The 55,792-nt window shown below is 37.2% G+C and carries 45 protein-coding genes and 3 tRNA genes (1 of these 48 cut by a window edge); 20 read left to right on the plus strand and 28 right to left on the minus strand.

Translation table 11 applies throughout. The features are described from left to right. A protein-coding gene (locus tag JAZ75_RS16555) for an FUSC family protein (RefSeq protein ID WP_208696761.1) crosses the window boundary here: on the minus strand, positions 1-30 show its beginning. Its footprint begins 489 nt before the window's first position; the window shows 30 of its 519 coding nt (coding positions 1-30); the start codon lies at positions 28-30; its stop codon lies off the left edge, out of view. 162 nt (positions 31-192) lie between these two features. Here JAZ75_RS16555 and JAZ75_RS16560 point away from each other — a divergent pair, with 162 nt between their 5' ends. Together JAZ75_RS16560 and JAZ75_RS16565 are read left to right on the plus strand one after the other, a co-directional pair. After that, positions 193-3,111, plus strand: a complete 2,919-nt coding sequence (locus tag JAZ75_RS16560) for an FAD-binding and (Fe-S)-binding domain-containing protein (protein WP_208696763.1) — start codon at positions 193-195, stop codon at positions 3,109-3,111. A gap of 86 nt (positions 3,112-3,197) precedes the next feature. Then, positions 3,198-3,833 carry a hypothetical protein gene (locus JAZ75_RS16565; protein WP_208696765.1) on the plus strand — a complete coding sequence of 212 codons (636 nt, stop codon included), beginning with the start codon at positions 3,198-3,200 and terminating at the stop codon, positions 3,831-3,833. Between the two features lie 57 nt (positions 3,834-3,890). On the opposite strand, the gene JAZ75_RS16570 is transcribed toward JAZ75_RS16565, so the two are convergent. Both JAZ75_RS16570 and JAZ75_RS16575 read right to left on the minus strand, forming a co-directional pair. Next, the gene (locus JAZ75_RS16570) at positions 3,891-6,482 is read right to left on the minus strand and encodes a DUF5686 and carboxypeptidase-like regulatory domain-containing protein (RefSeq protein ID WP_168127466.1); all 2,592 of its coding nucleotides are present in this window, start codon (positions 6,480-6,482) and stop codon (positions 3,891-3,893) included. Between the two features lie 313 nt (positions 6,483-6,795). Then, the gene (locus tag JAZ75_RS16575) at positions 6,796-8,490 is read right to left on the minus strand and encodes an RluA family pseudouridine synthase (protein ID WP_232789237.1); all 1,695 of its coding nucleotides are present in this window, start codon (positions 8,488-8,490) and stop codon (positions 6,796-6,798) included. Positions 8,491-8,646: 156 nt separating this feature from the next. Here JAZ75_RS16575 and JAZ75_RS16580 point away from each other — a divergent pair, with 156 nt between their 5' ends. From JAZ75_RS16580 to JAZ75_RS16590, 3 genes are all read left to right on the plus strand, one after another. Continuing rightward, positions 8,647-9,117 carry a Dps family protein gene (locus tag JAZ75_RS16580; protein ID WP_132772702.1) on the plus strand — a complete coding sequence of 157 codons (471 nt, stop codon included), beginning with the start codon at positions 8,647-8,649 and terminating at the stop codon, positions 9,115-9,117. Between the two features lie 74 nt (positions 9,118-9,191). Next, positions 9,192-9,998, plus strand: coding sequence for a hypothetical protein (locus JAZ75_RS16585; protein WP_208696767.1), 807 nt, complete (start codon positions 9,192-9,194; stop codon positions 9,996-9,998). 6 nt (positions 9,999-10,004) lie between these two features. Further along, positions 10,005-10,796 (plus strand): zinc-dependent peptidase, encoded by a 792-nt coding sequence (locus tag JAZ75_RS16590; RefSeq protein WP_168127468.1) that lies wholly within the window; start codon positions 10,005-10,007, stop codon positions 10,794-10,796. 143 nt (positions 10,797-10,939) lie between these two features. Here JAZ75_RS16590 and JAZ75_RS16595 read toward each other — a convergent pair whose 3' ends face one another. Continuing rightward, entirely contained in the window at positions 10,940-12,715 is a 1,776-nt protein-coding gene (locus JAZ75_RS16595) for an ABC transporter ATP-binding protein (protein ID WP_208696769.1), read from the minus strand. Positions 12,716-12,887: 172 nt separating this feature from the next. Between JAZ75_RS16595 and JAZ75_RS16600 the strand changes: the two genes are divergently transcribed. The 7 genes from JAZ75_RS16600 (at position 12,888) to JAZ75_RS16630 (ending at position 18,384) form a co-directional block, all read left to right on the plus strand. Further along, positions 12,888-13,961: a Glu/Leu/Phe/Val family dehydrogenase gene (locus JAZ75_RS16600; RefSeq protein WP_031287814.1), complete on the plus strand. Its 1,074-nt coding sequence runs from the start codon at positions 12,888-12,890 to the stop codon at positions 13,959-13,961. Between the two features lie 56 nt (positions 13,962-14,017). Further along, entirely contained in the window at positions 14,018-14,965 is a 948-nt protein-coding gene (gene nusB, locus JAZ75_RS16605) for a transcription antitermination factor NusB (RefSeq protein ID WP_021189220.1), read from the plus strand. 10 nt (positions 14,966-14,975) lie between these two features. Beyond that, entirely contained in the window at positions 14,976-15,443 is a 468-nt protein-coding gene (locus JAZ75_RS16610; protein ID WP_021189219.1) for a DUF1573 domain-containing protein, read from the plus strand. A gap of 21 nt (positions 15,444-15,464) precedes the next feature. Further along, positions 15,465-15,776 carry a preprotein translocase subunit YajC gene (gene yajC / locus JAZ75_RS16615; protein WP_021189218.1) on the plus strand — a complete coding sequence of 104 codons (312 nt, stop codon included), beginning with the start codon at positions 15,465-15,467 and terminating at the stop codon, positions 15,774-15,776. A gap of 120 nt (positions 15,777-15,896) precedes the next feature. Beyond that, positions 15,897-16,847, plus strand: coding sequence for a hypothetical protein (locus tag JAZ75_RS16620; RefSeq protein WP_132772709.1), 951 nt, complete (start codon positions 15,897-15,899; stop codon positions 16,845-16,847). 1 nt (position 16,848) lies between these two features. Next, positions 16,849-17,430, plus strand: a complete 582-nt coding sequence (coaE, locus tag JAZ75_RS16625) for a dephospho-CoA kinase (RefSeq protein ID WP_031287811.1) — start codon at positions 16,849-16,851, stop codon at positions 17,428-17,430. Positions 17,431-17,436: 6 nt separating this feature from the next. Continuing rightward, positions 17,437-18,384, plus strand: coding sequence for an MBL fold metallo-hydrolase (locus JAZ75_RS16630; protein ID WP_208696771.1), 948 nt, complete (start codon positions 17,437-17,439; stop codon positions 18,382-18,384). 67 nt (positions 18,385-18,451) lie between these two features. On the opposite strand, the gene JAZ75_RS16635 is transcribed toward JAZ75_RS16630, so the two are convergent. The 5 genes from JAZ75_RS16635 to JAZ75_RS16655 all read right to left on the minus strand — a co-directional run bounded on the left by JAZ75_RS16635 (position 18,452) and on the right by JAZ75_RS16655 (position 23,351). Beyond that, a complete protein-coding gene (locus JAZ75_RS16635; protein WP_208696772.1) occupies positions 18,452-19,642 on the minus strand; it encodes an MFS transporter in 1,191 nt (396 codons plus the stop codon). A 94-nt stretch (positions 19,643-19,736) separates the two neighbouring features. Further along, positions 19,737-20,543, minus strand: coding sequence for a methionine ABC transporter substrate-binding lipoprotein MetQ (gene metQ / locus JAZ75_RS16640; protein ID WP_208696774.1), 807 nt, complete (start codon positions 20,541-20,543; stop codon positions 19,737-19,739). Between the two features lie 18 nt (positions 20,544-20,561). After that, positions 20,562-21,215, minus strand: coding sequence for a methionine ABC transporter permease MetI (gene metI, locus JAZ75_RS16645; protein WP_132772716.1), 654 nt, complete (start codon positions 21,213-21,215; stop codon positions 20,562-20,564). Beyond that, positions 21,208-22,227: a methionine ABC transporter ATP-binding protein gene (locus JAZ75_RS16650; protein ID WP_208696776.1), complete on the minus strand. Its 1,020-nt coding sequence runs from the start codon at positions 22,225-22,227 to the stop codon at positions 21,208-21,210. The genes metI and JAZ75_RS16650 overlap by 8 nt, the downstream gene beginning before the upstream one ends. Before the next feature lie 158 nt (positions 22,228-22,385). Beyond that, a complete protein-coding gene (locus JAZ75_RS16655; RefSeq protein WP_208696778.1) occupies positions 22,386-23,351 on the minus strand; it encodes a TIGR01777 family oxidoreductase in 966 nt (321 codons plus the stop codon). A 91-nt stretch (positions 23,352-23,442) separates the two neighbouring features. Between JAZ75_RS16655 and JAZ75_RS16660 the strand changes: the two genes are divergently transcribed. Both JAZ75_RS16660 and JAZ75_RS16665 read left to right on the plus strand, forming a co-directional pair. After that, complete coding sequence (locus JAZ75_RS16660; RefSeq protein ID WP_208696780.1) at positions 23,443-25,353, plus strand: AAA domain-containing protein; 1,911 nt, start codon at positions 23,443-23,445, stop codon at positions 25,351-25,353. 94 nt (positions 25,354-25,447) lie between these two features. Beyond that, complete coding sequence (locus JAZ75_RS16665; protein ID WP_021189931.1) at positions 25,448-26,062, plus strand: hypothetical protein; 615 nt, start codon at positions 25,448-25,450, stop codon at positions 26,060-26,062. Between the two features lie 146 nt (positions 26,063-26,208). Here the strand turns inward: JAZ75_RS16665 and clpB are convergent, their stop codons facing one another. After that, on the minus strand, positions 26,209-28,812 hold the full coding sequence (gene clpB, locus JAZ75_RS16670; RefSeq protein ID WP_208696782.1) for an ATP-dependent chaperone ClpB: 2,604 nt from the start codon (positions 28,810-28,812) through the stop codon (positions 26,209-26,211). A gap of 280 nt (positions 28,813-29,092) precedes the next feature. Here clpB and JAZ75_RS16675 point away from each other — a divergent pair. Together JAZ75_RS16675 and JAZ75_RS16680 are read left to right on the plus strand one after the other, a co-directional pair. Then, positions 29,093-29,165 (plus strand) — tRNA-Thr (locus JAZ75_RS16675). Positions 29,166-29,188: 23 nt separating this feature from the next. After that, positions 29,189-29,261, plus strand: a tRNA-Thr gene (locus JAZ75_RS16680). A gap of 145 nt (positions 29,262-29,406) precedes the next feature. On the opposite strand, the gene JAZ75_RS16685 is transcribed toward JAZ75_RS16680, so the two are convergent. Together JAZ75_RS16685 and JAZ75_RS16690 are read right to left on the minus strand one after the other, a co-directional pair. Next, positions 29,407-31,752, minus strand: a complete 2,346-nt coding sequence (locus tag JAZ75_RS16685) for a glycosyl hydrolase family 95 catalytic domain-containing protein (RefSeq protein ID WP_208696784.1) — start codon at positions 31,750-31,752, stop codon at positions 29,407-29,409. 445 nt (positions 31,753-32,197) lie between these two features. Beyond that, positions 32,198-32,902, minus strand: coding sequence for a TIGR00730 family Rossman fold protein (locus JAZ75_RS16690; RefSeq protein WP_037526690.1), 705 nt, complete (start codon positions 32,900-32,902; stop codon positions 32,198-32,200). Positions 32,903-33,021: 119 nt separating this feature from the next. On the opposite strand from JAZ75_RS16690, the gene recR reads away from it, so the two are divergent. The 3 genes from recR to JAZ75_RS16705 all read left to right on the plus strand — a co-directional run bounded on the left by recR (position 33,022) and on the right by JAZ75_RS16705 (position 38,462). Beyond that, positions 33,022-33,636: a recombination mediator RecR gene (gene recR / locus JAZ75_RS16695; RefSeq protein ID WP_021191006.1), complete on the plus strand. Its 615-nt coding sequence runs from the start codon at positions 33,022-33,024 to the stop codon at positions 33,634-33,636. 140 nt (positions 33,637-33,776) lie between these two features. Further along, a complete protein-coding gene (locus tag JAZ75_RS16700; RefSeq protein WP_132772727.1) occupies positions 33,777-35,045 on the plus strand; it encodes a Gfo/Idh/MocA family oxidoreductase in 1,269 nt (422 codons plus the stop codon). Between the two features lie 18 nt (positions 35,046-35,063). Further along, a complete protein-coding gene (locus JAZ75_RS16705; protein WP_208696786.1) occupies positions 35,064-38,462 on the plus strand; it encodes a family 16 glycoside hydrolase in 3,399 nt (1,132 codons plus the stop codon). 161 nt (positions 38,463-38,623) lie between these two features. Here the strand turns inward: JAZ75_RS16705 and JAZ75_RS16710 are convergent, their stop codons facing one another. The 12 genes from JAZ75_RS16710 to xerD form a co-directional block, all read right to left on the minus strand. After that, entirely contained in the window at positions 38,624-38,953 is a 330-nt protein-coding gene (locus JAZ75_RS16710; RefSeq protein ID WP_208696788.1) for a DMT family transporter, read from the minus strand. Between the two features lie 98 nt (positions 38,954-39,051). Continuing rightward, a complete protein-coding gene (locus JAZ75_RS16715; protein WP_132772732.1) occupies positions 39,052-39,612 on the minus strand; it encodes a Crp/Fnr family transcriptional regulator in 561 nt (186 codons plus the stop codon). Positions 39,613-40,091: 479 nt separating this feature from the next. After that, complete coding sequence (locus JAZ75_RS16720) at positions 40,092-40,304, minus strand: hypothetical protein (protein ID WP_021191783.1); 213 nt, start codon at positions 40,302-40,304, stop codon at positions 40,092-40,094. Between the two features lie 34 nt (positions 40,305-40,338). Beyond that, the gene (locus JAZ75_RS16725) at positions 40,339-41,049 is read right to left on the minus strand and encodes a siderophore-interacting protein (protein ID WP_208696790.1); all 711 of its coding nucleotides are present in this window, start codon (positions 41,047-41,049) and stop codon (positions 40,339-40,341) included. Positions 41,050-41,127: 78 nt separating this feature from the next. After that, positions 41,128-41,991, minus strand: coding sequence for an AraC family transcriptional regulator (locus JAZ75_RS16730; protein WP_208696792.1), 864 nt, complete (start codon positions 41,989-41,991; stop codon positions 41,128-41,130). A gap of 97 nt (positions 41,992-42,088) precedes the next feature. Then, positions 42,089-42,697: an alpha-ketoglutarate-dependent dioxygenase AlkB family protein gene (locus tag JAZ75_RS16735; RefSeq protein ID WP_208696793.1), complete on the minus strand. Its 609-nt coding sequence runs from the start codon at positions 42,695-42,697 to the stop codon at positions 42,089-42,091. Positions 42,698-42,726: 29 nt separating this feature from the next. Continuing rightward, positions 42,727-43,578 carry a methylated-DNA--[protein]-cysteine S-methyltransferase gene (locus tag JAZ75_RS16740; protein WP_132772738.1) on the minus strand — a complete coding sequence of 284 codons (852 nt, stop codon included), beginning with the start codon at positions 43,576-43,578 and terminating at the stop codon, positions 42,727-42,729. Between the two features lie 44 nt (positions 43,579-43,622). Continuing rightward, the gene (locus JAZ75_RS16745; protein WP_232789238.1) at positions 43,623-44,126 is read right to left on the minus strand and encodes a GNAT family N-acetyltransferase; all 504 of its coding nucleotides are present in this window, start codon (positions 44,124-44,126) and stop codon (positions 43,623-43,625) included. A gap of 370 nt (positions 44,127-44,496) precedes the next feature. Beyond that, a tRNA-Arg gene (locus tag JAZ75_RS16750) sits at positions 44,497-44,568 on the minus strand. A gap of 73 nt (positions 44,569-44,641) precedes the next feature. Continuing rightward, positions 44,642-45,181 carry a hypothetical protein gene (locus JAZ75_RS16755; protein WP_021191776.1) on the minus strand — a complete coding sequence of 180 codons (540 nt, stop codon included), beginning with the start codon at positions 45,179-45,181 and terminating at the stop codon, positions 44,642-44,644. A gap of 20 nt (positions 45,182-45,201) precedes the next feature. Continuing rightward, positions 45,202-47,514, minus strand: coding sequence for a TonB-dependent receptor (locus JAZ75_RS16760; protein ID WP_208696795.1), 2,313 nt, complete (start codon positions 47,512-47,514; stop codon positions 45,202-45,204). Positions 47,515-47,758: 244 nt separating this feature from the next. Next, positions 47,759-48,664, minus strand: coding sequence for a site-specific tyrosine recombinase XerD (gene xerD, locus JAZ75_RS16765; protein WP_021191774.1), 906 nt, complete (start codon positions 48,662-48,664; stop codon positions 47,759-47,761). Positions 48,665-48,752: 88 nt separating this feature from the next. Between xerD and JAZ75_RS16770 the strand changes: the two genes are divergently transcribed. Beyond that, the gene (locus JAZ75_RS16770; RefSeq protein WP_132772741.1) at positions 48,753-51,608 is read left to right on the plus strand and encodes a M16 family metallopeptidase; all 2,856 of its coding nucleotides are present in this window, start codon (positions 48,753-48,755) and stop codon (positions 51,606-51,608) included. Between the two features lie 79 nt (positions 51,609-51,687). On the opposite strand, the gene JAZ75_RS16775 is transcribed toward JAZ75_RS16770, so the two are convergent. From JAZ75_RS16775 to JAZ75_RS16790, 4 genes are all read right to left on the minus strand, one after another. Next, the gene (locus JAZ75_RS16775; protein ID WP_132772742.1) at positions 51,688-52,149 is read right to left on the minus strand and encodes a copper resistance protein NlpE; all 462 of its coding nucleotides are present in this window, start codon (positions 52,147-52,149) and stop codon (positions 51,688-51,690) included. A gap of 132 nt (positions 52,150-52,281) precedes the next feature. Then, a complete protein-coding gene (locus JAZ75_RS16780; RefSeq protein WP_021191773.1) occupies positions 52,282-52,569 on the minus strand; it encodes a SelT/SelW/SelH family protein in 288 nt (95 codons plus the stop codon). A gap of 104 nt (positions 52,570-52,673) precedes the next feature. Next, on the minus strand, positions 52,674-53,558 hold the full coding sequence (ygiD, locus tag JAZ75_RS16785) for a 4,5-DOPA dioxygenase extradiol (protein ID WP_232789239.1): 885 nt from the start codon (positions 53,556-53,558) through the stop codon (positions 52,674-52,676). 108 nt (positions 53,559-53,666) lie between these two features. Beyond that, the gene (locus tag JAZ75_RS16790) at positions 53,667-54,497 is read right to left on the minus strand and encodes an AraC family transcriptional regulator (protein ID WP_208696797.1); all 831 of its coding nucleotides are present in this window, start codon (positions 54,495-54,497) and stop codon (positions 53,667-53,669) included. Positions 54,498-55,792 lie beyond the last annotated feature (1,295 nt).

Below are 55,792 nucleotides of genomic sequence, written 5' to 3' on the forward strand. Positions count from 1 at the left end.
AAGGCTATATCGCATGAGGGTTTTACGCATCTTAAAATATTTTACTGCAAAAGTACATCTTATTTGCAGCATCAAAAAATCATATACATGCGTTTTTATGCGTGTTTAATATTGTTTTTTCATTTTCTTGCATTATCAATTCTTTTCATTATTTAAAATAGTTAGATTTGTTGATACAAATTATACCATACTGTGAAGGAAAATATTTCTTTAGATCAATTATCGCAATCTTTAACGGGGGACTTGTATTATGATGATTCTGCTTATCACCATACCATCCGTCTTGCCTATTCCACTGATGCATCCGTGTACCAAGAACTACCTTTAGCTGTAGCGATTCCCAGAAATAGTGGAGATATCAAAATTTTAATACAGTTTGCATCTGCAAACGGCATTACGATTATTCCGAGGACAGCAGGTACATCCTTAGCTGGTCAGGTTGTTGGAAATGGTATCGTTATGGATATCTCGAAGTATTTTAATAAGATACTTGAATTAAATGTCGAAGAACAATGGGTGCGTGTGCAACCTGGTGTTATTCGTGATGATCTCAATCATTACCTCAAACCATTTGGCTTCATGTTTGGTCCAGAAACCTCAACAGCAAGTCGTGCGATGATTGGTGGAATGATCGGTAATAATTCCTCCGGATTACATTCCATTGTATGGGGCGATACCCGTCAAAATTTATTAACAGCGAATGTCATATTAGATGATCAGTCTGAGGTCGTATTTGAAGCGTTGGACGAAGCATCTTATTTCAAGAAATTAATACAAAAAGATAGGGAAGGTGCAATTTACCGCGAATTGAATGCGATGTTGACAGTGGAAGAAAATATGCAGGCAATAGCATCGGGATATCCCAAGCGGTCGATAACAAGACGAAATACAGGATATGCACTGGATATGGTATCGGATAAAACTGCTCCTTTCAATATGTGCCGTCTATTAGCTGGTTCTGAAGGAACCCTAGCGATCGTTACAGAGGCCAAGTTGCAATTATTACCATTACCGCCTAAAGAATTAGGTCTCCTATGTATCCACTTTGACGATATGATTGCGTGTATGGAAGGTAATGTGATTGCTTTGTCACATAATCCCGAAGCCTCGGAACTTGTCGATAAGTATATCATGGATTTTACTGTCGGGCACCCCACTTATCAATATAATCGTTTTTTTATAGAAGGTGATCCCAAAGCTTTGCTTATAGTGGAGTTCAGAGGAAATACGCCAGATGAAGTGGAAGCAAAGGCGATGGCATTGAAGGCCGCGTTGATTGAAAAGCATTTGGGTTATGCTTATCCATATATAACAGGTGAGCAGACCAATTTGGTTTGGGATGTACGGAAGGCGGGTTTAGGGTTAATCCGTAATTTACCCGGAGATAGTCAGCCGGTTAATTTGATTGAGGATTGTGCGGTTTCTCCGGAAGATTTACCTGCATATGTAGCAGATATTCAAAATTTATTGATTGCAGAGGGAGTTCACGCATCTTATTACGCGCATGCTGGAGCAGGAGAACTCCATATTGAGCCTTTTGTTAATTTAAAAACAGAATCGGGGGTAAAAACTTTTCGCTCGATCTTAGAAAAGACAACAGATTTAGTTTTAAAATACAATGGATCTTTAAGTGGTGAGCATGGTGATGGTCGTCTGAGAGGTGAGTTTATTGAGAAAGTTTTAGGAGGAAAAGTCTTTAAACTCATTGAGCAGATTAAAGAAATATTTGATCCTAAAGGCGTATTTAATGCCAATAAGATTGTAAATACACCACCAATGGACACCCATCTCCGTTATGATAATAATAAAAATACAACACAGATAAAGACCTATTTCGATTTTTCGAAAGAGGAAAGTATCCTACGTCTGGCCGAGAAGTGTTCCGGATCAGGTGACTGCCGAAAAACAGAAATTACCGGTGGAACGATGTGTCCCTCTTTTATGGCTACACGCGATGAAAAGGATACTACACGCGCCCGTGCCAATATGTTGCGTCAATTTTTGACAAATTCAACAAAAGAGAACCGGTTTGACCATGAAGAATTAAAAGAAGTGATGGACTTATGTTTATCATGTAAAGGTTGCAAAACTGAATGCCCTTCTAGTGTTGATGTAGCTAAGATGAAAGCCGAGTTTTTACAACATTATTACGATGAGCATGGTGTGCCCTTCCGGTCGCGAGTGATTGCAAATTTCACAGAATCTCAAAAATTAGGATCACTGGTAGCGCCCTTATACAACTTTGTTGTCAAAAATGACTTTTTAGCGGGCCTTGTAAAAAGAACCATTGGTTTTGCCCCTAAGAGATCACTGCCTTTGGTAGCTGGTACTACATTGTCACAATGGTTGAGAAAACAGAAAAACAAGACAGATGCAAAGCGGCGCGTATACTTATTCGCAGATGAATTTACAGAATATAACGATGCCGAAATAGGTATTACAGCATATAAATTACTAACTGCTTTAGGCTATGAAGTGATTATTCCAAAACATATTGAGAGTGGCCGAACTTATCTTTCAAAAGGTCTGGTTAAAGAAGCGAAGAAGATCGCTAATAAAAATATTACTTTTTTGAAAGATCTAATAACAGAGGAGTCCCCCTTATTAGGAATAGAACCATCGGGTATCATTACCTTTAGAGATGAATATCTTTCTTTGGTAGATTCGGATCTCTATGAAGATGCAAGTAGAGTAGCTAAAAATGCATTGATGTTTGATGAGTTTTTACTGAAAGAGATTGAAGCTGGCCGTATTCAAAAAGAGCAGTTCAGTACGCGTGAGAAAACAATTAAGTTGCATGGACATTGCTATCAAAAAGCATTTCATTTAGTAGAAACAACAGAGAAAGTCTTGTCATTTCCTCAAAACTACCAAGTAGAGGTGATTCCATCAGGCTGTTGTGGTATGGCGGGATCATTTGGTTATGAAAAAGAACACTACGACATCTCGATGAAAGTAGCAGAATTGGTTTTGTTGCCTACTGTCCGAAATACGGATTCTTCTACATGGATTGCTGCGGCAGGTACATCTTGCCGGCACCAGATTAAAGATGGAGCGGCAAGACATTCTTACCACCCTGTAGAAATCTTATATGATGCTTTAATTAAGTAAAACAATCAATCTATTTTATTTGTTTATCAGTAAAAATCGTTAGTTTTAGTAAACGATTTTACTGATAAACATAATTACTGAAAAAGATGAGAAAAATAAATCAAATTGCTGTTCTATCTGCGTTAGCTTTTGCGACAGCATGTGACAACACTACCCAAAACCAACAAGGTGGCGATAAATCAAAAAAAAGTAACATTCCTATTGAGGAATTGACCATTGATGGACCTGTCACTAATAATAAACATCTTTTCTTACGTATTGTTGATGATGTGAAAACGGATTCTAGTTACATCTATACGGCTAAAAGTACCTTCAAAGGAGATACTGTTGGATTGAAAGTAGAAGTCGTAAATCTTATCCCTGCCGGAATTATTGATGATGTCGCTAATGAAGATGTTGGTTTTACAAAAGGTAAAATTAAAATTTCTTCTTTAGGTGCAGAGAGTGATGCTTTTATAAAAGCATTGGGTAAAATATATGAAGTACCAGCTTCTGGCCCTTTCGCAAGTGCAACATTGATACCGACAGTTTTCTCTTCAAATAAAGTAAATGCTGATCTTGATAAAACAGCAACTTATAGCTTTAAATTATTTTTAGAGCAAAAGTCAGGGGAACCGGCTGAAATGTTTTTCAACATTGATACGTATAAAAAATCTTTAGAATTTAAAGAGAAAGATCCTAAATTCCGCGCTCCGTTTATTTCCGCACTGGAAGGTAAATAAGCTTTAAAATCATATTATAAAAAAAAGGCTTTCTATTATTAGAAAGCCTTTTTTATGTTAGAAATCAAATTTTATTCTAGCCCTTATGCCCGATTTAGGAGCACCTGGGTGATCAAGATAATTTAATCTCCGGACATAATCTACGCGAAGTATTTTGAAAATATTGGACAATCCAACACTAGCCTCCATGTATGGATCCGATCCAAAGGTGTACGAAGATTGTATATTGTCAGCATTTTTCTGAAAGTCAAATACTTTGTCAGAATGATCTGGGTTGTTCTCATCTCGAAGCCCACCGTATACAGCTTTAAAACTAAATACTTCACGAAGTTTTAGCTTTTTAATACCAGGAATTTTGTTTAACAAGAAACCATTCATGTAGTATTGGATGTTAGCGGATGCATGGTGGTCACTGACAAATTCCAAGAAGTTCATCAAATTGTAAGAATTAAGCTGATATGCATAAGTCTGATTCGCACGGTGTATCGTTAAGAAAGGAAATGGAATTCCTTTACCAGCAATATAAGTACCTGCGACATCAATATCTGCATAGCCGAACTGGCTCAGGTAAAATCTTTTGAATGCTCCTACGTTAAAGTTGTGATAACTATATTCGCCTTTGAATACATCTTTAAGTCCAGCCGTGTAGTTAAAGTTAAAAATAGGGTATTCATTAAATATAGGAGTACGATAAAGCTTTCCTTGATAAAACTGTTCATTCGGAGCGTAGCGAATATTTACTGATAACTCCGTTGAATTGATTTCGTTGAACACTTTAGTTTGACCATTATCATCTATGATCTGATACCTTAAAGATCCTGCTGGCGATTGTTTTGTTGCATTAAATCCCAATCCAATACTTAAGCGATTTTCAAATTCTTTTCTATAATCTACGCGATAGACATCATTATAGATGTAATTTTCATTATCACCTCTTTTGAAGGATAACAAAAAGTTATCTTCTTGTATAAATTCTAAAGCTTGACCAGGAATCTTGGTGTCACGCTGGAACGATGCCCGGATGTAGTGTTGTGGAAATGAATAAACCGACTTATTGTTGAAAGCATAGGTTCCGCTTAAAAAGTATTTCCATTTTTCATCTTTAAATCCATACGCTGCATACGATTCAGCATAAAACCTTTTACTGAATGATTCTGTAGTTCTACCACCAACACGAAGTCTAAATCCTTCGACAGGGTTAAAGCTATAAAAAGTATTTACCGGACCAATTTCAACAGGACCAGCCTGTTTATATCCCGATAATACCAAAGCTGCAATATCCATAAAGGTTTTAAAAGAAGGAATCTGTTGCAGGGTGTCGATATTATGATAAATATTCAGCTCATTTTTCGTTAAAGGAATTTGACGTTGCGTATCAAAAAGTTTTCGAGTACCTTTTCCATCTGCTATATTGTAAGCAATTACCGTTTCAGGACCACTGTAAATACTATCCGGTTGAACAACGCCAGTTTTATAATTTTTATAGTTGACAGTTCTATTACCACGAATACCTGTTCCTTTATCTGTTAAAGAAAAATCAATACCAAGTGTACTTTGACTTAAATAGAATCTTTTACTTTCATCCTGATCAAATTTGAGTTCAATATTCATGTCCCTTACAAAGTTCAAATTGATATCATCAGCGACAGTCATATTAGCACCTTGTACAGCATAGTTACCATCCAGTGTAATATATAACTGGCCTTTGAAAAGCATGTCCGCTTTATTGCGTGGAAAAAAACTAAGTTCAACTAACCACGGTTGCTGTGTTTTTATCGTATCTGTGATAAAAAACTTGTAAAATGTGGGAGCCGAGTTGGCGATTGGACTTAAAAATTGATTCGTTACCAGTGTGATATTGTTATCGTAAATATCTACTGTTTCATAAAGTTTATTGAAATATGCACTTAAACCATCATTATCAATAAATTTGGGATCAAATTGCGCACGTTGCTCTCCTATGATATATTGTTTTGTTTTTTTAGGGTCTTTACGAAAATATACTTTTGAAAGTTTCTCTTCCATAAAAGCAGGCAATAGATATTTATTTGCAGTTTTAGCCGAATCATCTACTTCAAAAAGAAATTGGTAATTTTTGAATATCTTCTTGTTTACAAATTTCTCTGACAAATTGCTCAGTCCTAAAGAGATCTTTTCGTATTGGTCATACTGCGCGAATTGCTGCCCTGTTAATCTATTTTTACTTTTATTTTCGATTACTTTACGGATCAATGCGACAGCAGGATTGTCTTTGTTTGTATACTTTCTCTTTTTTGCTCTAACTACAACCTCGTCAAGGGTATTGTCCTGAGATTCCATCAATACCTCGATCTGTTGCGTCTCGTCATTCGTAACAAATACATCTTTATAATCATACCCAACACTTGATACACGGATTTTCACATAATTCTTTGGAAATTTTAAGGTGAACCGTCCAGACTCTTCAGTCGAAGTAGCATTGCCGGGGGCAGCAGGTGCTCCAACAACAGCAACTGTCGCATAGCCGATCGGTTGTTTCGTCTTGCTGTCCTTAACGATACCCTGTACTGTTTTTAATTGGCCTAATGCTGCAGTAATACTTACTAACATGACTGATGCCAGTAAAAATAGTGTTTTTGCAATTGTACTGCTACTACGTTGGTATTCCATAATTTTACATTAATTATATCACAAATTACCGATACGTGTTATAACACCATCTTAATTTCTGACTTTTTAACTTAAAAGTTCTAATAAGTTGTATGCAAAAGAAATAAAAAATTAAGAATTAATAAAACATTTACAATTTTTTAACTTCACTATTTTTATTAATCGACTATTAACTTGTTGAATAGCAGTACATTTGTTTTAATGTCAGAATAAACTGACTATAATTTTACTTCTTTATGATGAAATTCGACCTAAATACAACCAATCTCGTTGACTATTGTAACAAAAAGGTCAACGAAGTTGTTTTGATTTTTTAAAAATTGGGTTCCGACGCAAAATGAATGCGGTCTTTTGTAGTAGGGTGGTTAAACTCAATATAAGCAGCATGCAAGTGTAATCGATCGGATTTTTGACCATAAAGATCGTCTCCAACAATAGGACAGTTCATTCCTTTAGGATGAGCAGAATGAAGGCGAAGTTGATGTGTTCTTCCTGTCAATGGAAAGTATCGCACTTTGGTTTTACCGTTTATAATTTCGATTTTTTCCCATTTAGTAACTGCTTTCTTTCCATGTTCATAACAGACTAACTGTCGAGGTCTATCGTCAAGATCAACCCGTAGAGGTAGTGATATAATTCCAGAATCGGCATCGATAATGCCATCAAGTAAAGCAATATATTGCTTGACGATGGTATGGTTGATAAATTGACTCTGAATAAATTTGTGAGCTTCTTTAGTTTTGGCTATCACAAGAATTCCGGATGTAGACATATCTAACCGATGAACAATTAAAGGCCCTGCATCGGGATATTTTTTAAGCATGCGTGTATAGACCGAATCTTTAACATGTATGCCAGGGACGGATAGAAATTCTTCAGGCTTATCTATAATGATCAGGCTTTCATCTTCGTAAATAATGGGGAGTTCAATGCTTTCATCAGGGCTTTCGAGCATCGGATTTTTATCAACCTGTAATCCCTCAAGCATAAAGCCGAGAATAGGTTCACATTTATTGCGACATGCAGGGTAGTAGCTTTGATGTCTTCGTACTTCAGCCGAAGGCGATTGTCCCCACCAAAATTCGGCAAGCGCAATTGGCTTGTAATCATTTAAATAAGCAAATTGCAATAGTTTTGGTGCGGCACATTCACCAGATCCAGCAGGTGGTTGCAAATTGTATGCGTTAAAAATGTCAATGACATTTTTAGTTTCCCCTTTCGCATTTTTAAAATTGTATTGTGCAAATAATTGATTTTGCAACTGTGCAGAACGTTTTTTACGCTCTTCTTTTAAATCGGCTATTATATTGAGGTGATCATTTAGCGGTTTTTCAGCGATGGAAATATCATGGTGATATTGTTTTTGGAAAACACTCAGTTCAAACTTATCTCTTAAACTCTGTTTGATCAGATCTTCTTCAAGCAGTTGATATGATGCAGCTGATAGGGTTAATTTTGATTTGTCTCGAAGTTGTTTACGTTCTTTCTTTTGAATTTTCAGATTTTCTTTAAAGTTGGCCAATTGCTGATCCAGCCTCACTTTAGTATCATCGAGCTTTTCTTTCAGTTGCGTACCTGTTTCACTCTGCTCTAATGCTGTAATTTGCTTATTAAGGTTATTGAGGTGTTCCTCTTCTAACAGAAAAAAAGAATTTTCCGTTAACATATCAAAAACCGGAGGTACAAAATAGCGATGATCATTTTTGCCAGCCAGTTTACCGGAGAAACCAGCTAGAAATCCAATATGACCATCTTGATCTTGGACAATTAATACACCGAACATTTTACCAATGGCCTGTCCATCCATTTTTTCGTTTAAACCAAAATTATGAACCCATTCCGTTTGAGTAAGAATATATTCTTGAACAGATGCGCAGGCTTGTTTTGCCAGTTCATGTGGTTCATAACAGAAGGGGAAAGTAAAATGTGTAGGTAAAAGTATTTCCTTGATTTCCTCATTAAATTCGTGAAAGTATAGATCACCGTTCAAACAATTCCCCTTCATCATTGTTGTTTTCATTATGCGTACAAAAGTACAAAAATGATGTTATTTTTATGACAATATTATTTCTTAATTAATGGGCTTTACGGCCTCATTTTATTAATATTGTATATCAAGTAACAGTGATTTTAATAATTTAAATAAATTGTAAAATAATTCATTATGAAAGCAAAAATTGGTATTAAAGAAGCAGACTTGGCAAAGGTAGCCGCTATTTTGAATAATGTGTTAGCGGATGAAAGTATTGTGTATCAAAAAACAAGAAATGCACATTGGAATGTTGAAGGTCCAGATTTTCATGCCGCGCATTTATTTTTGGAATCGCAGTATAATGAATTGGCAGAAATTATTGATGAAGTCGCAGAACGCATCCGTCAAATCGGACATTATGCAGTAGGTTCATACGCCAAATATCTAGAATTGACCCATCTTACAGAGACGAAGTACGAACATACAGATAGTAAAGGGTTTTTCAAGGAATTACTGTCAGATCATGAATCTGTTATTATGAATATTAGAGGGAATTTGGATGCGGTCGAAAAAGCTGGAGATCAGGCGACTGAAGATTTTCTTGTTGGTTTACTAGCGCAGCATGAAAAGATGGCTTGGATGTTACGTGCTCATGTAGCATAATTTTTATAACAATCCTTTCAATAAAAAAGCAGTACCCTCGGTACTGCTTTTTTATTGAAAATACTAAAAACTGCATGATAATTGTAAAGGCCATTACATCACTGCAAATTTATTTTTCCATTAGTATGCGATATTATTTTGTTTTAATTATCTTTTCGCTTCTGTTTTTCTCATGTGCCGAATCCCTTATGGTACAATCGACTGGAGTTTTACAAAATGCATCGCGGACACATCACTTAAAAAATGGTGAACGTGAGCTGATTTACATTCCCATGCGGCATTTAGGTAAACGTAATTATTACGATTATATTCAGCGAATGGTTGACTCATTACAAAATCAAGGGTTTGTTGTATTTTATGAAAGTATCGCTTACCAAGTGGATAGTGCCCAACAAAGAGATGTATATGATCGAAAGTTTCGAAAATTAGTAGGACACGTAATAGGTAGTACCAAAGTATATGAAAAAACTTCCGATACAACAAAAGTATTAATGGCTCCACTTTATAAAAATCTCGGAAGTAGAATCATCCAACAGCCCCAATATTCGTTTTTTAAAGTTGATTATAATACAGCAGTTATTGCTGATATTCCAAAAAATGAACTTTTGGACGAATTTGAATACAGCTATGGTGATATTATTCTTGATTCATGTGACTGGAAAACTCCTTTAAATGAGCCTTATACTTGTAAGCCTATAAAAGCAAAGTTTAGAAATATTTTCGACCGGGAATTTATAATGAAAAAAAGAGAACAAAATTTAGCAGCTTTGGTGGCGGATGCTTCACAAAAGAAAATTCTAATTATGTTTGGGGCCGCGCATTACAAAGGCTTTCTCAAATATTTGAAAGAGCGTAACCCGGATTGGATAAATGTAAAATAAGAAAATATGGAGAAATTGTTTATTGTTATTCTGGTGCCTGCTGTTATATATCTGGTGTATTACCTTTTAAATAAAACGGAGAAAAATAGCAAAGCCATCAGGCGCGTTCTGAGTAAAGAGGGAAAAGATATTCTTTTGAAAGAAGTACAGTACTATCGAAATTTGAACGAAGCGGATAAAATTGAATTTGAAAAGCGCTGCTTACATTTTTTAGATCATGTATCTGTAGAAGGAATTGGTGTTGAGGTTTCTTTAAAAGATTATATGTTAGTAGCGGCAAGTGCTATAATACCTGTTTTCGCTTTTAAAAATTGGAAATATACAAATTTAACAACTGTACTGCTTTATCCCAATACTTTTAATCAAGATTACCAGTTCGAAGGCAGTCAGGGGCGCAATATTTTAGGAATGGTAGGCGAGGGGTCCATGAACGGTCAGATGATTTTATCAAAAGAGGCTCTTGAAGCTGGTTTCTCAAATACAAAGGACGGCCAAAACACAGCCATTCATGAGTTTGTCCACCTGTTGGATAAAACGGATGGTGAAGTTGATGGATTGCCGCAGTTTTTGATAGATCATACGTATAGTCTAGCCTGGTTAGAAATGATTCGTAAAGAAATTTTAAAAATTCAAGAAGGTAAATCTGATATCAATCCGTATGGCATTACAAATCGGGCGGAGTTTTTTGCCGTTGCTTCCGAATACTTTTTTGAGAACCCAGAACGGCTTAAAAATCATCATCCTGAGCTTTACAAAGCATTAAGTATGGCATTTCAGCAAGACCTGAGTCCTGCTTAATCATGTTACCTGATTGTTGTTAGGGGACTACTATTCAATATGTATGGTTATCTCTTAAGTAAAGAATAGACTTGAAACAAAAAAGCTCTTCCATATGATGAAGAGCTTTTTTTATTGTTTTATTAAGCGTTCTTTATTAAAACCTATATCGCTTCTAAAAGTTGTTTTTCATGTAGTTCAAAATATTGTCCTTTTAAGTTCATAAGTTCATCATGAGAACCTTCTTCCGCAATTCTTCCCTGATCCAACACAATGATTTTATCGGCATTTTTGATTGTCGATACACGATGCGCGATAAACACACATGTCTTTCCTTTCATAATACGGCTTAGGGAAGTCAATATCTGTTCTTCCGTTTTGGTATCTACGGCAGACAGACAGTCATCAAAAATCAAGATCTTAGGTTCTTTAATTAAAGCCCGCGCGATCGAGACACGTTGCTTTTGTCCTCCAGAAAGCGTGATTCCACGTTCCCCAACCGAAGTTTCAAAACCTTGATCAAATCCCATTATATTTTCATAGACTGCGGCATCTTTCGCTGCCTGCTCAACTTGTTCCTGTGTAAAGTGGTCTAGACCAAATGCGATATTGTTACTGATCGTATCTGAAAATAGAAAAACCTCCTGTGGCACAAAGCCTGTTTGTTGCCTTAGATCCTGAAAATCTAGTTTTGTGATAGCGGTGTCGTCATATTTGATATCCCCTTTGTCGATATCAAACATACGAAGTAGTAAATTCGCTAAAGTCGATTTACCCGATCCAGTTTTACCAATGATCGCCAGTGTTTTCCCTGCAGGAATGTGAAACGATAAATCCTTGATCGCTTGAATCCCCGTTTCAGGATAGGTGAATGAAATGTTTTCAACCTTCAGATCTCCTGTAAGTACTTTTTTAATTTCGCCGTTAATAATAGGTGACTCGGTATTTAAGAATTCGTTGATCCGTTTTTGCGATGCTGAGGCACGCTGTACCAGTGAAGTTACCCAAGCTAAAGACATTGCAGGGAAAGTCAACTGGTTGACATAAATGATAAATTCAGCAATATTTCCCGCAGTGATGGTACCTTTTGCAACTTCCAAACCACCCACATAAATGGTTATTATGGTACTTAAACCAATTAATAATAGAATTAGCGGAAAGAAGACTGCTTGTACTTTGACAAGTGATAAAGCCGTATTCCGATAGATGGTACTCTCTTCTTCAAAAGAATCCATTTTATATTTTTCTCTGTTGTACGTTTTAATGACTCTGATACCTGCAAAGTTTTCTTGAACAAAAGACGCTAAACGTGCCAGTTGCTTTTGAATTTTCTCACTTCTTTTATTGATGATTTTATTCACAAATAAAATAACAGCAGAAAGAATAGGGATAGGGATAAGTGCATATGTCGCTAGACGAGCATTAACATCATACATAGCATAAATCACCATGATCGATAAGACAACGGTATTGATGGCATACATAATAGCAGGGCCGAGGTAATTTCTGACCTGGTTGACATCTTCCGTAGCCCTACTCATAAGATCTCCCGTATTATTTCTTCTAAAAAAAGCAAAATCTAGCTTTTGGTAATGTCTGTAGATTTCATTTTTTAAATCATACTCAATATGGCGAGATGTCAGAATGATTGTCTGGCGCATCATAAACAAGAAAATACCACGTAGCAGAGACAGTAATAAAACTACCCCACCGAAAAATAGCAAACTAGATCCAAAAACTTTATAGATCAATTCTTGTCTTTCAAATCCGTGGTAGAGTTTATATAAATAGATATTCTCTTGTACCAGATCAAAAGCTTCTCGAATTACTTTTGCAGGAAGGATACCGAAATAATTGGAAATTATAACAAAAATTACCCCAGGAACAAGCTTCCAGCGATATTTGTAAAAATATTTATTTAAATAAGCTAACTCTTTCATATGATATTACAAATGTAAAACTTATTCGGCATTTAATTTTCTATTTTACGAACTTATACTGTCACAAACAGTTCATAAGTTTTGTATTTATTTTGAAAGAAAAATTTAGTGTGAAATATATTTTCTACTTTTGTTCCCAAATTACCATAAATAAAACTTGAAGCAGAATTTTATGTCAGCATCTCAAACTCCAATTTTCGAATTATTGGGACAATTTGGTCACCAGAATTTGTTTTTTTGTAATGATGAAGTAGTTGGTTTGAAAGCAATAGTTGCGATTCATGACACTACATTAGGTCCAGCAATAGGCGGTGTCCGCATGTTGCCATATTCCAGTACAGAAGAAGCTATCGAAGATGCTCTTCGTCTTTCTAGAGCAATAACTTACAAATCAGCAATCACGGGCCTTAATCTAGGTGGTGGTAGTGCCGTGATCATCGGTAATCATCGTATAGATAAATCTGAGGTTTTGCTGAGACGCTTAGGACAATTTATTGAGGGCCTAAATGGTAATTTCATCGCTTCGATCGATGTAGGTATCGGTCAACGCGATTTGGAACATATTTTTACAGAAACTTCACATGTGGCAGGCTTGCCTAAAGCGATCAATGGCGGGGGTGATACTTCAGTCTTTGCGGCACAAGGCGTACTCTATGGTATTAAAGCTTCCTTAAAAGAACTATACGGTTCAGACAGTTTAGCGGGACGTAAAGTTATCGTGCATGGTATAGGAAGTGTTGGTGAGCGTTTGATCGAAATGTTACGTGATGAAAATTCGCGCGTATATGTAAGTGATATTACGGAAGACCGGATGTTGAAAACAGCAGCAAAATACAAAGTTGAAACCATTGCTTTCGATAAAGTTTTTGATTTTGACTGTGATGTTTATGCACCTTGTGCATTAGGGGGGACAGTTAATCCTGAAACTGCCGCAAAAATGCAATGTAAAATTATTGCTGGTGCAGCAAATAACCAATTGAAGGATGAATTGGTTACGAGCAACATCCTGCATGAAAGAGGTATTTTATATGCACCGGACTATTTAATTAATGCAGGAGCATTGGTTAGTTGTTATTCCGAAATACAGGGCTATGGCGCTGATCATACCGAGTTTGTCATTAAAAATATATACAACGCAACACGCGAAGTATTACAAAAATCAAAACAAGAAAATATTTCTTCGTTCCAAGCTGCTAATCAAATCGCAGAAAAACGTATCTTTGACATTCGAAAACTCAAAAGATAGAGAAAACAAACAAACAAAACAATCGTTCTTACATACAAATCGTTCTTTAAAATACTATGTTAAATAGAAGACACCTAAGGGTCAAAGTAGTGCAGACGCTTTATGCGTACAGTTTATCTGAAGATAAAGATATCAAAGCCTTTGAAAAGGCATTATTGCAAAATGTGGATGAAGTGTACGAAATGTACATTTGGACTTTAAATCTCCTGGATGAAGTGGCCGATTATGCATTGATAGATGCAGAAGGTCGTGCAAATAAGTTTTTGCCAACAGAAAAAGATTTATCGCACAACACCAAACTAAGTAGCAATACTTTTATCGAGTCTTTAAGACAAAATCCGCAGTACGCAGAAGGAGTAAAGAAATACGGTGTTTCTTGGAACTTTGATCCTGAAATCGTTCGTACAGTATTCGCTCAATTGAAGCATTCTGAAGATTATGCATATTATATGCAGTCATCAGATCGTTCGATTGCAGTGGAAAAAGATATTATTAAGTTTATCTTCAAAAAAATTATTTTAAAGTCCCCTGTTATTGAACAGGTTTTTGAAGAGAAGTTTATCAACTGGACGGTCGATAAGGAAGTTTTACAAGCATTAATTGCCAAAACATTTAAAAACTTCAGTTCAGAAGAACCGAGACAAAATAAACTGGCAGAGCTTACGCAGAACTGGTACGATGATAAAGATTTCATCTTAAATCTGATTGCAAAAACAATCCGATATACAAATGAATATCAAAAAATGATTACCGAGAAAACAAAAAATTGGGAATCAGATCGTATTGCATTAATCGATACTTTATTAATGCGCATGGCTATTTGCGAATTGGTGAATTTCCCTTCTATTCCGGTAAAGGTTACAATTAATGAGTATATTGAAATCTCAAAAGTATTCAGTACACTGAAGAGTAATACCTTTATTAATGGTATTTTAGATAAAATTTTAAGTGATTTAAATCAAGATGGCCGTATTCAAAAACAAGGTCGTGGATTGAATAATTAAAAATATTGATATGAAAAAAATGAACTATTCACTGCTTTTAGCATTCGGTATCTGGACTTTAAGTTCATGTGGTACCAGTAACAAGAGCGAAAATACAAGTTCAGATTCCGTAAATGCAACAGCAGATACATCTGTAAATACAGAAGCTGCAGCTGGTGCAATCGGTACTATCGAATTTGCAGAGCCTGCATTTGACTTTGGACAGATCAAAGAGGGAGCTGAGGTTACACATACTTTTACGCTGAAAAATACAGGAAATGCACCTTTAATTATTTCAGAAGTTAGAGCTTCTTGTGGATGTACACAACCTGAGTTTTCAAAAAGTCCAGTTCTTCCAGGTAAGACCTCAGATATAAAGGTCACTTTCAAAAGTGAGGGTCAGGTGGGTAAGCAGCAGAAAATTATTACCATACACTCTAATGCTTCAAATGGGTTGACGACAGTTCAGCTGAAAGGTGAAGTATTGGCAGCTAAATAATAAAATATAACAAAGATACATATGAACACAGTTTTTTTACAGGCAGCGGGCTCAGGAAGTAGTTTAATGAGCTTTTTACCGATGATTCTTATCGTGGTTGTTTTTTATTTCTTTATGATTAGACCTCAGATGAAGAAACAAAAAGATCATAAGAAATACATTGAAGAATTAGGTGTTAATTCTCAAATTGTAACAAATGCGGGTATTCATGGTCGTATTGTTGAAGTTTCAGAAACAACGTTTTTAGTTGATGTGGGTTCTGGTGTTAAAATTCGTTTTGACAAATCAGCAGTAGCTTTAGATGCTTCTAAGGCATTGAATGCAAAAGCATAACACAACAGAAATTCCAGAAGGCCGATCTTACTAAAATAAGATCGGCCTTCTTATTTAATCACATTCAAATTGCCCTATATTTCATCAGGATATGAAATACAAAATGTTTAAGTTTGTAGTATGGCAAATATTATTCGTATCAGTAAATCACAAAAAAGGAAATTAATCACATTCACGCGGTGTGTTCTTATTTCTTTATTTGCCTGGCTGTTATTTTCCATCTCAAATGAATATGTTATTACTGTTAAGGCAGGAATTGAATATGTAAATTTGCCAGAAAAGCGTGCTTTTCATCCGCAACAATCGGATACTGTCAATATTAAGTTAAAGATGACCGGCTGGCAGGTGTTGTTTTCAAAAGTAAAATCGCAAATTCCGACGGTGCATGTTGATATCAGCGGTTTAAAAAATAAAAATTGGATCGTTTTCTCCAATCAGATCGGTTTCATTAATCGTCAGTTCCCACATGAACAGCTAGTGGTTTCCGTAAGTCCTGATACCCTTTATTTTGATTTTTCAAAACAGACACAGCGTAAAGTGCCTGTAAAAGCAATGGCAGATATTCAATTTAGAAAGCAATATGGTTTTATAGGGGAGACGCTCGTGAATCCCAAATATGTGACAATTTCTGGTCCTTATGAGGATGTGGCGAACATTGAATATTGGGAAACAGATACAATCAGAGGAAAAGATGTATCAACAGATTTAAGAACAGTAGCCTATCTTAATAAGAATCAAAGGGCGAACATCAATGTGTATCCAACTTCAGTTGAAGTACTGATGCCAGTAGGCGAATTGACGGAGAAAATTATAGAACTACCTTTAAAGGTTGAAAATAACACACATTTTAAGTCGGTAAGAACGATGCCTAGTAAGGTTGCAATTACGGTTCTGATGTCTGTAAAAGATTATAATAATTATACTGCCCGGGATTTTGAAGCAGTTGTTGATATCAATGATTGGGAAGAAGCAAAAGTCAAATATTTACCAGTTATTTTGACTAAAGTTCCTGATTTTTGTTCTGTTCTGAGAATAGAACCTCAGAATGTTGATTTTTTTGTACGGAAGTAATATGGGAATAAAAGTAGGAATAGCTGGCGGTATTGGTTCAGGAAAAACAATCATATGCCATGTTTTTAAGGTTTTAGGTATTCCCGTTTACAATGCGGATCTAGAAGCAAAATTGATCATGAATAAGAGTGATCAAGTGCGATTGGCAGTGATGCAGGAATTCGGTGATGAAGCCTACAGTAATGGCGTGTTAAACCGAGCGTTTCTCGCAGCTCAGGTTTTTAACGATGCTGCTAAGCTTGCGCAATTAAATCGCATCGTTCATCCGGCAGTCATTCAGGCAGCGGAGGATTGGGCTGATGCACAGACAGCTCCATATTCGTTAAAAGAAGCATCTATCTTGTTTGAAAGCGGCTCTTATAAAAAAGTTGATTACAGTATTTTGGTTACAGCTCCGATAGAAATACGCATTGCTAGAGTAATGGAGCGCGATCAGGTTACTAGAGAGCAAGTCCTTGCGCGGATGAATAATCAGATGTCTGACGAAGAAAAGACTAAATTAGCGGATTTTGTCATTATCAATGACGGCATTACCCCAATAATTCCACAAGTGATGGCATTGCACCATCAATTTCAGAAATAAATTTTTATGTTAAATATATTATCAGACTTTCTGGTTCGAAGACCAGAAGGATATTATTGTCAATATGGTGACTTCTATATTGACGCAATGTTACCCGTTCCGGTAGATGTTGTCTCTCACGGTCATGGAGATCATGCAAGACCCGGTCACGGTATTATTTACTGCACAGCTGTTACAGGCGCTATTATGCATTATCGCTATGCGCAGCAGCCACTATTAAGCTACCGAAAAATAGATTTTAAAAGTAGTTTTCACATTGGCCAAGTTGAATTAACCTTTATTCCTGCAGGACATATTTTAGGTTCTGCTCAAATTTTGATGGAGTACAAGGGGGTGAGGTATCTATATACTGGAGATTACAAATTGCAGGAAGATGAAACCTGCGAGCCTATAGAGATTGTACAAGCAGATGTACTGATTACAGAATGTACTTTTGCCGATCCAGATGTTATCCATCCTGATCCCATTGCGGAAATAAAAAAACTAAACGAGCAACCTTTTAATATTCTCTTAGGAACATATGCACTTGGGAAGGCACAGCGGTTGACCGATCTGATTAATAAACATTGCCCTGATCGAAGAGTACTGGTTCATCACGGGATACTGCCACTTCACCGTATTTATGATGATCTGGGGCGTAAAAAGCTGGTGTACGAGCAGTATAATCGACGGGAGATGAAAGTGGGCGAACCTAATAAGGTTTATATGGTACCACCTATGACATTCAATAGTTATATTCGTGCCACCAACGTTGTCCGTGCTTTTGCATCCGGATGGAAGAGGTTGCAGCAACATAATGATCTTTCGCTCTTCATATCCGATCATGTGGACTGGAATGACATTTTGTATTTTATTCAAGCGGTAAAACCACAGGAGGTCTGGACACTGCATGGAGATGGCCGAATATTAAAACAGCATTTTGAAGGTAATCTCGATGTTCGTGATATTTATTAATATCTTATTGTCAACTATTTAATAGCATTTATATAAAAATTTTATTTATATAAATGCTAAAATTTTGCTAAGAATTTCTTTTTGATTTTTGTAGAAAAATGCAGACAACAACTCCAGATAATACGAGAATTAAACTAAAAGGAAATATATAATTCATGCCAAATTGCTTTGCCACCAATCCTACAAGTGGACCGGAGATGCCTAGTGAAATATCAATAAACAAACCATATGCGCCCAAGGCCGCACCTTTGTTTGCGCTCGAAGCACTTTTTACAGCTTCTACTCCTAACGCTGGAAAAACCATTGAAAATCCCAATCCTGTAATAGCCGCACCGATGATGGTTACAAAAGGTGTAGGGGCAAAGGAGATTAATAATAAACCAACACTTTCGATCAACATGGAGTAGAGGGCTATTTTGACGCCTCCAATTTTATTAATGCTTCCCGTGAGGACAAATCGACCTAAAACAAACATTGTACTGAAGCAGGTGATACAAATTGCAGCATTCTCCCAACCTTTATAATTATAGTACAGGGTAATGAAGGTTGATATCGTTCCAAAACCTATACCCGCCAATGCGAGTCCTGTCCCAAAAGGAGCAACAGATTTGAGAACCGAAACAAACGAATTCCGAACCTCTTTCGATATAGCATACAGTGCTTTTTTATTAATGGTTGTAATAAGACCAATAAGCCCGACCAAGGTAGTTAAAAGTGCGATAGACCAATTGCCTAGGTGCAACGACATTAAGACGCCTAGCGGAGCTCCTATGGCCATTGAGCTGTAATTGAAGATTCCGTTGTATGAAATTGCGGTACTGGTATGTTGTTCTCCAACACGTAAGATTGCCCAGTTGATCGGACTGGCACCGACCATTCCTTCTCCACAGCCAGTAAGTAATCGGGAGACAGCCAACAAACTTAAAGCAAGAAGCGGAGATGAGCTATTGGAGAATGCAGCCCATAAAAGTATCCCTGTAAGGATAAAGCAGATCATACTGATGATGATAGCAGGCTTAGGCCCATTTTTATCCACAATTGTCCCGGCATAAGCACGCATAAAAAAGGTCATAATATATTGTGAGCCAATTACTGCACCAGCGATTATGGTATTGAATCCCAAAGTTTCATGGATGAATATAGGAAGGACTGCTAACGAAAGACCAATGGTGAAGTAACCGTAGAAGGTTAGAATGGCATAGCTAGCAATCTGAAAGCGGTAGTCCTGCGCCGCTTTTTGTAAAGATTTGGATAACATGCTGCAAAGGAAGCAAACCTAAAGGGGATAAAAAAATAAAAGCTAATATTCTGCATCAGAATATTGGCTTTTATCGTTAATCAATTAAAGTTGATTACCACCCTTTGATCGCTCCGCCTTTGAAAACTTTTTTAGCGATGGCTTCTACTTCCGGTGATTGATAAGCTTCTATAAATTGTTTGATACGCTCATCATTTCTATTATCCTCTCGCGATACAATTAGATTCACATAAGGTGATTCTTTGTCTTCAGCAAATAAACCTTCATTTTCAGGGTCTAAACCAGCCTGAGCAGCAAAAGTATTGTTAATAATAGCAATGATAACCTCTTTGTCATCTAAAACCCGTGGTAATTGGGGAGCTTCAAGCTCCATAATATTTAATCTCTTCGGATTTTCTATGATATCTGTCTTTTTTGGCAGAAGGCCTACATCATCTTTTAATTTTATTAATCCTTCTTTTTGAAGTAACAACAGCGATCTGCCCCCATTCGTTGGGTCATTAGGAATGACAATAGTTGCTCCTGGCTGTAATTCATTGATTGACTTTATTTTTTTAGAATAAGCAACTATAGGAAAGACAAAGGTATTGGCGACTGCGGCTAATTTATATCCGCGCTGTCTCGATTGTTCTTGAAGATAAGGAAGGTGCTGAAATGAATTAACATCAATATCACCTTGGTTCAACGCTTCATTAGGGACTACATAATCGTTAAAAGTTACAAGCTCGACGTCAAGATTAAATTTTTCTTTTGCCACCTTTTTTGCCTCTTCAGCAATGTCTTGCTCTGGACCGGCGACAATTCCTACTTTAAGGACTTTTGAATCTGTTTTTTTTCCGTTACAAGCTGTTAAGCCAAATAGAGCCAATGCTACAACGCAAATTTTAGAATGTAATCTCATAGTTTTTTAAAATAGATGTTAACGATGATTAGCTTTTTTAGACAGGTAATCTCCTGTAAATTGAAGAATAAATACAATTAAAATTAGTAAAATTAATACAGCATTCATAATAAAAGTATCATAACCGATATAACCATATTGGTATCCAATCTGTCCAAGTCCACCTGCACCTACTGCTCCGCCCATAGCTGAATAACCGACTAAGGTAATCAATGTAATTGTCAGATTATTAACGAGTGATGGTAGAGATTCGGGGAGTAAAACTTTGTATATTATCTGTAATGTAGTGGCTCCCATGGCACGCGCAGCTTCAATTAGACCATGCGGAATTTCTAATAGACTGTTTTCAACTAACCTGGCAATGAAAGGTGCGGCAGCGAAACTTAAAGGTACCAAAGCTGCAGTAACACCAATAGAAGTGCCTACAAGCTGCCTGGTAAAAGGTATCATCCAAACGATCAGGATAATAAAAGGTATGGATCGAAATATATTGACCAGTATGGCAAGTAATTGATGAATATATTTATTTTCATGTAATTGGTTTCTTCGTGTTAAAAAAAGAAAAATACCAGTAGGGAGGCCAATCAGAAAACCAAAAAAGCCAGACAGAAAAGTCATGACGATAGTTTCGATAGTACCTTTTATCAATAAATCAATAACTGTATCAGACATATCCTATGATTTCTATTTGTGAGTAATTTGATTTTAAATAGTGGAGACTGTTGCTGATATTATCAGCATCACCAATAAGTTCCAGATTAAGTATGCCGAATTTGATTGAACCTACATAATCAATCTGCGCACTGATAATAGCCACATCAATTGCATATTGCTCATGCAGATGCTTGATAACAGAAGTTTGATTAAAATGTTCTGCAAGATAAATCTGGACGATGGGATTTCCACTATCTTTCAGACGCTCTTGATAGATTGTCGGTAATTCGGCATGAAGTGACGATTGAATGAAGTGCTTTGTTAATGTCTGCTTAGGTGATGTGAAGATCTGTTCCACTGTGCCAGTTTCGATTAATTTTCCGCCATCAATGACAGCAACTTGATCACAAATGATCTTAATGACTTCCATCTCATGTGTAATCAGTAAGATGGTTAAATTTAATTTTTTATTGATTGCTTTTAGCAACTGCAAAATAGATTTGGTTGTAGCAGGGTCCAAAGCACTGGTTGCTTCATCACATAACAAAATCTCAGGATCACTTGCGAGGGCTCTAGCAATAGCAACACGCTGTTTTTGACCGCCAGATAAACTTGCAGGATAGTCATGTGCTTTGTCTTCCAGTCCTACCAAAGCCAGTAGCTCCATTACCTTTAGCTGAATATCATTTTTCGAAGTGCCGGTCAGTTCCAGCGGAAAAGCGATATTCTGATATACCGTACGGGAGGAAAGTAAATTGAAATGTTGAAAGATCATACCGATCTTGCGTCGATGCTGAATTAAATCCTGATTGGATAATTTCATCAGGTCGACACCGTGAATCAAAATTTGTCCCTCGTCGGGTTTTTCCAATAAATTGACGCATCGGATTAATGTGCTTTTTCCTGCACCTGAGCTACCTATAACACCAAATATTTGACCTTTTGGAATAGCAAGTGTTACTTGATCCAATGCTTTCGTAAACTTATTTTTTACTGCAAATGTCTTGGAAATGTTAATTAATTCTATCATTTATGTATAGTAAAAACTAATCTTACAAAAAAACCTTTCAAACATGTCCTGAAAGGCTAATGGATATTCAGTAATGGCCATATTAAACAAAGGCATATTACTATATTTTAGCGCAAATGTATCAAAAGTAGCCCTAAATCACAATACTTATATTCACATTACAGGGTTTTGATGCATTCTTCAGTTAGAAATGGGTATTTAAAATTAAAGCCTGTATCAATTATTTTTTGGTTGCTCGCTGTTGTACTTGTCAGCAAAACTTCTTCGCCCATTTGTCCAAGAGCAAATTTTAAAAGAAAAGCAGGTACGTAAATCGGTAGGTAGATTGAACCTACTTTTTGTTTAGCGATACGATCGATTATTATTTTTTGTGCCAGTACTTCTGAGGATACAGCATTGTAAATTCCTACTATTTCATTGTTACGTATGGCTGTTAAATACAACTTGCACAAATCATCGATGTGGATCCAGCTCATTTTTTGTTTTCCCGAACCTAAGTAAGTTGCACTTTTAAACTTTAATGATTTGGTCAATTCTTTTAAAGCACCCTCATCTTTACTGAAAACTACGCCTAACCTGAAAATGACAACTCTTTTATGCAATAATTCAACAGGTTTTACACTGTCTTCCCATAGCTTGCAGGTCCAGCTTAAAAAATCCGTACCCTGTTCTTCATTTTCAGTAAAAGCATGTCCGGGTTTTTTGTCTGCTCCATACCAGCCAACTGCCGATGTTGAAATGACAGCTTTAATTTTGTTAGGAAGTTGCTGTAGCGCTTCTGCGATTAAATTACCACTATTAACCCGGCTGGAGATCAGTTCTTGACGACGCTTCTTCGTCCATCGCTTGTCAGCAATGCCAGCTCCGGCAAGATTGATAATATAATCTGCCCTTTTTATCGCATCATTGTTTATACGTTTAGTATCTGGATCCCAGTGTAAATGTTCAATATGATTGCTGTCTTTATTTGCGCTGGGGTTTCGACTGAATATAATGACATGAAACCCTTCGCTAACAAGCAATTTTGTTAAATGTCGACCAATAGTTCCTGTACCTCCTGCTAGAATGACTGTTTCCATAGTTCCAAGATCTTTAAGCTTATAAATAATGTGATCGTTTCTCATAGCCAATTTAATTTTTATTTATCATATTCCACCCTTATTCAAATTAAAAAATGGTTATTTTGCTGTATATAATAGAGTAGGATTTTAAAATATGAATTATTTTGATGAGCTTAAAACGCTCTTGAATATAGAACAAGACTTTGATCGTGAGCAATATGAAACCCTTTTGCTAAAGTCAAGCTTGAATGAAAGAAAGTTAAAAGGTGTGACCTGGTTTCCGATTCAGATTAAAGGTGAAGAGATGGGGCGTGGTGATTATCTGACCATTACATTATCCAAAACAAATAACCAGGAGGATGAACATCGTTTTCGCTTTGGTATGCCGGTCGCTCTTTTCTCGAATCATGATCCCCTGGTCGATCGGGCAGAAGGACTGATTTCTTTTGTGAATAGAGATACAATGAAAATTGCATTGCGGGTCGATGAACTGCCTGACTGGACGAGAAGAGGTAAACTTGGGGTGGATCTTTTATTTGATGAAAATTCATATAAAGAAATGCATGAAGCATTAAGGAAAGCCAAAGAACTGCGTTTAGATTTAAATGAAGGAAGACTGATCCGCGAGATAATAGGTGAGGAGGAGTTAAAGGGATATAAAAAAGAAATTAATTACGATAACGGTACTTTAAATCAGAGTCAAAATGAAGCCATAGTTCATATTCTAAGTGAGAATCCGATTTCCATTATACATGGCCCTCCCGGTACAGGAAAAACGACAACTTTGGTCAAAGCAGTACAAGCCCTACTGAAAAAGGAAAATAAGCAAATTTTAATTGTGGCACCGAGTAATACGGCAGTTGATGTTTTGACCGAACGATTAGATGCCGCAGGAGTGTTAGTGACACGTATTGGAAATCCCGTCAAAATTTCAGAACATTTACAAGAATTAGCACTTGATGCCCAAGTGGATCAGCATCCGGCAAACAAGGAAGTCAAGTTGCTCAAGAAAAAAGCACGGGCTTACACCGAAATGGCTCAGAAGTATAAACGAAGTTTTGGAAGATCTGAACGGGAACAGCGTAAAGCACTTTTTGATGAAGCAAGAAAAATAGGGAAAGAAATTGGCGATATACAAGATTTTATTGTCGCAGATATTCTGGATAAAGCACAGGTTGTTACTGCTACTTTAGTCGGATCCAATCAGTACGCAGTCAGAAATAGAGTATATCAGGTTGTTATTATCGATGAGGCAGCACAGGCTTTAGAACCCGCTTGTTGGATTCCGATTCTAAAAGCAAATAAGGTGGTGCTTGCAGGTGATCATTGTCAGCTTCCTCCCACGGTGAAGTCAAATGCCCAGATGAATATCGGTCTTTATCATACGTTGTTTGAAAAATTAGTAAAACGTTATCCTGAACATGTTTCTTTATTAAACGTTCAGTATCGGATGAATGAAAAGATTATGCAGTACCCTTCTACGGCACTATATGATGATCATCTCATTGCAGGAGATCATGTACAGCATTGGGCGCTCAAAGAAGATTCGGAACCTGTTGTTTTTATTGACACTGCAGGGGCGGGTTTTGAGGAAGAACAGGATGGTACAGCAACATTTAATGTAGGGGAGGCTCGTTTTGTTATCAATCATTTGAAACAATCATTGGTATCTTTTGAACAGGTTTATGATGAAAGTGATTTTCCGGCGATTGCAGTTATTACTCCTTACCGGAGACAAGCGACAGTGCTAAATGAATTATTAGTAAATGATGAGCAGATTGCTCCCTTTCGTCATCATATCCAAATTAACACTATCGATAGTTTTCAGGGGCAGGAAAAAGATATCATATATATCAGTTTAACAAGGAGCAATGATCAGCAGGCAATCGGTTTCCTTTCCGATGTGCGTAGGATGAATGTTGCTATGACAAGGGCAAAGAAAAAGCTCATTGTGGTGGGGGATAGTGCCACTGTGGGTAAGCATGAGTTTTATGATAATTTTATTAAATATGTAGATACCATGCAAAGCTACCATAGTGTTTGGGAGTGGGATTTGGGCGAATAGTTAATATAACATGAAATTCTAACGGAAATTAGTAGCAGATGTATTGAATTAATCTGCTATTTTAGCAACTTGACGAATTTTTACTGAAAAAATTATGGATAAGTATTATCAAAATAAAGAATTAGTTTTTAAAACGCGTTGGATGACAGCAACTGGATTTTACTTCGCCGAAGCGGAATTGCCAGAAGCATCTTTAACAGCATATTTAAATAATTCTGAAGAATCAGAAGAACATATTATTTTCATCCCTTTTAGTCAAATAAAAAGAGCTGTACCACTTTTTGATAATCAGCCACCATTGCTTGATATTGATGTATTAGATCCAAAAGATTATCAAGCTGTAGTTGCAGACTTTGAGAATAAAGCCCAATTGAAAGAAGCCATTCAGGCAATTGAAGAGCAATCAGGGCTTAGAGAAACAGTAGAAGTTATAAAAGACAAAACCTGGATACGTAATTTGCTTTATACAATTGCAATTGCTTTTTTCGGTTTTTCGCTGGTGATGATGGCAAGGGAATTAGAAAATGGCGAAGTGCCTGATACGAGTGGTAACCGATCGGGTTTCAAAAGTGTTTTAGCTGCTATTGCAGAGCAGTTGGGTTTTATGGGCAGTGCTGCATTAGCTATAGTATTGTTTTCTGGTTTCGCATACTTTACTTACACGATATATAAAAGTTCAAATACAACAAGAACTGTCTGGAAAAAGTAAGGCTTATCCATGACTTTCTGATGAACTAAAATCATGTTCAGCGTTAAGGATAAATGAAAATTGTTTTCAACTATTCTTTAAAATATAAAAAAGTGGCTAACTCTTGCGAGTAGCCACTTTTTTAATTTTAAAAGGTGCTTTGACCTTTATTCAACCTCATTTTTATTCAAGAAGACAAATTGACCATCAAATACATCCAATTGGATTACCGCATCTTTATTTACTTTTCCTGAAAGGATTTCTTTCGAAAGTTCATTCAGGATGCGTTTTTGCATAACACGTTTCAATGGCCTTGCACCATAGATCGGATCATATCCTAATTGCGCTAGCCAATCCATAGCATCATCCGAAGCAGTGATGAAGATATTTTGCTCAGCCAATTGTTTTTGAATATGGCTAAATTGCATCCGTACGATGCTTGCAATTTCATTTCTGCTTAGAGGTGTGAACATGATGATTTCATCAATACGGTTCAGGAACTCTGGGCGAATTGATTTTTGTAAAAGCTCAAACACTTCACCTCTTGTTTTTGCAATAACCTCATCTCTGTTATGATCATTCAACTGCGAGAAATTCTCTTGAATGATATGCGATCCGGTATTGGAAGTCATGATGATGATCGTGTTTTTGAAATTCACCGTTCTACCTTTGTTATCTGTTAAGTGACCATCGTCGAGTACTTGCAGTAAAATGTTGAACACATCAGGGTGTGCTTTTTCAATTTCATCCAAAAGTACGACAGAATATGGACGGCGGCGAACAGCTTCAGTCAATTGTCCACCTTCTTCATAACCTACATATCCTGGAGGCGCTCCGATAAGTCGGGACACTGCGTGACGCTCTTGGTACTCGGACATATCGATTCGGACAAGCGCATGTTCATCATCAAATAAGAACTCAGCTAGTGCTTTTGCTAACTCCGTTTTACCCACACCGGTAGTTCCCAAAAAGATGAAAGAACCAATGGGACGCTTAGCATCACTAAGTCCCGCTCTTGAACGGCGGATAGCATCAGAAATCGCTTCAATCGCCTCTTCCTGTCCGGCAACCCGTTTATGTAATTCCTCTTCTAGAGAAAGAAGCTTATCGCGCTCAGACTGGATCATCTTATTTACAGGAATACCGGTCCATTTAGATACCACATCAGCAATGTCTTCAGAAGTCACTTCCTCTTTTAACATCCGTTTGCTATCTTGCTTTTCAGCTAATTCTGCTTTTAATTTTTCAACCTTATCCTGCGCATCTTTGATACGGCCGTAGCGAATCTCAGCTACCTTTCCATAATCGCCTGCACGTTCCGCCTGATCAGCTTCCTGCTTATAATTTTCTATATTTTCAATCTCCTGGTTGACACTGTCCACCAACGTTTTTTCTGACTGCCAGGATGCACGTAAAGAATCGCGTTCGGCAGATAGATTAGCGATCGTTTCAGAAAGTTCACTGACTTTCTTTTCATCATGCTCACGCTTTATTGCCTCCCGTTCAATTTCGAGTTGCATAATACGGCGGTTCAGTTCATCTACAGCTTCAGGAACAGAGTCCATTTCAAGACGTAATTTTGAAGCCGCTTCATCCATTAGGTCAATCGCTTTATCTGGTAAGAAACGATCCGAGATGTAGCGGGTTGACAATTCGACAGCGGCAATGATTGCTTCGTCAAGAATGCGCACTTTATGGTGCGTTTCGTAACGTTCTTTTAATCCGCGCAGGATTGAAATTGCATCTTGAGTAGTTGGTTCGTCAACCATTACTTTTTGAAAACGACGTTCCAATGCTTTATCCTTTTCAAAGTATTTTTGATACTCGTTCAATGTTGTTGCACCAATAGCACGAAGTTCTCCACGTGCTAACGCCGGTTTTAAGATATTGGCTGCATCCATTGCACCCTCACCACCACCAGCACCAACTAAGGTGTGGATCTCATCGATAAACAGGATGATTTCACCGTTACTGTCTGCAACCTCTTTGACAACAGCTTTTAATCTTTCTTCAAACTCACCTTTGTATTTTGCACCGGCTATTAAAGCCCCCATGTCCAAAGAGAATACGATTTTTGATTTCAAATTCTCGGGCACATCACCATTGATGATGCGGTGTGCAATACCTTCGGCAATAGCGGTTTTACCAACCCCTGGTTCCCCCACCAAGATGGGGTTATTCTTAGTTCTACGGGATAAGATTTGCATCACGCGACGAATTTCTTCATCACGGCCTATCACAGGATCTAATTTTCCCGATTCAACAAACTCGTTTAGATTACGGGCGTATTTTCCCAAAGCATTGTAGGTAGCTTCGGCATTTTGATCCGTCACTCTTGTGTTGCCACGTAGTTCTTTGATCGCTAATTTAAGATCCTTTTCATTTACACCTTGATCCTTCAGTAGACTAGATGTTTTATCGCCTGCATTTAGAATACCTAGAAGTAGATGCTCTACAGATACAAACTCATCATTAAACTCCTTCAAGTAGCTTTGCGCTTTTTGCAAGGCCGAATTTGAGGTGTTACTCAAATAGACATTTGTGCCGCTGACTTTCGGGAATGCCTGAATTTGCTTATCCAGTTCTCCACTTAAGTAAGGGATATTTACATTTAATTTTTTTAACAGATGACTGATTACATTTTCATCAACTGTTAGCAAGGCTTTAAGTATATGTGCGGTCTCAATAGCCTGCTGTTGATTGCCTGTGGCAATCTCCGAAGCTTTTTGAATCGCCTCTTGTGCTTTAATTGTATAGTTATTGAAATTCATGGTTTTATTTGCTTTTTGATTTGATAATTGGATAACAATCAAAATGCCATATCTGTTTTTATTCTTTTTTCGGAAAAAATGTCTTGTATTTTTATTGTGAAATGACAAAATTTCATGTTTATGTGTTTTGCCGCGATGGGTTCCGATTTGAATTGAAAATAAATGGCTTGATTTTCAGAAAATTATTAAAAATATGAAAAAAAATGCCAGGAAAGTTTGATTTTGTTGTCAAAGGTTTCGATATTTGCACCATCATAATTCGAAAGGGTTATTTAAAAAAGCCTCTTTAGCTCAGCTGGTAGAGCAACTGACTTGTAATCAGTAGGTCATTGGTTCGATTCCGATAAGAGGCTCTTTTTTAACTTTCACACATGATGCCTCCTTAGCTCAGCTGGTAGAGCAACTGACTTGTAATCAGTAGGTCATTGGTTCGATTCCGATAGGAGGCTCAAAAAGGTCAATCTCAAAAAGATTGACCTTTTTTGTGTTTATACTGATCGAAAGATTTAATGCCCAATTATTTACAGATCGTGTGCTTTATATAAATTAAATTTATACCAGCGATGAACCGGCATAAATTTAATTTTATTGAGCTTAAGCCCCTATAGGCTTGATTATATAGTGGCGACCTATTTTTGTTTCAAATGAAAACCTTTCTCCTGTCTTACTTACGGCTATTTGCTTACCATTTTCCATTACTTGTATTTCTTTTTCTTTCCAAGGATTGTGGATCTGGCATTTTGTGCCTTTTTCACTATAAATGGATAGATTTGTTATGGTAGTGCCATCATAATCTGCAGAAACTAAAAAGGCACCTTTAGTCCGTAGGCGCGTAAATGAAGCGCTTGATTTTACCCAGTTGGGAAATATGTACAACGTGTTATCAAGCGTTTGAAGCATCATTGAGTTGACCGTTTCAACTAGGGCTGTTTTTTCCGAAGCATGATGGCCATCTGTAATCAAGAAGTTTTTTTGAGCACCGCTGGCCAATATGCTTAGGTCTTTAATAATTATTTCAGGGGAGAAGCCAACGCGTGCAGCCATAATATAACCGCTTAGACCTAACGCATTCATTGATCCTTGAAATCCATTTTGGTCAACTTCATAGTATTCAACCGTATTTTTAGCTATCTGTAAAGAATCTGGATCTGAAAGTAAATCGAGTACTTCGCAGGGGTAGACCGGATGCATTTGTATCATGTGGTTTGGCAGATCCCATCCTGCTTCATTTTTTGCAAAAACAGGCAAGCCTTTATTCGGTGTCTTGGTCGGCTGTATTACCTTGTATTTAGGGAGGTGATCGAGAATATCCTGCCAAAGCGTTCTCCGGTTTTCATCCACATCCAATAACTTACTATACTTGAGAAGTAAGCTGAAGGTTTGCTTGATGAAACCTAGATCGGAGGGAGGATTGAGATCCCAGGAACTCTCATGTGCGCCAGTAGTGATACTGTATCTATAAGTATCACCATATGGCTCCTTTTTCAGGTAATCTTCATAGAAATCACCACATTCTTTAATAAAGGGGTAAGCTCTGTTTTTTAAAAAATTTAAATCACCAGTATATTCATAGTACCAGCTGAAAAGTGGTACATTGAACGGCGCATTCATCGTTTGTTGCCAGTAATAATTGTAAGGTATGCCAATTCCCAGTCCACCAACTAAGAAAACAGCTCCTCTAAATGATTTCCCAGCTAAAGAAGGATGGACAGTTCCCATGTCATTTTGCGCACGTCTTCTTCCATCAGGTAAGATTGCTTCAATGAAGTTGTAAAAAGGTTTTGCAATTTCGGGTCTATTCGCGGAGAAGACGCTATAAAATCCAGCTTGGCTATTATAATTTAAATGGATATCACCATGATACATCATTTTGTCATCCATATTCCAGACACCATACATGCCGCCACATGCCGGGGAATGTTCGTTATAGGCAGAAGCTAGAAAATAGATCGAACTTAAGTACTGTCTGTTGATCAATTCATCATTTGTTTCCACATATGACCTATTCCACATATCCTTCCACCATGCTATTTTTGTATTTCTTAAAGCATTTAAACGGTTATTTTGCAAATCATGAAGTGTTTTATATGCGTTTTCCATCTGTGCATCGTTCTTCATACCGCCACCCGATATGTAAGACAGTACATAGACAGTTTTTCCAGCTTTAAGAGTAAAGTGCGTATTGGTCTGGGCTTGGGATTCTCTATTGCAAATTGATGATGCGCCAAGAACCTTAGTCGATATACCGGCTTTAGAGACCCATCTTACATCTGTAGTTTTAGTTTGTCTGGTTACCTGCGTTACGTTACTGTTCACATCGGCTGTTGTGCCATATGTTGCCGATATGCTATCGGCATAAGTATCTACAGATATTTTGATTGGAGTTTTTGTGTTATTTACCAGTTCAGTGACTAAAAGATTTTCATTAACAGATATCCAGCTTTTCATATGCACAGGTTGTGTTGTTGCTGTACGCATGCGCAATTCATTACCTAGTTGGTCCATCTCATACTTAAAACCAGCGCTTATCGGTGATTCTACGGTTATTTTAACCCCGCCAACAGGAAGGGCAGCGGGGCCGGATCCGGCCCAGTCCGACCAGCCATCTGTTACAAAATCGACTTTTGAGATTCTGAAAGTCTGGCTGTTTTCAGCAGTATGGCACACCACACCAACATCACCATTGCCTATATAAGGTCCAATAGGTGCATGATTACTGCGGATACTTTCATAGCTAAAAGGTGCGTTCCAGACGGCAGTCATTAAGTTTTTTTTACTTAAAAAGAATTGATTATCTGCATCAGAATTTTTTATCAAACTTCTCTTTTGCTGTGATTGTGCACGACTGCCTATATTATTAGATGAATTGACGTTTTGTTGCGCCTGACTTGAAAAACTTAATAATAATATACAACAGGTTAGATTTCTTTTTATCTTCATTATATTTTGAGAGGTTACAGTAGTAGGGAATTTAGAGTTTAGTTATAAGTTTTGGAACTATTAGATCCGATATAAAGATTCAATATATTTTTTCAAAATACTACCTTTATATTTGCCAATAATGTTACTTTTTTATCATTATCAGGTTGTGGCATACTGCACCGATCAAGTCCAAAGTAACAACTGGCTTTAGCCTTAATTTTGATGTAGGGTCTTAGCTATGCCACTAATCATTTGGGATGGTTTTAATAGAGGTGGTGTTTTCAGTGTCAATTATCGGACACGGAGATGAGATGAGTTTTTGCATGTTCCCATTTTTTAAAGCTTAAGATTGCGAAGTTGTGATAGCGTAGCGTACGGTAGTTTTGCGAAATCCCTTGTTATAACAAAAAAAAGGGTTCCATACATATGTATGGAACCCGTTGTATATCGATACCGGTTATTATTAAAAGTTTGGTTTTAATAAATACTTGTCGTAGAATCTGAAAATATGATCTGCGGCTTCTTCCGCCGTATCAACGATGCGGTAGAGTTTTAGATCTTCTTCGCTGATGTAGCGTTCACCTAGCATTGTGTTCTTGATCCAGTCGAAAAGGCCACACCAATATTCGGAACCCACTAACACAATCGGGAAGCGTGCGATTTTACCTGTCTGGATTAATGTAATTGCTTCAAATAATTCATCCATTGTTCCAAATCCGCCCGGCATAACAATATAACCCTGCGAATACTTCATGAACATGACTTTTCTAACAAAGAAATAGTTAAATTCAAGAAGTTTATCACGGTCAATATATCTGTTGTGAAATTGTTCAAACGGCAATTCTATATTTAATCCTACTGATTTACCGCCGGATTCATAAGCTCCCTTATTTGCAGCCTCCATGATACCGGGGCCACCTCCAGATATAATTCCATAGCCACGTGCAGTCAACAAACTTGCCACATCGACAGCCATTTGATAGTATTTATGATCTTGTGGAGTTCTTGCAGATCCAAAAATGGAAACACAAGGACCAATTTTAGCTAATTTTTCAAATCCATCTACAAATTCGGACATGATCTTAAATATTTGCCACGAATCTTTTACTTTTATCTCCTGCCACGTTTTGTTTTCAAAGGCACTTCTTATTTTGTCGTCTTTTGTAATATCCATGCTATACTCTTATTATAAAAATTACTGTTCCTTTTCATTTGAAGGGAATACAAGATAAGGAATATTTTTAATTTGAACAGTTTCTTTAACTATTATATTGTTAAATTTGTGCCATGAATTTCTCTTCTAAATTATTAGAAAACGCTGTATCCGAGTTTGGACGTTTACCTGGAGTAGGTCAAAAAACTGCATTGCGACTTGTTTTACACCTGTTAAAGCAATCGGATGCTGAAGTTGCACGATTTACATCTACTATTAATCAATTGAAAGAAGAAATTCAGTATTGCCATATCTGTTTTAATATTTCAGACTATCATGAATGTGAAATTTGTACCTCTCCAAAGCGGGATCATTCCATTATATGTGTCGTGGAAGATACGCGTGATGTGATGGCGATTGAAAATACCAATTCTTACCAAGGAATCTACCATGTACTAGGGGGACTTATTTCACCAATGGATGGGGTAGGACCGTCTGACTTGAAGATTGACGGTTTGGTCGACCGTATGCGTAAGCAAGATGTCAAGGAGGTGATATTGGCATTAAGTGCTACGATGGAAGGAGATACAACGATATTTTATTTGTATCGTAAGCTCAAAGAATTTAATATCCAGGTCACCACTATCGCACGTGGTATTGCTTTCGGCGGTGAGCTTGAATATGTCGATGAATTGACCTTAGGAAGGTCAATAGCGACGAGAACATTATATGAACGACCGACGTTCTAAGGGTTAGAATACCGTATTATTTTGATTGTAAAAGCTTTGTTACCCGACGAAGCTTTTTTTTGGCCTGCTTTTTAGTGAAAAGTTGTATTTTAACAGATTATTAAATCTAACACAACCAAACTATCATTTATTAAATAAGTATGAAAGAAAAAAATAGCTCCAGAAGAGATTTCTTAAAGAAATCCATCACAGGAGCAGCGGCATTTTCAATTGTCCCTAGATTCGTATTAGGGGGACAAGGATATTTGGCTCCAAGTGACCATTTAACGAAGGGCATCATTGGCGTAGGTTCAATGGGGCGTGGTCATTTTGGATACGCGGGAACAAAAACAGTGGCGATATGTGATGTCGACACAAGACATTTGGCTCTAGCGCAACAGGCTTTAGGTGGCGGAGTTAAAGAACATCATGATTTTCGTGATTTAATTAAAAACCCTGAAGTAGATATCGTGCATATTGCAACTCCCCCGCATTGGCATGGTTTGATGTCTTTGGAAGCAGCGCGTGCAGGAAAAGATATCTGGTGTGAAAAGCCGATGACACGTACTATCGGTGAAGGAAAACGTGTCAAAGAAGCGATCGCACAACATGGTAATATGTTTAGATTAAATACCTGGTTCCGTTTTGCCGATAATTTCTACGGAATGAATGTTCCGGTTAAAAAAATTAAAAAATTGGTAGATACAGGTATGTTGGGTTGGCCGTTGAAAGTAACGATCAGCAAGCATACTGGTTTTGACTGGAAATTTTTCTGGGTAGGGAAAGAAAACCTTCCTGTTGAACCGGTACCAGCAGAATTGGATTATGAATTATGGTTAGGTCCTGCACCTTTCAAACCTTATAGTACGCATCGCGTGCACACAACTTTTAGAGGATACTGGGATTATGATGGCGGTGGTCTTGGTGATATGGGCCAACATTATTTGGATCCTGTTCAATATTTCTTAGGAAAAGATGGCGAAAGTCCTGTATCGGTAGAAGTTGATGCGCCGCAGCAACATAGTGATGCGGTCGGTACCTGGAGAAGAATTGTTTATACATATGCTGATGGCTGTCAGATTATTTTAGATGGTGAAGGTAAAGATGAAGGCATGGCTTATATAGAGGGACCTAAAGGGAAGCTGTATAAAGGCTTTGTGTCTGATATACCGGATATGGAAAGAAAACTGGCACAATTTCCTGAGCCAGCACCACAGATTACAGATTTCTTGGAATCGGTACGTACACGCGAGAAATTTGCATTAAATGAAGAGAACGGATACCGTTCATGTACATTGGTCAACATGGGCTTGATCGCCTTACGTTTAAACCGCTCATTGAAATTTGATTCTACAAAAGATGAGTTTATCAATGACGATGCAGCAAACCGTTTAGTTTATCAACCGATGCGTGGCCCTTGGTCAATGTAATTTTCTAATCTATCTAAAATGAAAAAAGTTTTTAATACGATATCTGCCTTATTAATACTTCAAGTGGCAGCATATGCACAACAGCCCCAAAATAGAACGACTGCTACTAAAATAGCTGATGTACTGGGGCAACAACCTGCCGAAGAAAAGGCTAAGTTTTTATACGCGATGAACGAGTTGGAAAACTTTACATCAAGTGAAATCGCGGCGATGCTAAATCAATTGAAACCGCAGGGCCAAAACAATGCGCAAGTAGAGTATGCCACAAATAGCTATTCTTTCTTTGTTAACCAACCAGGCAAAGAAAAACAGAAAGAAGTATTTGTACAAGGTCTATTGGATGCATTGGGTACGGTGAAAGAGGATACCAACAAAGCTTTTGTATTGCGTCTTTTACGTCAGTGTGCAACGAATGCTGCTGTGAGTAAAGTAGCTACTTATTTAAATACACCATATTTGGCTGATGGTGCGGCACGCACATTGGTCTCGATCAATACGAAAGAATCAAGCGATGCATTAGCACAAGGATTAGCGAAAGTAACAGATGAAAAATGTGCAGTTGCGCTCGTGACCGCTTTGGGAGATGTTAAAAATCAAGATACCGAGACGGCTATCATCGCTTTGATCGATAAGTTCAAATCGGATAGCTTCAAACGTACTGCTTTGATTGCCCTGAGCAAAATTGGAGGAACAGCAGCGCTTCCGATCTTTGAAAAAGAGCTTAAAACTGCAAATTATAGTTATGATAACCTGAATGGTATCGGTTTAGGTCTGGACTATGCCGAATCTCTAATTGAGAACAAAAAAAATAAAGAAGCAATTGCTTATTTAAATACTTTGTTTGCTGAGGCTTCTAAATTGAAAGCAATCAATGCACAAGTAGGATCGTTAACTTTATTGACAGGATTGGATGCTAAAAAACAAAAGAAAAACTTGTTTGCGGCGGCTCAAAACGAAAATAATGTCTACCGTCACGTTGCTTTAAATCTATTGCACAAATACGGAGATGCAAATGATACTAAAAAACTATTAGGACTAGCAGCGAAATCAAGCCCTGCTGTGCAAGAATCATTATTGAACTATATTGCTCAAAACGGTTCGATAACTCAATTAAAAGCAATCGAAAAAATTGTTGGTAAGTCTACAGATGCACATGCTAAATTAGCGGGTCTCTCGGCGATCAACCTCCTTTCTAAAGGTGCTGACTCGAAAGCTTTAATTGATAATTTGTCTACAGATGCGCAACTGAATGAATCGATCAAAGCACTTTTGTTAAGTTCAAAAAATGAACAGACAATGGACGTGATCAACAATTCATTAGGAACTGTTGATGATGCTAAGAAAATCCAATTATTGGACATTTTGAGCACAAGGGCAAATGCTAATTCTTCGCAAGCTGTATTGGCTTTGAATAGCACCAATGCTGATGTAAATAAAGCCATCAACAAGGCTTTACCAAATGTTGCACAGGAGAAAGATCTAGAAATACTTGTTAATTTATTGACAAAAGCGGATGAGACTTCAAGCAGGAATTTAGAGGTTGCGATTGCAAATGTGATCCAGTCTAGTCCTAACAAAGAACAACATATCCAAAAACTTGCCGCGAATATTTCCCGTTCTGCAGCACCTAGTGCAACCAAATTCTTTCCAATTTTTGCCAGACTTGGCGATCAGGAGTCTTTGAATGCGGTTACGAATTATTTGAAATCTGATAATCCTGCTCTTCGTGATGCCGCTGTTTTAGCGATCGCAGACTGGTCGACTCCTTTAGCATTAAATGAGCTCATCCAGTTGTCAAGAACAAACTTATCAGGTGGTTTAAGTGAAAAAGTATTTGCTGGATTGATCAAGAATATCAATAGATCGAGTGAAACAAACGATCAGAAGACCCTTTTATTGAAAGATGCTTTTGCAGTTGCTAAAAATAACAACCAAAAAAGAACTGTTTTAGGTTCTCTACAAAGTACGGGCACCTACCAGGCAGTTGTATTTTCAGGTAAGTTTTTGAAAGATCCGGAACTGAAGGGTACTGCCGTTAACACTGCAATGAACATTGCTTTAGATAATAAATCTTTTATAGGTTCTGACGTCCGCAACATCTTGAATGAGGTGATCAACAATTTAAGCGGAAGCGAAAGTGCATACTTAAGAGAAGCTGTTGTTAAGCACCTTGCAGAAATGCCTAAATCTGAAGGTTTTGTAAGCCTGTTTAATGGACAGGATCTGACAGGCTGGAAAGGTTTAGTCGCAAACCCGATTAAAAGAGGTCAAATGACTGAGAAGGAATTGGCTGCTGCGCAGGTAAAAGCTGATGAGCAAATGCGTCAGGGATGGGCTGCTAATAATGGTGAATTGATCTTCAACGGTAAGGGAGATAACATTGCTACGGTTAAACAATATGGCGATTTTGAGATGTTGGTTGACTGGAAACTGGATAAAAACGGTAAAGAAGGTGATGCTGGGATTTATCTTCGTGGTACACCACAGGTTCAGATCTGGGACATCTCTCGCGTAAAAGATGGTGCTCAAGTGGGTTCTGGTGGTCTTTATAATAACCAAAAGGCTGAATCAAAACCATTATTGGTGGCGGATAATGCCCTTGGTGAGTGGAACACGTTCAGAATTAAGATGGTTGACGACAAGGTGACAGTTTACTTAAATGGTAAATTGGTTACCGATAATGTGCCTTTAGAAAATTATTGGGATCGCAATCAATCTATTTTCCCTACCGAGCAGATTGAGTTGCAGGCTCATGGTACGGTGGTGTCTTATAGAGATATCTACGTAAAAGAGCTGGCTAGAAAAAATGTATTTCAATTAAGTGACGCAGAAAAGAAAGAAGGTTTTGAGGTGTTATTTGATGGTACAAACTTAGATAAGTGGACGAAGAATGATGGTTATGTGATCAATGATGAAGGATATCTTAGGGTGGTGCCAGACGCTAAATTCGGCGGTAATCTTTATACAAAAGAAGAGTATGGAGATTTCATCTATCGTTTTGATTTCAAATTGACAGAAGGTGCAAACAATGGTGTGGGGGTAAGAGCTCCTTTAGAGGGTGATGCCGCTTATGCTGGTATGGAAATCCAAGTGTTGGATAACACTGCAGATATCTATAAAGATTTGAAACCTTACCAATACCATGGTTCGGTTTATGGTGTTGTAACGGCTAAAAAAGGATTTTTAAAACCAGTAGGCGAGTGGAATACGGAAGAAATCGTTGTAAAGGGTAACCGTGTTAAAGTTACTTTGAATGGTACAGTGATTCTTGATGCTGATATTGCAGCGGCAAGCAAAAATGGTACTTTGGATGGTAAAGATCATCCCGGTTTAAAACGTACAACGGGTCATCTTGCCTTCTTAGGACATGGTTCGGAAGTATTCTTTAAAAATATCAGAGTAAAAAAATTGAAATAAGGGTTATACCTTTTCATTTTATAAGGTCCTTATTACTTTAAGTAATAAGGACCTTTTTTTTTAACATTAAACCAAGAACGATGAGTAGTTTTCGGTAGTTCCATCGTGCCACTCAAGGTATATTTTATGGTTGAAAAAAAATATATTTCAAATGCTATCGCTTAATGTGAGGCAGCTTTTGAAAAGAAATTCATTATAATGACTCCGGCAACAATCAAAACAATACCAATCACTGCTGGAAGATCTAATGATTGTTTGAAAATAACAACCGAGATAACAGTTGTTAAAACAATACCAATACCACCCCAAGCTGCATAAGCAATACTAAGGGGAATAAATTTAAGCGCCAGAGAAAGAAAATAAAAGCAAGCTATAAAGGCCATAATAGTGACAATAGATGGAATTAACTTTGAAAACCCATTGGATACTTTTAAAAAACTACTGCCAAGTAATTCAAATGCAATAGCTAAGCCTAAAAATAAATATTTCATTTTTTTATATGATTAATAATCATACAAAGGAACGGTAGATTGAGATTGTTTTTTTTGATATATATCAAATTCAGTTAAAATTTCAATGCAAACTATCATTATTTTTTTCTGATCCGGCTTAATGTTTCCTGAGTAATACCAAGATAAGAAGCGATATGTCCTAGCGAAATGCGCTGTGCCGCTGCGGTTTCATTCTTCAGTAGCGTATTGTAACGCTCTTCAGCAGATTCAGTCTGTAAAGAAATGGCACGCTCCTCTAATATTTTGCAATATTCTTCCGCTAATTTTCTCCCAATGGTTTCCATTTGATGATATTTTTGATAAAGCTCATTCATATCTTCTCTGGAAATATAGTAAATAGAGGAATCTTCTAAAAACTGAATGCTCTCTAAAGAAGGAAGATTGAAGAAAAGAGGAATCACTGAACCTAAGATCATATTTTCGATACCAAACCAAACATTGATCTCCCGATCTTCTTTATTGTAAAATGCGCGCACAATTCCTTTTTCAATAACAAACATATTGGATACAACTTGACCCTGTTTAAGAAAAAAATCACCCTTTTGTTTGGTCATGAATTTAGTTCTCTTAATCAATTCTTCCTCAAGATCAGTATGAATTGGTCCGTATTTTTTTAGCTGTTGGATTAAGAAATTCATATTTTCTGTATTACTTCCCTATATTATTAAAACTTGCAAGTGCCGGTTTTACCGCTTGCGTAAGAACGCATTGCAACATAAGGAGTATCTATAAAAGATAAACGTTTACAAAACAAACCATATGTTGTCATGAGGTTTTAAATATACCTATCGAAGTTGGAACTACCAATCTGCAAAGTGAATTTATTGATGTCATGTAAAGCACAAAATTCCGCATGTTTATTTGTGATTCGTAGATATTCTATCTTATTTCCAAAAATCATATATCTGCTAATTGCTAATTTTCATCAACTGATCTTACGATTTGATTCTTGACTCCGTTACATAAATCTTTGGTTTTAGAACAGCATACTGCTCGAACTATAACAATTTTATCGTTGCTGCAACAGAAAGCTTTATCCTGATTAAAAATCTAGATCAGTAACTAGCGTAAATATGTTGATATTTAGTTTAGCTGCACGATCCCATATTTGATCTTGTTAGTAGGGAAGCTCTTCGCAGTGAAAGCCTTTATCCTGCAACAGTCCAATGATAGATTGTGGATTTTCCTTTAAAGTATCGATGCGTAAGATACGATCGCAATCCTGTAGATCGAAATTCCATCTGCCCGGTGTGCAGTGTTCATTTAAACCATATTCTAAAATGAGAATGTCTTTTTCAGTTTCTACTGAGGTTTTAAATACATAAATCATGCAGTTTTTAATTTTAAATTTTTAATACAATCTGTTATAATCCTTTTTTTCCTTTTAGCCAATATCCTTGAGTAGTTATACGGTTTACACCGTTTCTTTTAAGGGCCTTTCGAAAAGCTTGAACGGAAGTGACATTGCCAACTAAAGTGTAGCTGGCATGAAGCCAGTTTTCATGATGAAAAATAGGGAGACCATCGATCCATTCCGCATTGGCGAACGATCCATTTTTTGGAAAGATACTACAGTTTTCTAAGCCCAACAGCTCAGGAACTTCTTGATTTGCATCGTCTAGTTCTAGATAGAACCGGAAGGAATGATTGTTTTTTTTGAGTGTGGGAAGTAGCGAACATGCCAATCCGAGCGAAGTTTCATCGCCGAAGAGTAACTGATGCTGAAATTTTGGGTTATACACTTTATGCCCCCTCGGACTACTGATATAGAGATGATCACCAACGCTTAAAGTGTCTGCATAACTGCTTCCGGGACCATTATTGTGAATATGAAAGATAATATCCACAATACCCAGTTGCATATCATGATAGGCAATCGTATAATTCCGGTATTCGATTTCGTTTACACGGATCACACTCGCATAGCCAATCTGGAAATTCATTTTGGCAAGGTCGCTCTGAAAACGCACCTTTTTAAGATGGGGGCTGAGGTAAGTGGTGCCGATCACTTCAGCACGCTGGCCAACGAGACTCTCTAGTATTCCGCCTGCCCATTTGGGTAGTGTTGATATCATGGTATTGCTTTTTTGTTCATGACAAAGAAACAGCTAATTTGTAACGCAAACAATGGAGCAAAGGAAGAGGGTATTGGACTAATCGCGGTTTTTGTTCCGAAAAGATAGTGCCGACATTCCGGTGACTTTGCTGAATAATCTCGAGAAGTAGGGGTAATCCTCGAAACCTAGGGCATCGGCGATTTCTTTTACTGACTTGTCAGAATGATAAAGCAGGCGTTTGGCTTCTAAAATGATACGCTGTTGGATATGATAGGACACAGGGTAGCCGGTGACGTCTTTGACACATTCATTCAGATAGGGGGTAGAGATATTGAGACGCATAGCATATGCAGCAGGTCTTTTTATAGCGAGAAAGTCACGTTGCAGGGAAGCCTTAAATGCTTTTGTGATAATCTCAGATCGGGAAAGTTTGTCGACAGGTATAGCGCCCTCGAGGTACATCGAAGTCAAGAGCCCGATCAAAGTATTACAGCTATCTTTTAGCAAGGATTGATGTAACTGCTTTTGTTTACGGTCGGATAATGTAATGCATAAAGAAACGCTAGTTTCCAAAATAGAAAATATTTCCTCAGAAAGTCGAAGCGGTTTTAATGGTGTCATTTCTTCCAGCAATTGCAGATATTCTGGATTTATATGTTCACTATTAATCCCCAAAAAACTGCCACCTACTTTTTTCATCGCCACAATGCGATGTACTTGATGTGGGTGAATATAGAGGATGGAGTAGGGGGGTATCGTATATTGCTGAAAATCAATTTCGATTTCGGTGGTGCCATTTTCCAACAGAAAGAAGGAGTGATAGTCATCCCGATGTGATCGTCTTGCATCATCCAGATTCAAGAGGTCCTGTTCATCGAAAGATGCTTTGGCTATAATAATTCCCGAACTGAAAGCATCAGTCATTGTTTTAATAGGAATGGAACTGTTTTTCTTACGCATAATGCTAACGACTATATCTTAAAAGCTGAGCACAGCACGCGCTGTTTGGTATAAAAATTTATAAAAAATAGAAACACGCAATTGAAATAACGGTATTTTATTCGACAATTGTTCTAAAAGTGAGATTAATCCTTGGAGAGTGAATCTTTTTAGTAGGTGGCAGTCGATGTAGCCAATGGGATTGCGTCTCATCTTTCATGACCAATAAACTGCCATGTTCTAAGATCAATCCTACATTTTCTTTCGTTTGTTTATGCTTAAAAGCAAATTTACGGACAGCCCCAAAACTCAATGATCCGATAGCACCATTTTTCTTTAAATCTTTTTCGCCATCACTGTGCCATGCCATACCCTCATCCCCGTTATGGTAGAGATTTAATAAGCAAGAATTGAACGTTTCTCCCATTGTTCTTTCAACTATTTCTTTTAGTTCCAATAATTCTATTGACCAAGGAAGAGCATGCTTGGTTGTATTGGAATAGGTATACTCAAAAGGTTTCTCACCGTACCAAGCGACTTTTCTTTTCGTTAATATATGTTTACCAAAAATAACGGCTTCATCGTTACGCCATTCGATGGCTGTCAATAGTTTTTCATAAAAGTAATCTGCACGTTCCTGTCCCACTACTTTCCCATAATAATGTACTGTTCCGTCCTTTGGAAGCCAATTTTTCGTACTATCAATCGGATATTCAAATAATTCCATACATAATGTTTAAATGGTGGTGCTTCGTATTATAATTCCTGCTGTGTTTTGGCACTTTCCCATCCTATAATAGCTGTTTTTCGAGTTGGTCCCCACATGTATCCTCCTGTTATGCCAGAAGATTGGATAATGCGGTGGCACGGAATAAGAAATGCAATGGGGTTACTGCCAACAGCTGTGCCAACAGCTCTAGCTGCTTTTGGATTTCCGATCTGTTCTGCTATTGTTCCATATGTAGCCAGTTTCCCCATGGGAATTTTGAGTAAACTCTCCCACACACGCAATTGAAAGTCGGTGCCTTTGAGATGTAATTTAATCTGTGAAAGAGCAGACCAATCGTTTTGAAAAATGGAGAGGGCATTTTGTTGCAGATCATCATCCCGTTGCTGAAATAGGGCATTTGGAAACTTAGCCTGTAAATCGGTGAAAGCTTTTGCTTCATTACTTTCAAATGCGATATAGCATACTCCTTTGGCTGTAGATGCAATAATTATTGGGCCAAAAGGACTGTCTGCATAACGGTAATTGATCTTGAGAAATTGACCTCCATTTTTATATTCAGCAGGAGTCATACCTTCGATATTGATAAATAGATCATGTAAACGGCTGCTGCTCGAAAGTCCGGTATGGTATGCGGCATCAAAGAGTGTAAGTTCTTTGTTGTCATCAAGCAGTTTCTTGGCATATTGCAAACTGATGTACTGTAAAAATTTTTTAGGACTTGTACCTGCCCAGTCAGTAAAGAGCCGTTGAAAATGAGCGGGGCTTAAATGAATTTTTTCAGCGACTTCATCCAAGTTTGGCTGTTCCTTAAAATGATGTTGAATATATTCGATAGCTGAAGCTATTCGATTGTAGTTGAGATTTGATTGTGTTTCCATTTTCATTTTAATTTATACCCAAATTTCATCATGATTGTCGCTGTTTACAATCCGAAACATGCGGAGTTTTGATTAGGCCTGATCATTTTAACCATTTTGTAATTGATAAATGGTACATTTTTTAAAATCACTTCCTGCTCCTTTACGGTTGTAAATCCCATTTTTATAAAAAATGGTTTTGCCGTCTTGCTTACATCTGCCGTTAAACGATCGGTGTTCAGTCGCCTTGCCTCTGCTTCTATATATTGGTAGAGCTGGGATGCTATTTTTTGACCCTGGTAATCTTTATGAACAAAAAATAAATCAATATAACCACCTTCAGCTAAGGTGCAAAAGCCGACAATACTGTTGTTTAACGCTGCTATGAGTACATACTGCTCCGTTAACACCTGAGTCCATCGTTGCATATTCTCACTGCTGGAGCTCCAAACCGCTACCTGCTCTGCGCTATAATCTTGGATGCAAACGCGCTTAATAGTATCGACAAACAGTTCCTGCAGGGAAACAATATCATGAAGGGTGCCAAATCTAAACGTAATTTTTTCCAAAATATACTGGTATAATGTTTTTCCTTTGATTGTATGGGCTACTCTAGACCATTCTTTTTATTGATATGATGTACTGCTGATTGATGAGTCAAACTTAATAATATTGTCTTTTATATCCAAAGTACTGGCTTGACAATTCATGTTCATTGCGCAAATTGCTTTACTATTATTTGCAATACGCAGTGATTTTAGATTTTTGATGATGAGGTTTTTTAGTTTTAGTCACAAAAAAATATCAGGGTGCTGCTGTGGGCTGTTTCACCGTAATATAGGATTTACCTAAAGATGCTGGATGGAATGAAATGGGGAATATGTGCGTTAGAAATTATAAAAAAAGCAGCGTTTAATACTATTAAACGCTGCTTTTGTGTGTCCCCGAAGGGAGTCGAACCCATATCAACAGAACCGGAATCTGCAATTTTATCCATTAAACTACAGGGACATGCTAGCAAAGATATACTATTTCATGAAAAATGAAAATAGCTAAATGCAATCTCTTGCCAACATCCTCATCTTTAGTCAATAAGATTTAAAGTTACATTTACTGAAATGTCTGGAGTACCGCCACCAATGCTTTGGTAGCTTGAATTGTTCCAGTCTGCTGCGGTAACCTTTGTTTTATTTAGACCGTGCATCAAGACAATTTTCATTGGAATAGCACTTGCTTTGTCTAATACTTTCCAGTTGCTTTTTAAACCTACCTGTTGATCTAAATACGTAAAGGTGATCTGCTCCTTTGTAGGGCCTACGAAGAAAAACTGATGCTCATCGGCATCGTCAGAAATTTCCTGTTGTACCTCATGTCCATCAAAATCTTTTAATTTGATATCTAAATCATAGTTGCCTTTTTTTAAGTTTAACGACTGTGGTTTTGTATCGGTAGCATCGATGATAACTTCGACTTTGGCATTTGTTGTTTTTTCTGTAAAACTTAAAGTCATGGTTTTCATTTCTTCATTATCATGTTCGTGGACAGGATCGTCTTTTTTACATGAGTTGAAAAGGAGAACTGCTGCGATCAGTACTAATTTGCTGCTGTTAATGATTTTTTTCATGATAGCTGTATTTGTTATGATTAGAATGTGTAATTAATTGTCAACTGTATATTTCGGCCTACACCATGACTGTAATAACGGAATAGATCTGTGTAAGATTTGTACGTGCTATTGAATATGTTTTCTACCAAAAGACGAGTTTGCAATTTATTGTTGCCAATAAGAGAGCCTAAACTAATGGAACCATTGATAAGCTGATACGCCGATGGTGCGGGAGCCATCTCCATACTTGCTGTTGTTAAAAACTGTTTGGCATAGATTTCTTGACCTAAGGCAAATTTCACGTCATGCATCCAGTTCGTCTTGCCCTTTGTTGTAAAAGCGATTTCATGTGTATACGATAGGGGCGGAATAAGAGGCAGATAGTTTTTTTCATCTAGGTTACGGGCGTAGATAAATGAGGTGTTTGCACTGTAATCTAAATGTTCACTGATGGCATATTTTCCCTGTACATCAATTCCGGCCAATAATGCATTGTTTTGACTATACTGCCAGATCGGAAATGTACCTGAAAGATTTTGTACGTATTCTTCGGTCGGTTTTACGTAAATGTAATTATTGATGTAGTTAGCATAGATGTCAATGTTTAAGAAATTTTTCTGCTCATGGATATTTAAACTGGTGATCCACTTTAATCCTTTCTCTGCTTTTAATGCCGCATCTCCTCTTTCATAGCGTGCTGTACTTTGGTGTACGTTTTGGCTGTACAGTTCTTGTGCAGATGGAGCTCTCCAGGCAAGTCCTAAGTTTGATTTAAGAGTCATATGGTTGTCGACAGTATAGGATAAACCGAGGTTGGTCGACAAGTTATGAAACTGATTGTCGCCACCATAAGCTTTACCATAAAAGTCATACCCTGCAGCATCGAAATTCTTAAAATCATAACGAGCTCCTAATTCGTAGGCCAATCGGTCTTTTTGCCATTGATATATACCGTATGCTCCGATATTAAAGGCATTGTAATTAGGAATTAATGGGGTATTAAAAGTCCCAGCAATATTATTGTTAACTTGTGTCTGCCCCTGAAGGCCTGTGATAAATTTTTGATTTAAGCCCTCAATAGTATAAGATGCATCAAGTGCATGTGTCCGTAAAACCATATCCATGCTTGGAATTGCGCTACGGCCTGCACGTCTTTTATCATATTCCTGCCGGTGGTTATTCTGGTAAGCATATTTTATGGATAAGGTTTTAGCATCGCTCAAGCGCTGGCTGTAAGCAAACTGAAATACCTCGTGTTTAACCTCTTGACGGGGAGCATCAATTTGGTATGAGAATCCGAAGAGTTCGCTGGGATACGGTCTCCCATAGGCTAGACGTTCCTGAAAAGAAGTAATATCGCCGATATGAGTAGAAGATAAAATGCCCGCTTCATTGTGATATTGTTTATAGGAAGCTTCAAAATTAGCGTCTTTATATTGATAATTTACTGCAGCATTTAGGTTGTAAATGCGCTGCCCGGTATTGTTCAGATAATAATTGGGAGTTTTTCGATTACCACTTTTGCTGTAGTTTCCATTGAAAGACCATTTCAGTCCCGCTATGGGAGTGATGCCCTCCAGGTTTAATGCGCTTTGCATACCTCTGCCATTTGTGAAACCGTTTAGACTAACTTGCCCTCTAAGACTATCAATTTTATTCCAGGGCTTAGTGGAAAGCAGAATTGCTCCACCTAATGCTTCACCACCATAACGTAAGCTTTCTGCTCCCTTTACGACCGTAATCGCATTCGCCGCGTACACATCAATTTCTGGAGCATGGTCATTACCCCATTGCTGACTTTCGAGTTTCATACCATCATTAAGTATCGCCAAGCGATTGCCATAAAGACCGTTAATAATGGGCTTATTGATGGTAGATCCGGTCTGTAGGAGATGGACTCCGGAGATGTTTTTTAAAACTTCTGCTAGCGAACGGTTTCTATTTTCAGTTAAAGCTGTCGCATTGACCTGTTGTGCAATCTGTGTTTTGGCGGCAACCTGATAACCGTAAACCTGTGTCTCGGCGAGTCTCTTAACGTCTTTTTTTAGTCTTATCAGTACGGGACGGTCATTTTTCACATAAGTAGTGTCATTTTCGTAGCCAACGAGTGAAGTCACTAATTTTATCGGGAAGTTCTGTTCAGTACTAAATTGAAATTCACCCGAAAAGTTGGAAGTTATCGCTTTCTTATGTCCTTCGTAGTGAAGGTTAGCTCCATGAATGGGACTGGTGTTTTCTAGCGCAATGATCTTTCCGCTTATTTGTCTTTTTTGTGCAAATAGGCTGTATGAAGGCCATAATGAGATGAATACGGGTGCCAATATAGAGATGACGCTGAACTGTTTTGTCATGCTTAAATTAAATTACGCCTCAAAAATACAACATTGTTGCATTAAATTAAAATAATAATGCAACAATGTTGTATATAATTTAAAAAGTCATGGTTTATACCGTTTTATAGTACAAATGGATTACCCCTTTATTTTTTTGAACCGTGGAGATTGGTCCAAATAATCAAAGTGGTACAGGTATCAACTAACGAATAAGTTAACTGTAAAAAATTAGGGTTGTGATTTTAGAGTTGTAAATATCCGATTAGGAACGGGGATGATATTGGGTAATCACGCTCTGTAGATAATCGCGGTCGATATGGGTGTAGATTTCTGTAGTTGTGATACTTTCGTGCCCCAGCATATCTTGTACGGCGCGTAAATCTGCCCCACCTTCCACAAGATGAGAAGCAAAGCTATGTCTAAAAGTGTGCGGGCTAATGTTTTTTTGAAGACCAATTTTTGTAGCCAGCTCTTTTATGACAATGAATACCATAACACGAGATAAAGCAGCTCCACGCTTATTTAGAAAGACAAAATCTTCCTGCCCCGACTTGACTTTAATGTGCGGTCGGACTTCATTGATATAAATTTTCAAGTATTTAATGGCTTGGCTCCCGATTGGAATCAGACGTTCTTTATTACCCTTTCCTTCAACTTTGATAAATTCTACGTCTAAGTAAAGATTTGATAGTTTAAGACCTACCAGCTCCGAGACTCGAAGTCCACATCCATACAACACTTCCAGAATTGTTTTGTTGCGCATACCTTCGGGAGTTGATAAGTCGATGGCATTGATAAGTTGATCGATTTCTTGGATGTTAAGCACACTAGGTATCTTTCGTGCAATTCGAGGGGCTTGAATTAATTCGACTGGATTATTTTCCCAATCGTATTCCAAGAGTAGGAAATTATAAAATGTTTTAAGTCCTGACAATAGGCGTGACTGCGTGAAGGGAGAAATACCGAATCCATTTATCCAGATCAGGAAGCGCTGTATATCCTTACTGGTTATTTGTTGCAATGTCAATTTATTTTCTTCACTGTATACTTCCAGTTTGGAAACATCATTGAGGTAAGCTTCAATAGAATTATCGGACAGACCGCGTTCAAATTTCAAAAAACGGCCGAATTCTCGTTTTAAAAGCAACCAATTATTTTCTTCCTTCATGCATAACAAAAATACAATAGATTAATTGTACTTTCGAACATTAATTTTATAAAACAACTAAATTAAAAACTTAAGGTAAATCAAAAACATGAGATTTATTAAACCAATTGCATTAACATTTTTGTTGCCAACTCTTTATTGTACAACCCCTAGTACTGCGGCAACATCACTTCGTGCTGAAGCGAGAGCAATTTTAGCACAAGACACCGTTAGTTGGAATCAAAAACTTCCTTTTGATAATGAGGTGCTTACAGGTAAACTTAAAAATGGTTTCACTTACTACATCCGTCGGAATGTAGAACCAGAAAAAAGGGTTACGATGTATTTAGCAAACAAAGTAGGTTCTATATTAGAAACAGATGACCAATTAGGCTTGGCTCACTTTTTAGAACACATGAACTTTAATGGTCTAAAACACTTTCCTAAAAACGAGTTGGTCAATTACCTACAAAAAGCTGGTGTTCGTTTTGGCTCCGATTTGAATGCTTATACCGGATTTGATGAAACGGTTTATCAGTTGCCCATTCCATCTGATGATCCTGAACTGTTGAAAAATGGTTTACAGGTGATGCGCGACTGGGCACAAGATGCATTGCTTGCTGATGATGAGATTGATAAAGAACGCGGTATTGTGATGCAGGAAATGCGTGGCGGACGTGGTGTAGGTCAACGTTTGCAGGATCAATATTTTCCAATTGTTTTAAATGGATCTCGCTATTCTAAACGTTTACCGATCGGAACAGAAAAAATTATTACAACTTTCAAACCGGAGACGATCCGGAAATTTCATCAAGACTGGTACAGACCGGACTTACAGTCTATCATCATTGTTGGTGATATCGACGTGAAAGATATGGAAGCTCGAGTTAAAGCCTTATTTTCGGATTTAAAAGCTCCTGCTAAAAAGCTGGAACGTACCAAGTATAATGTTGATTTATTGAATAAAAATCAATTTATTGCCATTACAGATCCTGAACTTCCTTATACAGTTGCTCAGATTATGATCAAAAGTAAAGAGGAAAAAACAGTGACCGTAAAAGATTATCGCAAACAGTTACTGATTTCGGCATTTAACTCGATCGTTGCCGATCGTTTTTCTGAAATCATGCAACAGGCAGATGCTCCTTTTATGCAAGCTGGAGGCAGTATATCTGGTTTCATTGCCGGATTAGATGTGTTTTCGTTGATGGTAGTTCCTAAACCAAACCAATTGGAAGTAGGATTTAAAAAGATGATGACAGAATTTGAGCGCATCCAAAAATTTGGATTTACACAGTCTGAATTGGATAGAGCCATCGTTTCAATGAATAAAGGTAATGAGACTGCTTATATAGAAAAGAGCAAGAAAAAATCGGATAGTTATGTGGGTCGTTATTTGAATAACTTCTTAAAAGATGATGCCGCATTAAGTAACGATGATAGTTATAAAATAACAAAACAGCTATTACCAACATTGACCTTGAAAGAAGTTAATGCACTGATTTCAAAATATTATACTGATCTGAACCGTGATATCATCATCATGGGGCCGGAGAAAGATAAAGCTACTTTACCTGCTGAACAAACAGTCAATAATTGGATAAAGGAAGTGGAGTCTCAGAACTTAACAGCTTATGAGGATAAGGTTTCTAAATTGCCATTATTATCGAAGGAACCTGTTAAAGGATCTGTTGTTTCCAATAAGGAATTAAAAGAGATCAATGTAAAAGAATTGACCTTAAGCAATGGTGTCAAAGTAATCTTGAAACCTACCAATTTCAAGAATGATGAAATACGTATCTCAGCTTTTAGTCCAGGTGGTTCTTCTTTATATCCAGATGCAGATTATTATTCAGCGAGTAATGCTGCGGGTCTAGTGGATGCGAGTGGTGTGGGTCAATTGAATAATGTTGAATTACAAAAGTATCTCACAGGTAAAAATATCGGGATCACACCGTATATTTCAGAAAGATATGAAGGAATCTATGGAAGTTCGGACAAAGAAGGTTTAAAAAATGCTTTTGAATTGATTTATGGCTATTTTACTGAACCTCGTCTGGATCAGGATGTTTACCAAAGTATCATCGCCCGTTCTGTAGGAAGTTTAGAAAATAGAGATAGTGATCCGTCAAATGTTTTCTCCGATAAAGTGAAAGAAACGCTTTATGGGGATAATATCCGCAGAAAAAATGCGACTGCCGATTTAGTGAAAACTATTGACAAAGATCGAGCTTTTCAAATTTATAAAGAGCGATTTGCTGATGCTTCGGACTTCACCTTTACCATCGTAGGTTCTTTTACTGAAGAAGAAATTAAACCTTATTTAGAAAATTACTTAGCGGCCTTGCCGAATCTTGGACGTAAAGAGTCTTATAAAGATTTAGGTATAGTAGAACCAGCTCAAGGAAAGCGTGTTGTTGTTCATAAAGGGAAAGAGGATAAAGCTTCTGTACAATTAGCTTATTATGGTGATTATACTTATTCGGAAAGCGAAAATATCAATATGGAAGCCTTAGAAAGTATCTTGACCATTAAATTATTAGAACGTCTTCGTGAAGCCGAAAGCGGGGTTTACAGTGTGGGCGCTTCTGCTAATTACGGCAAGTTGCCACGTCAACGCTATAGTTTTGGTATCGGCTTTGGCACGGCTCCGGATAAAGTGGATGTGCTGATAAAATCTGCTGTAGATGAAGTCTCTAAAATTAAGAAAAGTGGACCTGTAAAAGAGGATATTGATAAATTTGTTATTGAACAAAAGCGTCAATTAGAGCTACAGCTTAAAGAGAATGGATTTTGGGTTAGCTATCTATCAGGATCTTATCAAAATCAAGAGGATGTAACGGAAATCTTGAGAAAATTAGATGACCTGAGTAAAGTGTCTGTAGAAAGTGTAAAAGCTGTCGCTGATAAATATTTAAAAGAAGACCGCATGTTTGAATTTATTTTGTTACCAGATGCAAAATAGATCTTAAAGTCTAAAAAAGAAAGCTCCTGAATACTATTCAGGAGCTTTTTTTATGTCATATGACGCTGATGATCAGCATCTATTTTATCTTTTTGAAGTTATAGAATTCTTCTAATTCTCCTTTAATTTCTTTACCTTCCATATCTAATTTCTTCATCATACCTTCACCGACTTTATATTTGCTTTCGCCATCTTTCTCCTTTAAAATAATCGAGCCGCCGTCTGGAGTCCATGTGAACGTACCAGTTTCTTTAAAAGGTCCACCTTTTTCAAGATACTGTTCAGATTTTTCAAAAGTTCCATCCATATTTAAGGTTAAGATAACATGAATGCCCGAACAGTCTGCACATGGAAGAGTTCCTTCGTAGGTTCCAGCCCAATCAACAGAGTTTTGTGTATTATGCTCATCGTGAAATGCCGTATCTTGTTTAGTAGCAACTGTACTGCTGTCTTGTGCTGTTTTTTCTTTTGTTTGTGTTGGATTTTGGCAAGATGTAAATGAAGCAGTAATTACGAATAAGCCTATGAAGATTTTTTTCATTATAATATGTTTTATTTCTAAAAACGTGATGTATTAATGTATGTACTTTTGCAATTTTTGTATTGTTTTAAGAGCTAAAACAATACTGTTCGTTTATAGTTTTTGTAATATACTTAAAAATGCAAAATATAACTATTTCTTTTCAGAGTGACCTAAATCTTTATCCGGGTTAATGTGATCTCTTATCAACTGTTTTAATTCCTTTATTTCAGGAAACCTTCCCATTTCTTTACGGTCAAATATGGGTTGCTGATCGATTGAAATGGAGTATTTACCCGCTATTTCACTCGGAATCAGTAAGACACCATGAATATCTTCTGTAAAAGTACTTAAAATTTCTTGCGCCATATAGGCCGCGCGTAACATCCAGTTACATTTCGGACAGTATTCAACTGAAATTGTAGGTTTTGATATATCCATCTTTCTATATAGCTTATATGGCGAATATAAGGGATTTATTTTTATATTCTTAAACTGTGCTATTACTATTTACTGTGCAGCAATACGGATAATTGTCGTGTTTATCAGCCAATTTTGAATGAGGTCATGGCAAGAGATCCTCCTATAGAGTTGTCGTTAAACAGCAGTAAATCATCTTGTCTATCTTTTAGTGCCAGGCTGTAGATCGTGGGAAGATAATGTTCTGGTGTGGGTATAGCTAAATCAAATGCTTTTCCCTGATTCCGGAAGTCGATCAAAGCTTTGTGATTACCATCTAAAATGTAATTTTTCATTTTTTCTTTTGCTTCCTGAGCCCAGTCCCATGCAAATCCCGCCTCATTTAATTTATCCCAGGCTACCATACGCAGGTTGTGGACCATATTGCCACTGCCTATTATCAATACACCTTTGTGACGTAAGGAAGCTAATTCCTGTGCTAATTCATAATGGTAAGACGCAGGTTGCGTATAATCGATACTCATTTGAATAACCGGAACCTCAGCATCTGGGTATAAATGCTTGACAACAGACCATGCCCCGTGGTCAAGGCCCCACTTATCATCCAATAATACATCAGTTTTTGTGATGATTTTTTTTGTTTCCTGTGCAAGTTCAGGGCTTCCGGGAGCTGGATACTGTACATCAAATAATGCTTGAGGAAATCCGCCAAAATCATGAATTGTCGGAGGATTATCCATAGCAGTAACGAATGTACCACGCGTTTCCCAGTGCGCTGAAATAACTAATATTGCTTTTGGTTTTTGAAAAGTCTTACCGATATTTCGGAATCCGTCCACAAATTCATTTTCTTCGATCGCATTCATAGGACTTCCATGTCCCAAAAATAACACGGGAAACTTCTCGGTTGCTTCAAAATTTTTAGATAAGTTGCGTAAGGAGTTTACTTTTAAAGCAGCTCCTGTTAAAGGTAATACAGCCATAGCGGTTATAAATTTTTTTCGATTCATGCTATTAACTCCTGGTGATATATTGTTGTTGACAGCTTTTTAATAGTTAAAACAAATATCTGAAGTATAACAGGAGGATAGGTATTGTTTTTTGGTAATAATGTTGTACTATTTGGAAATGATTGCTTTTATATCAGTCCTAAATTCTGTAGGCGTCTGCCCCGACTTTCGCTTAAAAACATTTGTAAAGTAGGCTTTATCACTGTATCCTAATTCAAATCCAATTTCCGAAATTGTTTTATCGGTATTCATCAACAAATTTTTAGCTTCTATCAATTTTCTGGTTTCAATAATTTCGGAAACACTTTGCTGTAATATTTGATGACAGATCATATTAAGACCACGTGCACTCATAAAGAGTTTTTCCGCATAAAAATTTACGGATTCTGGGCGATGATAATTTTCTTCTAATATGGTTAAAAAGTTTTTAAATGTTGTACTAGAAGTCGATGAATAGGGTATGCCTTCTGGAAACTGTTTCCGATATTCGGATTCGATCATCGTAAATAAGGTGCTTAATAATTGTCGGACGATACCCAAATCACTTTGTGTTTCGTGCATTTCATCGGCTATCATTTGAGCTATATGAACTATTCTTTGAAAACAAGCGGATGGAGTGATCCTAAATGTAGCTTGGTCATGAAAATGATTGTACAGTTGAAAAGTCGTTTCGGCAATAAATTCACTTTTGAATCGCAATACCCAAAATAGACATTTTCTTGCTTTTAGCTTAGGTTTTACGCGATGTGTTTTTCCTTTGGTAACAAAACTTATAAATGGTGCTGCATAAGTTTCGGATTTAAAATCAATAAAATGTTCTAATTCTCCTTCAATACCAATAATTAACTCTTCGAAATCATGGTGATGAACATTATTTTCGCTTTGGGCGATGCGGTTTGCTTCAGCTACATCGACTTGATATATTTTGAAAATTTCCATCAAAACTTTTTTGATTTCTTGTTGATTTTAAAGTTATAAAAAAAATGCAAAACCTTTGTTATATATCGGTTTATTTCACTTTTGTGTATTAGGCATAGTGGTCTTCAATACCATGATAGTGAGTATGTGAAAAATCAGCTTTATAGTAAGCAAGAGATGGGCGAGGTGCTTACAGCAATTGGACCTAATAATAGGGATTGGATTTGTGTTCGTCAGTATAATGATAAAGCAGCTCTTTAAACCAATTGAATCTGGAGAAAACTGCTGTTGTTAGCAGGGTGATACCATGTTATAAGCAAGTAGGAATCTTGTTCGCATATAATGGAGGTATAACAGGGGGATAAGAGGGGGTTTAGAGGGGGTTAGTAGAGGTAAACCCCTAGAAACCCCCTATAAACCCTCAGTAATCTCTATATAAATCCCATCTTAAATAATAATCAGTTCCCTGTCAGTTCCGGATCAGGTTATAATATGCCTTATTCCGGAGTATCTGTACGGAGGGGAGCTGGCTATAGTAAAACACCCCGACTTCTCTGGACCCTTTTGTAGTATATAGTAATATAGTATAAAGTAAAGATGTCGGCCCTGCGGAAAGCATGAGGAGACATGGATCACCTTATCAGTAATAGTAATAGTAATAGTAATAGTAATAGTAATAGTAATAGTAATAGTAATAGTAATAGTAATAGTAATAGTAATAGTAATAGTAATAGTAATAGTAATAGTAATAGTGTCGATGATGCCGCTGTACTGAAAAAGATATAATTTCTGCGGAACCATCTCCTAAAAGCATACTGCATCCATGAAAGACGGTTCAGGACGAACAGTTCCCCCGCTACCCCTTTTTATAGTTTAAAGCCAGGATTGTCCGTTTCTCAGCCCCTGTAATAGGTCATAGGTAAATTTATCGGTCAGGTTATAAGCTGTTTACCCGTTCACAGCAAACTATTTCCGGAAAAGATTAGGAAGTGATTATAAAAAGTCCCTATCTTTGCACCACTCCGCAAGGGAGGAACGGCTGATCCGAAAGGATGGGCACTGAAAAAAGAAGGGTTTAATGAAGATTAAACGCAGAAACAGCAGGGAAACAAAAAAAATAAATTTTCACATTTATTTTGGAGAAACCAAAAAGATTTCTACCTTTGCAGTCCCAACGGAAACGAAGGGAAACGGAAACAAGATCGATAACGGCGCAATGCCGACATCATAAAAGCCGAAGCGAGATGCGGAAGCGACAGAAGTTCTTTAAAAATATAATCATGTAACGTAACGAGTAGTGTTGAGAAACGACGAAA

Origin of the sequence: Sphingobacterium sp. UDSM-2020 (assembly GCF_016132525.1) — a bacterium.
In the GTDB taxonomy this organism is placed as follows: Bacteria; Bacteroidota; Bacteroidia; order Sphingobacteriales; family Sphingobacteriaceae; genus Sphingobacterium; species Sphingobacterium anhuiense.

Excerpts from the sequence above, each read along its gene's own strand:
- JAZ75_RS16565 (WP_208696765.1), top strand. The coding sequence starts at position 3,198 with ATGAGAAAAATAAATCAAATTGCTGTTCTATCTGCGTTAGCTTTTGCG.
- JAZ75_RS16570 (WP_168127466.1), bottom strand. The coding sequence starts at position 6,482 with ATGGAATACCAACGTAGTAGCAGTACAATTGCAAAAACACTATTTTTA.
- JAZ75_RS16575 (WP_232789237.1), bottom strand. The coding sequence starts at position 8,490 with ATGATGAAGGGGAATTGTTTGAACGGTGATCTATACTTTCACGAATTT.
- JAZ75_RS16580 (WP_132772702.1), top strand. The coding sequence starts at position 8,647 with ATGAAAGCAAAAATTGGTATTAAAGAAGCAGACTTGGCAAAGGTAGCC.
- JAZ75_RS16585 (WP_208696767.1), top strand. The coding sequence starts at position 9,192 with ATGATAATTGTAAAGGCCATTACATCACTGCAAATTTATTTTTCCATT.
- JAZ75_RS16590 (WP_168127468.1), top strand. The coding sequence starts at position 10,005 with ATGGAGAAATTGTTTATTGTTATTCTGGTGCCTGCTGTTATATATCTG.
- JAZ75_RS16595 (WP_208696769.1), bottom strand. The coding sequence starts at position 12,715 with ATGAAAGAGTTAGCTTATTTAAATAAATATTTTTACAAATATCGCTGG.
- JAZ75_RS16600 (WP_031287814.1), top strand. The coding sequence starts at position 12,888 with ATGTCAGCATCTCAAACTCCAATTTTCGAATTATTGGGACAATTTGGT.
- nusB (WP_021189220.1), top strand. The coding sequence starts at position 14,018 with ATGTTAAATAGAAGACACCTAAGGGTCAAAGTAGTGCAGACGCTTTAT.
- JAZ75_RS16610 (WP_021189219.1), top strand. The coding sequence starts at position 14,976 with ATGAAAAAAATGAACTATTCACTGCTTTTAGCATTCGGTATCTGGACT.
- yajC (WP_021189218.1), top strand. The coding sequence starts at position 15,465 with ATGAACACAGTTTTTTTACAGGCAGCGGGCTCAGGAAGTAGTTTAATG.
- JAZ75_RS16620 (WP_132772709.1), top strand. The coding sequence starts at position 15,897 with ATGGCAAATATTATTCGTATCAGTAAATCACAAAAAAGGAAATTAATC.
- coaE (WP_031287811.1), top strand. The coding sequence starts at position 16,849 with ATGGGAATAAAAGTAGGAATAGCTGGCGGTATTGGTTCAGGAAAAACA.
- JAZ75_RS16630 (WP_208696771.1), top strand. The coding sequence starts at position 17,437 with ATGTTAAATATATTATCAGACTTTCTGGTTCGAAGACCAGAAGGATAT.
- JAZ75_RS16635 (WP_208696772.1), bottom strand. The coding sequence starts at position 19,642 with ATGTTATCCAAATCTTTACAAAAAGCGGCGCAGGACTACCGCTTTCAG.
- metQ (WP_208696774.1), bottom strand. The coding sequence starts at position 20,543 with ATGAGATTACATTCTAAAATTTGCGTTGTAGCATTGGCTCTATTTGGC.
- metI (WP_132772716.1), bottom strand. The coding sequence starts at position 21,215 with ATGTCTGATACAGTTATTGATTTATTGATAAAAGGTACTATCGAAACT.
- JAZ75_RS16650 (WP_208696776.1), bottom strand. The coding sequence starts at position 22,227 with ATGATAGAATTAATTAACATTTCCAAGACATTTGCAGTAAAAAATAAG.
- JAZ75_RS16655 (WP_208696778.1), bottom strand. The coding sequence starts at position 23,351 with ATGAGAAACGATCACATTATTTATAAGCTTAAAGATCTTGGAACTATG.
- JAZ75_RS16660 (WP_208696780.1), top strand. The coding sequence starts at position 23,443 with ATGAATTATTTTGATGAGCTTAAAACGCTCTTGAATATAGAACAAGAC.
- JAZ75_RS16665 (WP_021189931.1), top strand. The coding sequence starts at position 25,448 with ATGGATAAGTATTATCAAAATAAAGAATTAGTTTTTAAAACGCGTTGG.
- clpB (WP_208696782.1), bottom strand. The coding sequence starts at position 28,812 with ATGAATTTCAATAACTATACAATTAAAGCACAAGAGGCGATTCAAAAA.
- JAZ75_RS16685 (WP_208696784.1), bottom strand. The coding sequence starts at position 31,752 with ATGAAGATAAAAAGAAATCTAACCTGTTGTATATTATTATTAAGTTTT.
- recR (WP_021191006.1), top strand. The coding sequence starts at position 33,022 with ATGAATTTCTCTTCTAAATTATTAGAAAACGCTGTATCCGAGTTTGGA.
- JAZ75_RS16700 (WP_132772727.1), top strand. The coding sequence starts at position 33,777 with ATGAAAGAAAAAAATAGCTCCAGAAGAGATTTCTTAAAGAAATCCATC.
- JAZ75_RS16705 (WP_208696786.1), top strand. The coding sequence starts at position 35,064 with ATGAAAAAAGTTTTTAATACGATATCTGCCTTATTAATACTTCAAGTG.
- JAZ75_RS16710 (WP_208696788.1), bottom strand. The coding sequence starts at position 38,953 with ATGAAATATTTATTTTTAGGCTTAGCTATTGCATTTGAATTACTTGGC.
- JAZ75_RS16715 (WP_132772732.1), bottom strand. The coding sequence starts at position 39,612 with ATGAATTTCTTAATCCAACAGCTAAAAAAATACGGACCAATTCATACT.
- JAZ75_RS16720 (WP_021191783.1), bottom strand. The coding sequence starts at position 40,304 with ATGATTTATGTATTTAAAACCTCAGTAGAAACTGAAAAAGACATTCTC.
- JAZ75_RS16725 (WP_208696790.1), bottom strand. The coding sequence starts at position 41,049 with ATGATATCAACACTACCCAAATGGGCAGGCGGAATACTAGAGAGTCTC.
- JAZ75_RS16730 (WP_208696792.1), bottom strand. The coding sequence starts at position 41,991 with ATGCGTAAGAAAAACAGTTCCATTCCTATTAAAACAATGACTGATGCT.
- JAZ75_RS16735 (WP_208696793.1), bottom strand. The coding sequence starts at position 42,697 with ATGGAATTATTTGAATATCCGATTGATAGTACGAAAAATTGGCTTCCA.
- JAZ75_RS16740 (WP_132772738.1), bottom strand. The coding sequence starts at position 43,578 with ATGGAAACACAATCAAATCTCAACTACAATCGAATAGCTTCAGCTATC.
- JAZ75_RS16755 (WP_021191776.1), bottom strand. The coding sequence starts at position 45,181 with ATGAAAAAAATCATTAACAGCAGCAAATTAGTACTGATCGCAGCAGTT.
- JAZ75_RS16760 (WP_208696795.1), bottom strand. The coding sequence starts at position 47,514 with ATGACAAAACAGTTCAGCGTCATCTCTATATTGGCACCCGTATTCATC.
- xerD (WP_021191774.1), bottom strand. The coding sequence starts at position 48,664 with ATGAAGGAAGAAAATAATTGGTTGCTTTTAAAACGAGAATTCGGCCGT.
- JAZ75_RS16770 (WP_132772741.1), top strand. The coding sequence starts at position 48,753 with ATGAGATTTATTAAACCAATTGCATTAACATTTTTGTTGCCAACTCTT.
- JAZ75_RS16775 (WP_132772742.1), bottom strand. The coding sequence starts at position 52,149 with ATGAAAAAAATCTTCATAGGCTTATTCGTAATTACTGCTTCATTTACA.
- JAZ75_RS16780 (WP_021191773.1), bottom strand. The coding sequence starts at position 52,569 with ATGGATATATCAAAACCTACAATTTCAGTTGAATACTGTCCGAAATGT.
- ygiD (WP_232789239.1), bottom strand. The coding sequence starts at position 53,558 with ATGAATCGAAAAAAATTTATAACCGCTATGGCTGTATTACCTTTAACA.
- JAZ75_RS16790 (WP_208696797.1), bottom strand. The coding sequence starts at position 54,497 with ATGGAAATTTTCAAAATATATCAAGTCGATGTAGCTGAAGCAAACCGC.